Source organism: Leptospira wolffii serovar Khorat str. Khorat-H2, assembly GCF_000306115.2.
Classification (GTDB): Bacteria; Spirochaetota; Leptospiria; order Leptospirales; family Leptospiraceae; genus Leptospira_B; species Leptospira_B wolffii.
The window spans coordinates 403,700-459,921 of sequence record NZ_AKWX02000007.1; the positions used below are offsets into that span (position 1 = coordinate 403,700).

Annotated in this window: 52 protein-coding genes (2 of these 52 running past the window's edge); 27 read left to right on the plus strand and 25 right to left on the minus strand. The window is 46.2% G+C overall.

Annotated elements, in window-relative coordinates:
- A protein-coding gene (locus tag LEP1GSC061_RS06150) for an MBL fold metallo-hydrolase (protein WP_040508104.1) crosses the window boundary here: on the plus strand, positions 1–705 show its 3' portion. It extends 399 nt beyond the left edge of the window; 705 of the gene's 1,104 nt are visible here — the last part of the coding sequence; its start codon lies beyond the left edge, outside the window; it ends in the stop codon at positions 703–705.
- 141 nt (positions 706–846) lie between these two features.
- On the opposite strand, the gene LEP1GSC061_RS06155 is transcribed toward LEP1GSC061_RS06150, so the two are convergent.
- Together LEP1GSC061_RS06155 and LEP1GSC061_RS06160 are read right to left on the minus strand one after the other, a co-directional pair.
- Positions 847–1,881 carry a zinc-binding dehydrogenase gene (locus LEP1GSC061_RS06155; protein ID WP_016544868.1) on the minus strand — a complete coding sequence of 345 codons (1,035 nt, stop codon included), beginning with the start codon at positions 1,879–1,881 and terminating at the stop codon, positions 847–849.
- Positions 1,871–2,965: a VOC family protein gene (locus LEP1GSC061_RS06160; RefSeq protein WP_016545040.1), complete on the minus strand. Its 1,095-nt coding sequence runs from the start codon at positions 2,963–2,965 to the stop codon at positions 1,871–1,873. The genes LEP1GSC061_RS06155 and LEP1GSC061_RS06160 overlap by 11 nt, the downstream gene beginning before the upstream one ends.
- 301 nt (positions 2,966–3,266) lie before the next feature.
- Here LEP1GSC061_RS06160 and LEP1GSC061_RS06170 point away from each other — a divergent pair, with 301 nt between their 5' ends.
- The gene (locus LEP1GSC061_RS06170) at positions 3,267–4,097 is read left to right on the plus strand and encodes a hypothetical protein (RefSeq protein ID WP_156844506.1); all 831 of its coding nucleotides are present in this window, start codon (positions 3,267–3,269) and stop codon (positions 4,095–4,097) included.
- Positions 4,098–4,159: 62 nt separating this feature from the next.
- Here the strand turns inward: LEP1GSC061_RS06170 and LEP1GSC061_RS06175 are convergent, their stop codons facing one another.
- The 4 genes from LEP1GSC061_RS06175 to LEP1GSC061_RS21640 form a co-directional block, all read right to left on the minus strand.
- Positions 4,160–5,455, minus strand: a complete 1,296-nt coding sequence (locus LEP1GSC061_RS06175) for a phospholipase C/P1 nuclease family protein (protein WP_232218372.1) — start codon at positions 5,453–5,455, stop codon at positions 4,160–4,162.
- A gap of 165 nt (positions 5,456–5,620) precedes the next feature.
- Positions 5,621–6,424, minus strand: a complete 804-nt coding sequence (locus LEP1GSC061_RS06180; protein ID WP_016544809.1) for an SDR family oxidoreductase — start codon at positions 6,422–6,424, stop codon at positions 5,621–5,623.
- Between the two features lie 10 nt (positions 6,425–6,434).
- Positions 6,435–7,385, minus strand: coding sequence for a fumarylacetoacetate hydrolase family protein (locus LEP1GSC061_RS06185; protein WP_016544712.1), 951 nt, complete (start codon positions 7,383–7,385; stop codon positions 6,435–6,437).
- A 9-nt stretch (positions 7,386–7,394) separates the two neighbouring features.
- On the minus strand, positions 7,395–7,547 hold the full coding sequence (locus LEP1GSC061_RS21640; protein ID WP_016545097.1) for a hypothetical protein: 153 nt from the start codon (positions 7,545–7,547) through the stop codon (positions 7,395–7,397).
- A 70-nt stretch (positions 7,548–7,617) separates the two neighbouring features.
- On the opposite strand from LEP1GSC061_RS21640, the gene LEP1GSC061_RS06190 reads away from it, so the two are divergent.
- A complete protein-coding gene (locus LEP1GSC061_RS06190; protein WP_016544915.1) occupies positions 7,618–8,133 on the plus strand; it encodes a hypothetical protein in 516 nt (171 codons plus the stop codon).
- A gap of 38 nt (positions 8,134–8,171) precedes the next feature.
- Here LEP1GSC061_RS06190 and LEP1GSC061_RS06195 read toward each other — a convergent pair whose 3' ends face one another.
- The 4 genes from LEP1GSC061_RS06195 to LEP1GSC061_RS06210 form a co-directional block, all read right to left on the minus strand.
- A complete protein-coding gene (locus LEP1GSC061_RS06195; RefSeq protein ID WP_016544799.1) occupies positions 8,172–9,503 on the minus strand; it encodes a phospholipase C/P1 nuclease family protein in 1,332 nt (443 codons plus the stop codon).
- A gap of 67 nt (positions 9,504–9,570) precedes the next feature.
- The gene (locus LEP1GSC061_RS06200; RefSeq protein WP_016544820.1) at positions 9,571–11,166 is read right to left on the minus strand and encodes an efflux transporter outer membrane subunit; all 1,596 of its coding nucleotides are present in this window, start codon (positions 11,164–11,166) and stop codon (positions 9,571–9,573) included.
- A 26-nt stretch (positions 11,167–11,192) separates the two neighbouring features.
- Complete coding sequence (locus LEP1GSC061_RS06205) at positions 11,193–12,407, minus strand: efflux RND transporter periplasmic adaptor subunit (RefSeq protein WP_016544676.1); 1,215 nt, start codon at positions 12,405–12,407, stop codon at positions 11,193–11,195.
- A gap of 6 nt (positions 12,408–12,413) precedes the next feature.
- A complete protein-coding gene (locus LEP1GSC061_RS06210) occupies positions 12,414–15,653 on the minus strand; it encodes an efflux RND transporter permease subunit (protein ID WP_016544613.1) in 3,240 nt (1,079 codons plus the stop codon).
- Between the two features lie 531 nt (positions 15,654–16,184).
- On the opposite strand from LEP1GSC061_RS06210, the gene LEP1GSC061_RS06220 reads away from it, so the two are divergent.
- From LEP1GSC061_RS06220 to LEP1GSC061_RS06235, 4 genes are all read left to right on the plus strand, one after another.
- Positions 16,185–17,753, plus strand: coding sequence for a helix-turn-helix domain-containing protein (locus LEP1GSC061_RS06220; RefSeq protein WP_040508107.1), 1,569 nt, complete (start codon positions 16,185–16,187; stop codon positions 17,751–17,753).
- 219 nt (positions 17,754–17,972) lie between these two features.
- Positions 17,973–18,860: an NmrA family NAD(P)-binding protein gene (locus tag LEP1GSC061_RS06225; RefSeq protein ID WP_016544299.1), complete on the plus strand. Its 888-nt coding sequence runs from the start codon at positions 17,973–17,975 to the stop codon at positions 18,858–18,860.
- A gap of 9 nt (positions 18,861–18,869) precedes the next feature.
- On the plus strand, positions 18,870–19,790 hold the full coding sequence (locus LEP1GSC061_RS06230) for a helix-turn-helix domain-containing protein (RefSeq protein ID WP_040508108.1): 921 nt from the start codon (positions 18,870–18,872) through the stop codon (positions 19,788–19,790).
- A gap of 74 nt (positions 19,791–19,864) precedes the next feature.
- Positions 19,865–21,463, plus strand: a complete 1,599-nt coding sequence (locus LEP1GSC061_RS06235) for a Na+/H+ antiporter (protein ID WP_016545026.1) — start codon at positions 19,865–19,867, stop codon at positions 21,461–21,463.
- Between the two features lie 13 nt (positions 21,464–21,476).
- Here the strand turns inward: LEP1GSC061_RS06235 and LEP1GSC061_RS06240 are convergent, their stop codons facing one another.
- Entirely contained in the window at positions 21,477–22,418 is a 942-nt protein-coding gene (locus tag LEP1GSC061_RS06240) for a hypothetical protein (protein WP_016544418.1), read from the minus strand.
- A gap of 264 nt (positions 22,419–22,682) precedes the next feature.
- Between LEP1GSC061_RS06240 and LEP1GSC061_RS06245 the strand changes: the two genes are divergently transcribed.
- The 3 genes from LEP1GSC061_RS06245 (at position 22,683) to LEP1GSC061_RS06255 (ending at position 24,658) form a co-directional block, all read left to right on the plus strand.
- A complete protein-coding gene (locus LEP1GSC061_RS06245; protein WP_016544237.1) occupies positions 22,683–22,919 on the plus strand; it encodes a hypothetical protein in 237 nt (78 codons plus the stop codon).
- Between the two features lie 61 nt (positions 22,920–22,980).
- The gene (locus LEP1GSC061_RS06250) at positions 22,981–23,364 is read left to right on the plus strand and encodes a DUF302 domain-containing protein (protein ID WP_016544446.1); all 384 of its coding nucleotides are present in this window, start codon (positions 22,981–22,983) and stop codon (positions 23,362–23,364) included.
- A 169-nt stretch (positions 23,365–23,533) separates the two neighbouring features.
- Entirely contained in the window at positions 23,534–24,658 is a 1,125-nt protein-coding gene (locus LEP1GSC061_RS06255; RefSeq protein ID WP_232218373.1) for an NHL repeat-containing protein, read from the plus strand.
- An 11-nt stretch (positions 24,659–24,669) separates the two neighbouring features.
- On the opposite strand, the gene LEP1GSC061_RS06260 is transcribed toward LEP1GSC061_RS06255, so the two are convergent.
- From LEP1GSC061_RS06260 to LEP1GSC061_RS06275, 4 genes are all read right to left on the minus strand, one after another.
- Complete coding sequence (locus tag LEP1GSC061_RS06260; RefSeq protein ID WP_016544236.1) at positions 24,670–25,326, minus strand: hypothetical protein; 657 nt, start codon at positions 25,324–25,326, stop codon at positions 24,670–24,672.
- A 155-nt stretch (positions 25,327–25,481) separates the two neighbouring features.
- Positions 25,482–26,660, minus strand: coding sequence for a thiolase family protein (locus tag LEP1GSC061_RS06265; RefSeq protein ID WP_016545098.1), 1,179 nt, complete (start codon positions 26,658–26,660; stop codon positions 25,482–25,484).
- A gap of 57 nt (positions 26,661–26,717) precedes the next feature.
- The gene (locus tag LEP1GSC061_RS06270; protein ID WP_016544948.1) at positions 26,718–27,188 is read right to left on the minus strand and encodes a MarR family winged helix-turn-helix transcriptional regulator; all 471 of its coding nucleotides are present in this window, start codon (positions 27,186–27,188) and stop codon (positions 26,718–26,720) included.
- 85 nt (positions 27,189–27,273) lie between these two features.
- Complete coding sequence (locus LEP1GSC061_RS06275; RefSeq protein ID WP_016544879.1) at positions 27,274–27,957, minus strand: Crp/Fnr family transcriptional regulator; 684 nt, start codon at positions 27,955–27,957, stop codon at positions 27,274–27,276.
- Between the two features lie 170 nt (positions 27,958–28,127).
- Between LEP1GSC061_RS06275 and LEP1GSC061_RS06280 the strand changes: the two genes are divergently transcribed.
- From LEP1GSC061_RS06280 to LEP1GSC061_RS06295, 4 genes are read left to right on the plus strand one after another with little or no spacing between them, the layout of a single operon-like run.
- Positions 28,128–28,814 carry a c-type cytochrome gene (locus LEP1GSC061_RS06280; protein ID WP_016544907.1) on the plus strand — a complete coding sequence of 229 codons (687 nt, stop codon included), beginning with the start codon at positions 28,128–28,130 and terminating at the stop codon, positions 28,812–28,814.
- A gap of 28 nt (positions 28,815–28,842) precedes the next feature.
- Positions 28,843–30,213: a cbb3-type cytochrome c oxidase subunit I gene (locus tag LEP1GSC061_RS06285; RefSeq protein WP_016544606.1), complete on the plus strand. Its 1,371-nt coding sequence runs from the start codon at positions 28,843–28,845 to the stop codon at positions 30,211–30,213.
- Positions 30,197–31,027 carry a CbbQ/NirQ/NorQ/GpvN family protein gene (locus tag LEP1GSC061_RS06290; protein WP_016544686.1) on the plus strand — a complete coding sequence of 277 codons (831 nt, stop codon included), beginning with the start codon at positions 30,197–30,199 and terminating at the stop codon, positions 31,025–31,027. Before LEP1GSC061_RS06285 ends, LEP1GSC061_RS06290 begins: the two co-directional genes overlap by 17 nt.
- A 3-nt stretch (positions 31,028–31,030) precedes the next feature.
- On the plus strand, positions 31,031–32,812 hold the full coding sequence (locus LEP1GSC061_RS06295) for a nitric oxide reductase activation protein NorD (RefSeq protein WP_016544351.1): 1,782 nt from the start codon (positions 31,031–31,033) through the stop codon (positions 32,810–32,812).
- 136 nt (positions 32,813–32,948) lie between these two features.
- On the opposite strand, the gene LEP1GSC061_RS06300 is transcribed toward LEP1GSC061_RS06295, so the two are convergent.
- Positions 32,949–33,434 carry an SRPBCC family protein gene (locus LEP1GSC061_RS06300; RefSeq protein WP_016544472.1) on the minus strand — a complete coding sequence of 162 codons (486 nt, stop codon included), beginning with the start codon at positions 33,432–33,434 and terminating at the stop codon, positions 32,949–32,951.
- A complete protein-coding gene (locus tag LEP1GSC061_RS06305) occupies positions 33,421–33,768 on the minus strand; it encodes an ArsR/SmtB family transcription factor (protein ID WP_016544892.1) in 348 nt (115 codons plus the stop codon). Before LEP1GSC061_RS06305 ends, LEP1GSC061_RS06300 begins: the two co-directional genes overlap by 14 nt.
- Before the next feature lie 379 nt (positions 33,769–34,147).
- Between LEP1GSC061_RS06305 and LEP1GSC061_RS06310 the strand changes: the two genes are divergently transcribed.
- The 5 genes from LEP1GSC061_RS06310 (at position 34,148) to LEP1GSC061_RS06330 (ending at position 39,039) form a co-directional block, all read left to right on the plus strand.
- Positions 34,148–34,579: a DoxX family protein gene (locus tag LEP1GSC061_RS06310; protein ID WP_016544662.1), complete on the plus strand. Its 432-nt coding sequence runs from the start codon at positions 34,148–34,150 to the stop codon at positions 34,577–34,579.
- A gap of 88 nt (positions 34,580–34,667) precedes the next feature.
- Positions 34,668–35,006: a YciI family protein gene (locus tag LEP1GSC061_RS06315; protein ID WP_016544869.1), complete on the plus strand. Its 339-nt coding sequence runs from the start codon at positions 34,668–34,670 to the stop codon at positions 35,004–35,006.
- A 45-nt stretch (positions 35,007–35,051) separates the two neighbouring features.
- Positions 35,052–36,284, plus strand: a complete 1,233-nt coding sequence (locus tag LEP1GSC061_RS06320) for an RNA polymerase sigma factor (RefSeq protein ID WP_016544714.1) — start codon at positions 35,052–35,054, stop codon at positions 36,282–36,284.
- Positions 36,285–36,541: 257 nt separating this feature from the next.
- Positions 36,542–37,387 carry a phosphotransferase family protein gene (locus LEP1GSC061_RS06325; protein ID WP_016544475.1) on the plus strand — a complete coding sequence of 282 codons (846 nt, stop codon included), beginning with the start codon at positions 36,542–36,544 and terminating at the stop codon, positions 37,385–37,387.
- On the plus strand, positions 37,387–39,039 hold the full coding sequence (locus LEP1GSC061_RS06330; RefSeq protein ID WP_016545035.1) for a glycerol-3-phosphate dehydrogenase/oxidase: 1,653 nt from the start codon (positions 37,387–37,389) through the stop codon (positions 39,037–39,039). Before LEP1GSC061_RS06325 ends, LEP1GSC061_RS06330 begins: the two co-directional genes overlap by 1 nt.
- On the opposite strand, the gene LEP1GSC061_RS06335 is transcribed toward LEP1GSC061_RS06330, so the two are convergent.
- Entirely contained in the window at positions 39,021–39,761 is a 741-nt protein-coding gene (locus LEP1GSC061_RS06335; protein ID WP_084680471.1) for a DUF1554 domain-containing protein, read from the minus strand. The two genes, LEP1GSC061_RS06330 and LEP1GSC061_RS06335, sit on opposite strands and share 19 nt — an antisense overlap.
- A 550-nt stretch (positions 39,762–40,311) precedes the next feature.
- On the opposite strand from LEP1GSC061_RS06335, the gene LEP1GSC061_RS06345 reads away from it, so the two are divergent.
- Complete coding sequence (locus LEP1GSC061_RS06345; protein ID WP_232218374.1) at positions 40,312–42,054, plus strand: FG-GAP and VCBS repeat-containing protein; 1,743 nt, start codon at positions 40,312–40,314, stop codon at positions 42,052–42,054.
- 3 nt (positions 42,055–42,057) lie between these two features.
- Here LEP1GSC061_RS06345 and LEP1GSC061_RS06350 read toward each other — a convergent pair whose 3' ends face one another.
- Both LEP1GSC061_RS06350 and soxR read right to left on the minus strand, forming a co-directional pair.
- Positions 42,058–42,840 carry an enoyl-CoA hydratase/isomerase family protein gene (locus LEP1GSC061_RS06350; RefSeq protein ID WP_016544272.1) on the minus strand — a complete coding sequence of 261 codons (783 nt, stop codon included), beginning with the start codon at positions 42,838–42,840 and terminating at the stop codon, positions 42,058–42,060.
- A gap of 92 nt (positions 42,841–42,932) precedes the next feature.
- Entirely contained in the window at positions 42,933–43,385 is a 453-nt protein-coding gene (soxR, locus tag LEP1GSC061_RS06355) for a redox-sensitive transcriptional activator SoxR (protein WP_016544591.1), read from the minus strand.
- A gap of 178 nt (positions 43,386–43,563) precedes the next feature.
- Between soxR and LEP1GSC061_RS06360 the strand changes: the two genes are divergently transcribed.
- From LEP1GSC061_RS06360 to LEP1GSC061_RS06375, 4 genes are all read left to right on the plus strand, one after another.
- Complete coding sequence (locus tag LEP1GSC061_RS06360) at positions 43,564–44,154, plus strand: NADPH-dependent FMN reductase (RefSeq protein ID WP_016544843.1); 591 nt, start codon at positions 43,564–43,566, stop codon at positions 44,152–44,154.
- 22 nt (positions 44,155–44,176) lie between these two features.
- The gene (locus tag LEP1GSC061_RS06365; RefSeq protein ID WP_016544553.1) at positions 44,177–45,445 is read left to right on the plus strand and encodes an MFS transporter; all 1,269 of its coding nucleotides are present in this window, start codon (positions 44,177–44,179) and stop codon (positions 45,443–45,445) included.
- Positions 45,446–45,551: 106 nt separating this feature from the next.
- Complete coding sequence (locus LEP1GSC061_RS06370) at positions 45,552–45,944, plus strand: OsmC family protein (RefSeq protein WP_040508110.1); 393 nt, start codon at positions 45,552–45,554, stop codon at positions 45,942–45,944.
- Positions 45,945–45,954: 10 nt separating this feature from the next.
- On the plus strand, positions 45,955–46,185 hold the full coding sequence (locus LEP1GSC061_RS06375) for a (4Fe-4S)-binding protein (RefSeq protein WP_016544682.1): 231 nt from the start codon (positions 45,955–45,957) through the stop codon (positions 46,183–46,185).
- A 93-nt stretch (positions 46,186–46,278) separates the two neighbouring features.
- Here LEP1GSC061_RS06375 and LEP1GSC061_RS06380 read toward each other — a convergent pair whose 3' ends face one another.
- The 3 genes from LEP1GSC061_RS06380 to LEP1GSC061_RS06390 form a co-directional block, all read right to left on the minus strand.
- Entirely contained in the window at positions 46,279–48,084 is a 1,806-nt protein-coding gene (locus LEP1GSC061_RS06380) for an RICIN domain-containing protein (RefSeq protein ID WP_016544484.1), read from the minus strand.
- Positions 48,085–48,419: 335 nt separating this feature from the next.
- Positions 48,420–49,028 carry an alpha-ketoglutarate-dependent dioxygenase AlkB family protein gene (locus tag LEP1GSC061_RS06385; protein WP_016544561.1) on the minus strand — a complete coding sequence of 203 codons (609 nt, stop codon included), beginning with the start codon at positions 49,026–49,028 and terminating at the stop codon, positions 48,420–48,422.
- Positions 49,029–49,043: 15 nt separating this feature from the next.
- Positions 49,044–49,922, minus strand: a complete 879-nt coding sequence (locus tag LEP1GSC061_RS06390) for a methylated-DNA--[protein]-cysteine S-methyltransferase (RefSeq protein WP_016544298.1) — start codon at positions 49,920–49,922, stop codon at positions 49,044–49,046.
- A gap of 122 nt (positions 49,923–50,044) precedes the next feature.
- Here LEP1GSC061_RS06390 and LEP1GSC061_RS06395 point away from each other — a divergent pair, with 122 nt between their 5' ends.
- Together LEP1GSC061_RS06395 and LEP1GSC061_RS21030 are read left to right on the plus strand one after the other, a co-directional pair.
- Complete coding sequence (locus tag LEP1GSC061_RS06395) at positions 50,045–50,770, plus strand: lysophospholipid acyltransferase family protein (RefSeq protein ID WP_016544908.1); 726 nt, start codon at positions 50,045–50,047, stop codon at positions 50,768–50,770.
- 113 nt (positions 50,771–50,883) lie between these two features.
- Entirely contained in the window at positions 50,884–51,060 is a 177-nt protein-coding gene (locus tag LEP1GSC061_RS21030; protein ID WP_016544687.1) for a YegP family protein, read from the plus strand.
- Between the two features lie 44 nt (positions 51,061–51,104).
- Here the strand turns inward: LEP1GSC061_RS21030 and LEP1GSC061_RS06400 are convergent, their stop codons facing one another.
- Entirely contained in the window at positions 51,105–53,147 is a 2,043-nt protein-coding gene (locus LEP1GSC061_RS06400) for a PP2C family protein-serine/threonine phosphatase (protein WP_016545033.1), read from the minus strand.
- 248 nt (positions 53,148–53,395) lie between these two features.
- Between LEP1GSC061_RS06400 and LEP1GSC061_RS06410 the strand changes: the two genes are divergently transcribed.
- Complete coding sequence (locus tag LEP1GSC061_RS06410) at positions 53,396–55,720, plus strand: sensor histidine kinase (protein ID WP_016544909.1); 2,325 nt, start codon at positions 53,396–53,398, stop codon at positions 55,718–55,720.
- Here the strand turns inward: LEP1GSC061_RS06410 and LEP1GSC061_RS06415 are convergent.
- Positions 55,717–56,222, minus strand: partial view of a response regulator gene (locus tag LEP1GSC061_RS06415; RefSeq protein ID WP_016544762.1) — the 3' portion only. Its footprint extends 148 nt past the window's final position; only the last 506 of its 654 coding nucleotides appear in the window; its start codon lies beyond the right edge, outside the window — the gene reads right to left on this strand; it ends in the stop codon at positions 55,717–55,719. The genes LEP1GSC061_RS06410 and LEP1GSC061_RS06415 overlap by 4 nt on opposite strands.

A 56,222-nucleotide genomic window follows, 5' to 3' on the forward strand; every position in this document is an offset into this window, starting at 1 on the left:
TTCAGTAACAGATCCTTTCCGGGGACCGATGTTTTTTCCGAATCCGATTTTCCGGAGATCGACTATCTTATTATCACCCACGATCATTACGATCATTTGGATCTGAATACGATTTCCAAGTTCAGGGAAAAGGTTCGGGAAGTGATCGTCCCTCTCGGTCTCGGCGAATATTTTGAAGATCTCGGATACAAGCAGGAATCTATCCTAGAAAAAGACTGGTTCGAGCAAATACAAGCCAGGAACGGAGATCGTATCACCCTTGTTCCTGCAAAACATTCTTCGGGTAGAAGCCTGATTCAAAACCGAACTCTTTGGACTTCCTATATCATCCAATCCAAATCCGTTCGGATCTTTATTAGCGGGGATGGGGGATATGGGGAGCACTTCGCGGATATTGGACGAAAATACGGCCCGTTTACGATCGCATTTTTAGAAAACGGTCAGTACCGCAAAATTTGGAGAAACGTTCATTCTTTCCCCGAGGAAGTCATACAAACAGGCAAGGACTTGAACGCGGAGTATTTGGTTCCGGTCCATTCCTGCAAATTTACGATGGCCTTGCATGATTGGGACGAGCCTTTGAAATTAGTGACTCGTTTCGGAGAAGAGAGGAACGTAAATGTAATAGCTCCTATGATCGGGGAGTCCGTTTCTCTTGTGAAACCTTCTACTAAATACCCGAAATGGTGGGAAAGAGTAAAATAACGGATTCGTATTCCGTTCGCAAATTAGAGATCCTGCTCCGGCTTTAAGGGTCTTAACTTTCCGAAGCCGGGCCTAAATCGTTTCCTCTTTCCATTTAGAAAATCCTATTTTCCGTTCGTCGAACGATCTCCTTGTGGGAGATCATTCGCAGAGGATCTGGATCTTGCCGTCCGTCATGTGCTGGCTATAATAAGCATACGCTTCCGGTGCTTCCTCCAAATGGAATTGTTTTTGGATTTTGGGACGAAAGAGTCCATTCACATTATTGATTATTTCCCTGGACAATATGAATCTTTTAGGAAGGGAAAGCGAGTTCACAAAGTATTCCGCTTCAAAGAACTGGACTTTCCAGCCGTTGAATAATTTTTGCGGTTGGAACATCACAGGCCCAGCATTGAAATAACCATACATGCATAGGGTGGAGCCCTGGGGCATGCAACGGATTAAGGTGATGGGCATATCTCCTCCTATGCAGTCAAAGCCGTAAGTGCAGTGGACTTCCTTGCACAGATCCGTGAGCTTCTTTTCGAAATCCGGATCGGATTGGTTCAAGACGTAGGAGGCTCCTTCTTCCCTACAAACCTGGGCCTGTTCTTCCCTACGAACGATTGCGATGCTCTTCAACCCGTAGGTATGGGCTACCCGCATAGTCATTCTCGCCACGGCGCCTGCCGCGGCAGTGATAAAGAAATACTTGGAGCCGGAAGCTTTGGCCCATCTCGCCATCCCGACACCGGTTACCGGGTTTGCCACCGAGGACGCTGCTTCTTGGAATCCTACATCCTTAGGCAGTACGATTAATTTCAACGCTTCTGCCAGGACATACTCGGCAAAAAGTCCGTTCTTCGTATAAAAGGCCACTTTCTTTCCCATTCGCAGGGCGCCTGGGAAGCCTCCACCGTTAGCTACAACCGTTCCGGCTCCTTCGAATCCCACGCCGCGAGGATAAGGAAAATTTAAAGTAGCACTATATACTCCCCGGATATGAAAGAGATCGTTCGGGTTCATGGATCCTCGGTTGACTTTGATCAGCACTTGGCCTGGTCCCGGTTTAGGAAGATCCATTTCGGTAAATTGGAGAACTTTTCGTATTTCCTTCGGATCAGAAATCGAGGTTTCGGGCAAGGGACCGATTTGGCGGACCGCCTTCATTTTTTTAGGAAGATTATTTCTCATTCGATCTATTTCCTGTTTTTGATTTTTTCGGGGCCAAAAGGAAAAGATTTCCTTCCGGATCCTGGAGTATTGCGGTATCTCCTTCTTTCTCTTTCACCAAAGTCCCTCCTTCTTGGAGTATTTTTCTTGTTAGAGCATTTACATCGGAAACTCGGAATCCCACAGCGACCCTTCCCGTATCGGAGAATTGCAATGGACCTCTCTTGCTGAAACGGTTGTAGGTGAAGATCTCGAAAGTGGGACCTCCTTCGCTGTATCCGGGGAGAGGAAGATGACGACCCTGGACCCGGATTCCTTTGAGTCCCGTTAGATTTTCTATAAAGTCCCCCTGATAATCCCTTTCAAAGCCTGTGGGGGACGCTTCCAATATCCTGCCGTAAAAGGAGAGAGCCTTGCTCCAATCCTTGGAATTGATGTTCACGTGCAGGAATCGGATCCGATCCGTTTCGGGCGGAGCGAATTTGAATCGAGTTCTCACGAAAGAGTTTAGGCTGCGAAAAATGGTGCTTGGGCTGAGAGGCGTAGGAAACGGGATATGAATCTCGAATACGTTTCCATCCGGATCCTTGCCGTAGATTGCCGGCACTTTCTCCAAATCTTCGAAATTGCTATCGATCTTTCCTCCATTCTTTCGAATAGAGTGGATCAGTCCCGGAACATTGTCCGTTTCAAAACAGATATGGGCGTATCCCAGATCATTCGCGGAAGATTCGAGCGCCGGTTTCTCCGCCTTTAGAATGGTGAGATACGGCCCTTCTCCCAGATAGCCCGGAGTTCTGAGAGTGATAGGAGAAGAGTCGGTCTTTCCGAGGATCCATTCCGGGATCGTTTCCGTCTCCTTTGCCAGGAAAGTGTTCTTGTAGAAATCGGAAAGTCGCTTCGGATCGGAACTCCGAAAGAGTACAGTCTCGAAGGAAATATCCGCATCGGGAGTCTTGGTATAGTCCTGGGGACCGGGGCCAAGGAGCCACCAAAGGGTCAGGGAAAAGATAAATACGCAAAGAATAAGTAGAGTCTTCTTCATAGGCAACCGAACTGGATTTTGGAGTCCCGAGATCTCTTGGAACGTTTTAGAGTGTAGCATAAAGGTTTTTCATTCCGCTTGAACGAATCCGGTATAGGGGAAAAAATCCGATTCCTTCAGCCCCAGGCCAGTTCTCCGCAATGTTTTCGGTAGGGGATTGCCCGCCCACACTCGAAGTCCCGGAAATGCAGGGGCAGGAACCGTATTCAGGCAAATTTCTCCTCGTAATTTCGATGGAATTGGGCGCGTTGGTCGCAACCGGAAGGGATCGCATCCCAAATCCCGATAAACTGATTTACGTGATTTATTCCGATAAAGTATAGGTAGTATATGCGAAATGAATTATGAATTCAAAAGGAATATGATGAAAAAATACCTATTCGCCCCGCTCTTTTGTATTATCTTTTCCGCAAATATAAGCGCCCAATCCGTCAATCACAGCTCCTTCTTTTTTGAATTGAGCTACGGAGAAGGATTTTATTATCCCTATGCCAAGCCTCATAAATACGATTCGAGCGCAATGGACAAGGAGGACGGCCGGAATATAGGCAATTCGATCGGAAACTACGTTTGGAATGTAGGAACGAACGAGGAGAAGGCGCTTAGTCTCTACGCCTTCGAGAATTCCCCTAAACCGAAAGTGAGCGGGCAGAATTATAATTTTCTGATGGAATATGTTTTCAAGAACGGTATCGGATTGGGCTTATCCGCGACGAGTGCCGATTTCCAAGGATCGAATTTGACGTTTTCCCGGGATATAACCCAGGTCGGGGTCATTCTATACGATAGCCTGATCGGCAATCAATCCTTGACCCAGGATGATTTAAAGAACATTCAGATCCTATCTCCTTATTATACGTATCACCAAAACGACTTGTTAAAGATGAGGATCTATTCGCTCCAATTCTCCTACCATTTTTTGGAAAATTCGGTCTTCGATCCTTACCTGCGTATCGGAGTTGGCTATGGAAACGAGGCTTTATCCCATGCGAAGATATTCCAGTCCTCCGTTTCCATGGGAACCCGCTTTTTCTTCGGGCAGAATCTGTATGCTTTAGCCGAGATTGCGGGCAATAATTACGACGGATACTCTAAGGTGGGGAATGTGATCCAACAGTACAATGGAAAAGAAGGTCACGCTTGGACCCTCCAGGAGATCCTCGGAAGGGTCGGAATCGGCTTTAAATTGTAAATACCGAAAATCCGTCCTTCGGGATCGGAGGACGGATCGTTCTCGAGGCGGACTCGGAAGTTTTACTTCAATACTGCCTTCACGTAATTTCGAAGATGGGAACCGGTTCCTCGCATTTCTCTAGCGAGAAGCGAATTCAATTCTACCAACGCTTTCTCTATTTCCGGAGAAGACGATTGTTCCGTCGGACGAACCTCCACTAAATTCGAATCTTCGATCAAACTGTCCAGCTGATCGGAAAGATCGTAGCTTTCCTTGGTCAAAACGTTCACGATATAATTTTGATCGAAGGTTCCGTAGCTCGTATCCTGATCCGTTTGCTTTAGGCTTACCAAGAACGGATGGGTTAGGTCCGCGTTTTTATACGCGTCTCGTAGGTTTCGGAAGTGGAACTTCTCGATTGTTTGGTGGCGACTGGAAATTCGATCGATAGCCTGGTTCTTTGCCGTTTCGAATCCTAAGATCGCCTTAATATTGATCCAAAGCATCGCCAGAGTTCCGTAATTGGGAAGAACTCTGGAATGGTACGGTTGGCTCAGATCGGCGATATAATGCGCGCCCCAACCGAGAAAACGGTATCCCCAATAGGGATGTCCCGTCCGGAAAGCGAAACGGGAGAGCTCGCTAAATTGTTGGATCCTGTATTTAGGATAGGTGCGGACGAGAAAGCTCGCCGCCGAAAAGATGATCGGCGATTCATGGTAATAGCCTATATGGAAGGGGACTTGGGTGCTATAATACACTTTCGGGTCTCCGAAGGATTGTTCGCCGAAGCCATATTCCCGGCCGATCGACTCTCCGTTATCGACGAAAAGGTTTAGGTCGAGGCCGAAGTCGGGTTCGTCCGTTGCCGTGGCAAGAACGTCCACGGCGGATACAGAATCTCCTATTCGAATATCATAATATTCATAGTCTTTATTGAGTTCCGGATCCGATTCTCCGTATATGCTGAACGTATTCGGGTGGGATTTTTTTCCGGGAGGGGGAGAGCCGGGTAAATTTTGCAGAAAATAGCCCAGAGGCGTTCTGGGATTCACTCGTATGGCTTTTAGAAAATTAGCGCGGATGGTTTTCGCATCTCCACCTCGAAAGCGGAGAATTTCCGGCTGGGGGGCCGCTTTCGCCAATTCTAGTTTGGCATCGTTTTCAAACTTTTCCAGCAAAGGAATCAGGCCTTCCTTTTCTTTGAGAAGAAAATCTTCCAGAGATTCCACCTTTACTTTCGGAGAGGATGAAAGTTCCGGCAAGGCTTCGAGGGCCGGTTTGCTAAAAAGGAAATGATTCCACCAGGCGTCTACCGGCCCGGCAAAAAGACTCAGGGAGAGGATACAGATCAGAACGGAATTGTATTTAAGCACGAAAAGAGAATCGGAGACTCGGATTAGAAGTCAACCCAAACTAGGAATTCCTCCAAAAGCGGCACTAAGCCTTTGGATTTAGATCCATCGCCGTATCTTGAGGATTTCATCCTTCGGCCCGGTTACCCGGACCCAATTTCGGATCGGAGCGAGTCTATACTTGTCTCAAATCACATTCGCTTTAGAGAGAAATTTCGAGAATAGGGTCGGGAAGTATTTATGAAAAGCGACCGCGAAAGATTCTTTCGGTCCCGCGATCTGGACTTCCAATCTCTCGTTTTGTATCGCTTTTAAGATTCTTCCGGCGCATTCTTCCGCACTGATCGTCGCCTTTGTTTTCAAGTTCGGAAGTCCGAACGATTTGCCTTGTCCATTCAACGCGTTTTCGGAGATTTTGGTCCGAACGAATCCGGGATATACGAGAGTGACATGAATTCCTTGCGATGAGTTCTCGGCCCGAAGCGCTTCGAAGAAGCCCGTCAGCGCAGCCTTGGCAGAGGAATATCCGGTTCGGTAGGGCACACCGAATTTACCCGCTACGCTGGAAACGGATACGATATGACCGGCTCCTCTCTTCCGGAAATGTGGCAGTACGGCTAGGGTCAGAGCAACGGTGCCGAAAAAATTCACGTCCATAATCCTTCGGTAGGTATCCAAATCGGTCTCGTGAGCCAAGGATCTTTGGCTGACTCCTCCGTTATTGATCAGGATATCGACTCGTCCGAATTTTCCGAATACTAGATCCGGAAACCGATTTAAACTTTCGGAATCCGATAGGTCCAAAGGCAGACAAAGAGAATCGGAGTCGGTCAATCTGCTTTCCCTTTTCACTCTTTCCAATTCTTCTTCTCTTCTTGCGGATAATACGATTTTTGCTCCCGTTCCGGAAAGTTCCTTTACGAGGGCTTCTCCTATTCCCGAAGAAGCACCGGTAATCCATATTACTTTATCTTTATAAAATGAATTCATGATAGTTTCCTCAGGATTCTTGGACTACGTTTAGGATTTGGTCGCCTAAGTCGATCCTTCGGTCGGCGGTTCGGATAGAAGACCGAATCTTATCCTTCGGTTGGAGATATTCCGTCCGCTTGGATTGCCCCTTTACGAAGAGTTCCCATTTCTTTTTTTCCGATAAAAGTCCGCCGATCTTTTGGATCAGTTTCCCGGGGGCCCGCAAGGCGCAACCGGAAGGAGTTCCGGTCAGTAAAACGTCTCCCGGATTCATGTCTGAGAATCGTGAGAGTTCCACGATGGTTTCCGCGGGCTTATATACCAGATTGGAAGCTGTATCGTGCTGTCTGATTTCGTCGTTTACGAGCAATGTGAGTTCCAGATTTTCCAAGAGCTTGAAATCTCCCGGTTCTAGAACGGCAAGTACCGGACCCGAGGGCAAAAACGTTCTATACGATTTTCCTTTGAACCATTGCGATTGGGGAAGTTGCACGTCTCTCGCGGAAATATCGTTGGCCATAAAGAAAGCAGCCACGTACTCGGATGCATTTTCGAGAGTTATATTCGAACCGGAATCGATCCGTTTGCCGAATACTAGACCCAATTCGATTTCGTAATCCAGTAGTTTTACGTGCTTGGGGCGGATCACTTCTCCGATCGGAGAGGTAAGAGAGGCGTCCGATTTCGTAAAAAACATATTATACGTCTTGTCGTCGGGATCCAATCCGGACTCGATCAGATGTTGTCTATAGTTCGCACCCTGGCAGAAGACTTGGCAAGGTGCCGTGATCGGAGAAAATACGGTGATCTCTTCGAAGGTAAGCTTCCTTCCTTTCTCCGGATTCGATTTCGACGAGAGGGATCCCAAGAAATCCTTTGTGCTTGTGTCTCCGAGTCCTAAAGGAGTCACGAAACCGTCCTTATAAAAACCCCAATCGATTTTACCCTTTGTTTGAAATCGGATATAATTCTTAGCCATTTGTTTTCCTTAGTATTTAATCCATTTTCTAGGCGGCAGGGAGGCCATCTTCTTCAATCGTACCAAGGTCTTGATCCGGATTTCTCTCCTTGCAAGAAGCCCCTTGATCAATTCCTTTAAGGTATGCGGATGCAAACCGGTATCCAAAAAATTTTCTGGCATGTCCTGTCCCCATTGGTAGAGACTTTTACGGCTGATTTCATGAAAGCCGACCGGAACCGTATCGTCGAACTTGTCTCCGTCCGTCCAAACGGATTCCTTGAAGATTTATACTGCGGATATGGATCGTTCGATTTGGTTTAAAGGCTACCATACAAAGTATGTGGGCGTTAGTTTTTTTCTAGTTACTGTGGTGTTTGAAAATTATTCGGATCATCCGATTTCCGTAGACTGGAAAGGCGTATATCTTGCCGACGAAAATGAGCAGTTGCTCCAAGGGCCATCTTTAAGTTTCGACGCCACTTCCGGATGGAGTCGTTACCGAGACTCCGCTAATTGGGTTTGGCAAACGCAGAAGGCTTATTCTGAGACGCTTGCTCCGCTTATCTTGGAGCCCGGAGATAGACTCGCGATGAAATACGGATTTCCTTTGAAGAACGAGTATTTACCTGGCAATATTATCGTATTGGATCGACCGGCGGGTGTGGATGAGAACGTCTATGAGAATCTAAAGGACCCGAAAGATTACGGTAAATATTTGATCGGAAAAATCAAACTGGTCCGGGTCGGAACCAAGAAACTGCGATAAATCTCCGAAAAAAACCTTACGAAAAGGACCTCGCCTTTTTAAGGTGAGGCGCCTGCCGACTTCGTCTTTCTTACATTCAATTCGACTCTTGCATAGTTTCTTATATGAGAGCCTACGCTTTTCATATGATTCGCCAGGGTAGAGTCGAGTTCGTTTAACGATTCTTGATGGATGGACGGCAATAACTTGTCTTGGGAAAATCCTACCAAAAGATTGGATTCGTCGATTAGAGTGTCGATTTTATCCGATAGATCGTAACTTTCTTTAGTTAATTTTTCCGTAATGTAAGAGTCGTCGAAGACTCCGTAACTTTCATCCAGGTCCTTGGATTTCACGTTTGTGATAAAAGGATGAGTCAGATTCTTATCTTGATATGCGTTTCGAAGCACCGTAAAATGGTATTTTTCTATGGTGGTATGCCGATTGGAGATGCGATCTATCGCTTCGTTCTTTGCGTTTTCGAATCCGAGTATCGCTTTGATATTAATCCAGAGCATTCCGACGGTTCCGTAATTCGGAAGAACACGGGAGTGGTAGGGTTGGGTCAAGTCGGCGATATAATGCATTCCCCAGCCTAAGAAACGATACCCCCAGTAGTCGAGTCCGGTTCTAAAAGCATAGTCGGCCAATTTGGTAAATTGAAATACCCTATACTTAGGATAGGTTCTCGTCAGAAAATCCGCAGCTAAGAATATGATAGGAGACTCATGGTAATAACCTATGTGAAAAGGAACCTGGGTGCTATAGTAGATCTTAGAATCTCCGAAAGATTGTATTCCAAAACCGTAATATTTTCCGAATTCTTCCCCGTTGTCCTCGAATAGATTCAGATCCAGTCCAAAATCGGGTTCGTCTCCTGCAGTTGCAAGCACTTCCAAAGGACTTACGGAATCTCCGATTCGGATATCGTAAAACTCGTAATCTTGTTTTAGATCCTTTTCTCCGTAGATGCTAACGGTCATCGGATTCGATTTTTTTCCCGGGAGAGCTTGGCCCGGAAGATTCTGTAGGAAATATCCGAGCGGAGTATCCGTATTCAGTCTTAAGGCCCTTAAGAAATGATTTCGGATCGTCTTTCTGTCTCCTCCTTTGAAAGCCAATATCTCCGGACGAGGAGCATATTTGGTGTAACTTAAGTTGGCTTCGTTTTCCATTTGTTCCATGAGGGGAATGAGACCTTCCTTTTCCTTCAGTAGGAAGTCCTCCAGGGATTCGACCTTTACTTTAGGGGAGGAAGCAAGTTCCGGTAGGCTTTCTAAAGCCGGCCGGTTGAAAAGGAAATGATTCCACCACCCGTACGAGGGAGTACTGAAAAGGCTGATCGCGGAAATGAAAATTAGGGTTCGATAATATTTCAACACACCGAACATTTTTATAATCCTCGGAGAAAGTCAAGACAAACGATTCAAGGAACTTAAGAGCTCTTTAGACCGCGGGTCATTTTTTCAGGCTTGGTGCGATCAAATTCTTGTCCTCTTTATTATTGTTTTCCGTCTTTACGTCGATTCCTCCCGCAGGATCGGGCTTTTTAGAACCTTTTGCATCGAAGATGGAGAATGGTTGGATCTGATCGTCCGCGGGTAATTGATCGTATTTCCAGCCTCCTCCCAAGGCTCGAATCAACCGAACCGAGGCTTGGTTCAATTCCGTCTTGATCAGAATGGAATCTATCCTGGCGGTCAGGGTATTGACCTGAGCATAGATCAATTCCAAACTATTACCTAGTCCTCCTTGGTAAAGCTGCATGGTCATATTCTGGACTTGGAGGGCTGCATCCACTGCTGCATTTTGTCGTTCCGATTCCTCCGATATCAAAGTGGTTTCTGTAAGACCGTTTTCTACTTCTCTAAATGCGTTCAATACTGTGGAGCGATATAGGTCTTCCGTTTCTCGGTAGGAAGACCATGCCTTTTGCAATTGTGCACGGCGGTATCCGCCTTGAAAAATCGGCAGGGATACGGTAGAGCCGTAGGACCAGAAACTATTGGATAATTGGGTAAGATTCACTCCGCCTTCGAATCCTCCGCCTGCCTGAAAGGATATGTTCGGAAAGAATGCCGCCCGAGCGATTCCGATATTTCGGTTTGCCATAGCCATTTTTCGTTCCATGGAAGCGATATCGGGCCTGCGCTCTAAAAGGGTAGAAGGTAGAGTTGCGGGAATCTTGAAAGATACTACATGCACGTCATCCACTATAGGTATGCTGAAAGTGGAGGGAGCCCTGTTGACAAGAATCGCGATCGCATTCTCCGTTACTCTCATCTTGGCTCGTATCTCCAAGCGTTTCGCCTCCGTGCTGGAAAGAAGGTATTTGGCCCTTTGCACATCCAGCTCCGGAGCTAATCCGGCCCGGTATCTCTCGTTCACTAGAGCCAAAGATTGTTCGTAGTATTCGATGGACTGACGATAGGTGCTATCTTGCGCATTCAATCCTCGGAATAGAAAATAGTCCGTGGCGATCTCGGATTGTAGACTTAGGCGGGCTAAAGCGAAATCGGCGGCGACGGACTGCGCGTTATATATCTGGGCTCTGGTCGCGTTACGAATGGAAGACCAAAAATCCGGCTCCCAGGATGCGATGCTACCCAAGGACGCAGTGCCTTCATAAGTGGCCTCTCCCGCTCCTCGGAAAAGTCGGTTTTCGGACTGTTTATTATTCGATCCGCCTGCTCCGATTCCTAAATGGGGGATCAATTGGGATCGAACCTTAAGCATCTCGTCGCGAGCTTGCACGAAACGTTCCGCTGCGGCTTGCAGATCCGGATTCGCCTCTACGGCCAATTCTTCCAAACTGTTCAATACCGGATCCTGGAATAGCTTCCACCAATCGGACGGTATTTCCTCTCCTTCGGAAGGACGGGCCTTGACGAAGGGGCCGGATCCGCTCCATGTATCGGGAACGATGAACTCGGGATTCTTATAAATCGGAGCAAGATCGATTGCCGGTCCGCTGATACAGGAAGAGAGTAGAATCGCGAACGTGGTGCCACCGACGTATCTTCGTAGATTGAGGATGATGTTTCTTGGTTCCATTCTTTTTATCTTATATAATCGAAGAATTATTTGGAAGCGACCGGGCTTTGCTTCCGGGACTGTGTCTTCGTAACATTTATGTCCGCATAACCGGTTCGCGGCTCTACGATTTTCACTTCGTCGCCTTCCAATAAGGAAGCGGAAGGATTGTTCACGATTCGGTCGCTTACCGTAACGCCTTCGCCCACTTCTATAACGGAATCTATGATCTTATTCACCGTTATAGGTTTGAAATGGATCCGATTGTTTTCCGTCACGGTCGCTACTTGCGTTCCGTTTTCGTTAAATACTAGAGAGCTGGAAGGTATCGTTAATAAATCCTTTTTTACGGGAGCCGTAAGAGTTACCTGTGCGAAGGATCCGGGCCAAAGCGCTCTGTCCTTATTGTCGATCGTGAATTCGGCGATCACCGTCCTCATATTCAAATCGAAACCTTTGGAAATCGTAAGAAAGTTCGCGACGAATTTCCGATTCGGAAATTGCTGCACCGTGAGTTCCGCATTCAGGCCCGGTTTGAGGAGATACGCGAAGGTACCGGGAACGGATACGAATAATCGCATCTTATGGATGTCGGCTACCGTAAAAAGGTTGGAAGGGGTTTTAGTGTCGTCCACATTTCCTTCCTGGCTCACGAAGTCTCCTACGTTGATATTCCTTTGTATGACCACTCCGTTGAACGGGGCTACGATCGTTTTAAAATTGACTCTTGCCTTGTATTTATCCACATTCTTCTCTGCGGATTTCATTTTAGCTTCTTCCGAATTCTTATCCGCTACGGCGACCGAGATGGATTGTTCGGAGACCGCGTGGGAATTCCGTAACGCCAGATAGCGATCGGCGGTGACCGCAGCGAGTTTATATTTCGCTTTTTGGGAATCCAGATCCGCTTGCGCTTGTGCGAACTCCGCGTCCAGCGCGGGGACTTTGATTCTTGCCAGAACATCTCCTTCTTTCACTTCGGCTCCGTAGTCTTTGTACCACATTTTGACGTAACCCGAAACCTGTGCGTATAGTACCGCTTCGTACCAGGCACGAATATTGCCCGGAAGCGTGATCGTTTCCAGAGGATTCGGCGGTTCCGGATTCACGACGGAGACGTTCGGAATGGAGGCTTCCAATGCGTCGTTACGGAATTTTTCGGCGCTATGTATCTGCTGGTAAAATATATAACAGAGAAACAAGGCTCCGATCGAAATGGAGGAGAAGGTGATCACTTTCTTTTTAGGTAGAGCTGTAATCATGGGAAACTATCCTTTTTTGGTTTTGAACCGATCGTTGTAGATGATCGCATATACGCATGGCACGAAGAATAGGGTGGCAAAGGTGGCGACCGCGAGCCCTCCGATCACCGCACGTCCTAAGGGAGCGTTCTGCGAGTTGCTGATGGACATAGGTACCATTCCTATAATCATCGCGGAAGCTGTCATTAAGACCGGCCGGATCCTAGCGTAGCCCGCTTCGATTGCGGCTCTGACCGCATCTCCGTGTATTTCTCTCCTTTCTCTCGCATAAGAGACCACAAGTATGGAGTTTGCGGTTGCAGTTCCCATACACATAATCGCTCCCGTTAAGGCAGGTACGGAAATATACGTGCGTGTCAAAAAGAGGGACCAGGCGATTCCCGCCAAGGCTCCGGGTAACGCGGTGATGATGATGAAAGGGTCCGTCCAGGATTGGAAATTCACAACGATCAGAAGATAGACGAGCAGAATCGCGACGAACAATCCTCCTAGAAGTTCCAAGTAGGCGCTTCTCATGGTTTCCGCCTGTCCTTGGATCTCGATCGCGGCGCCCCTAGGAAGCATATCCTTCATTGAGTCTATGATCTTTTGAGCGTCGCTTAATACTCCTCCCAGATCCCTTCCTTCGGAGGAAACATATACGTCGATGAGCGGCAAAAGGTTCTGGTGCGTTACGAGTCCTGGAGTTCCTGTCGGAGTGACGGAGGCGACATTACCTAAAAGTTGTATTCCATTTTCAGAATCGTCCTGCAGGTCTCCCTTATTGATCGGTACCGTAAGTAAATCTTCCGTCCTTCTCATCTGAGGTTGGGGCACGTAGATATTGATCTGATAGGAGAGGCCGGTCTTACGATCCATCCAGTATTCTTGGTCGATCTGCTGGCTTCCCGAAGTGGCTAAGAGCATATTCTCCGCTACGGATTTCAAGGGAAGATCCAGGTTGATTCCTAGGCTTCTATTTCCGTTCACTAGTAGAGTGGGAGTATTCATCGTTTGCTGGATAACTACGTCAGCCGCACCCGGGATGGTCCGCAGTTTACCTTGTAATGCTTGAGCGAACTCGAAATTCTTCTCCAGATCCATACCGTTGATTTGGATATCTATGGGAGAAGGTGAGCCGAAATTCAGGATTTTTGCGGTTAGATCCGCCGGCTGGAAGGTGAATACCGTTCCGGGATATAACCGACCCAAACCTTTTCTGAGGGTTTCCCTATAATCCCAAACTGGAGATTCTTCGTCCTTTAGGGAGATCGTTAAATCGCAGTCCTGGGAACCGATCGTAGGTGTGGGAATGAACGCAAGGTTATGGGGACTGACGGGTAAGCCGCAATTGCTGAGTACGCTCTCAACTTTGTTCGGAAGCAATTTTTTGATATCTTCAGAGACGAGAGTGGCGATTCTACCCGCGACCTCTATCCTGGTTCCCAGAGGGGCCCGCATATGCATCTGCAAAGTGCCGGCTTTGATCTCAGGAAAGAAGTCCCTACCGTTTAATAAGAATAGAACCAAGGATCCCGTTACGATTCCTAGAAATACGAGCACGAATCTTTTTCGATTCGCTACGACTCTTTGTAATAGAATATAGTATCTTTCTCTAAATTCGTTGAAATTCTTTTCGAATCCTTTTTGGAAGCGGTTTAGAAAATCGATCCATTGGGAAAGAAATGCAAAACGAGGATTTATATTCTTCATAGGAGCGGAGAGGTTTTGTTTTTCCGCTGCCTTAGAAGAATGTGCCGAATGTTTTCCTTTTTCCGGAATAGGATGGGCCACGAGTAAATATTTCGCCATCGTAGGAACCAAGGTCCTGGAAAGTATGAAGGAAGCGATCATCGCTAACGCCACCGCTTCCGCCATAGGTTTGAATAACCAGCCGGATACTCCGCTCAGTTCGAAAAGAGGTAACCAAACGATCACGATGGCGAGAGTCGCTACGAAAGTAGGGATGACGATTTCGTTGGCCGCGTCTATGATCGCTTGCTCCAAGGGTTTCCCCATCTCTATATGAGTATCTATGTTTTCGATCATCACCGTTGCATCATCCACTAGGATACCTACGGCTAATGCCAGGCCGCCCAAGGTCATTACGTTGATGGATTCTCCGATTAAATGGAGACCGATTAGGGAACTCAAAAGGGAGAGCGGGATAGAAGTGGCGATAATCGTAGTCGCTCTCCAGGAACCTAAAAACAATAGCACTACGAATCCGGTCAGACAGGCCGCGAGCAACATTTCATGGACTACGTTCTCTATCGAATCCTTGACGAATACGGATGCGTCGTTTAATAATTTTATCTCGACGTCGTCGGGGCAGATTTGTTTGATTCGAGGCATGGTTTTTCGGATTCCGTCCACCACATCGAGTGTGGAAGCGTCTCCGCTTTTCATCACTACGATGAGAACGGATTGCTTTCCCTCGACGAGGACTGAGTTCAATTGGGGCGGTCCTCCCAAGGCTACGTTTGCGACGTCCCTCATATAGAAAGTGCTATTTCCGACCCGTTTGATCGGGATTTCGTTGAAATCCTCGACTCTTAAAGGAATCGCGTTAGTCATCACCATCCAATCCGTTTTGTCGATCTTTTGGTCTCCTGCGGGCAATACGGCGCTTTGCTCGTTGAATGCTTTGAACACGTCCATCGGAGAAAGGTTCTTGGACAATAGCTTTTGTTTATCCAAGGAGACGAGTAGTTGCATAGGAGTTCCGCCGTAGGGTTGGGGAATAATCGCGCCAGGGATGGTTACGAGTAGGGAACGTATTCTCATGTAAGCGAGATTATAGAGTTCCGCAGGAGTCATCTTTTCGGAAGTGACCTGTACCATTGCAACCGGAACTGAAGAAGCCTCCAGTCGCATGATCATCGGAGGCGAAATGTCCGGCGGCAACGAGGTCACCACCGTTTGGGAAATCGCCGCCACCTCCGCTTCGGCGCCCGCAAGATCCGTGTGAGGTTGCAGTTCTATATTGATGATACTGCTTCCGTAATAGGAACGGCTGTTGATGCTTTTGATACCTTCTACGGTGCTTGTCAAGGCGCGCTCGAAGAAGTAGGTGATTCTTCCGGCGACATCCGAGGGCAACATTCCTTGGTAACTCCAAACCACGGATATCACCGGTATTTTGATATTGGGGAATACGTCCGTCGGAGCCTTGAAAATGGATTGTATACCGAAGAATAGTATGAGTATCGCAAGTACTACGAATGTGTAAGGTCTTTTGAGAGCTATGAGTACGATTTGATTCATTTGATAAGGCTCCGAAGTGTTGGATTGGAATCTTTATATGAGATGGGATTTTCACATTCGATCTCCGCCGGTTTAGAATTTTTCGATTCGGAAAAAGTTCTATCTTCCTTTTTTGTTGGTATATTTTCAAAAAACATAATGTATTATTCCTTCAGAAACCTTCAGAGAGAATGAAACAATATCTCTACGGTGTTCCGATAGATGACTTTGCGACGTACTACGGAAAAACCTTCTCGGATTCCTTTAGAGTATGATCAGGAAAATTCCGAATAGACATCCGCCGTATTCGAGAGGAGAGTGTATGCCTGATCGGAGACGCCATAGAAAGGAAATGGCGGTTTCGAATCCTCTTCCGATAGGTCTCGCTCAGAACCTGACAGAAACGCGGGGAAACAGGACAATCGAAATAGGAGGTAGGCGGTGTTTTTTCTTTCATGTAATTTTCCATATATATTAGTAGCCTGGAAATACCGGAAAATCGTCCCGGTTTATAATCCTGGACCAAAAACAAGGCTGGCTAAACTGAGGGGTATGAGGGAAATTCTTGTTCTAATCCTTGCTCTTCTGGCCTTTTCTCCTGCCAATGCGCAGAACAACAAGCGGACTGAGGTGGGTCATTTACGCATACTCGGTTCGGAGAGCGCACATTGGAGGCAAATCGATGATTACTCCGTTTTGCTGGATTGGGGATTTTATCCGGAACCTATCGATCTGAAACTTCGGATAGGCAATTTACCGGAAGAATCCAAGACCGAATTCCTGATATTTCCCTGGAGTCACTTGGATTCCGTGGAGGTCTGTGACCTTGAGGACAAATGCCTACAAGCCGGTTTTGCTCATCCGGTAAACGAATGGCTGATACCGGGCATATTTCCCGTCTTTCCCCTCCGAAAATTTCTGGAAGAAAGTCCGGAGATCCGAGTAAAGATCCAATCCAGAAACTACATATTCGCCGAAGTCCGCTTGGTGAGTGCCGAAGAATTGTATTCCATCACGACACTGTATTCCGGAATCGTATTCGCTCTTTTGGCATTGGTTATCATCCAGATCGCGTATCTCATCCATGCTTACCTGCGCCTCCGGTCCAGATGGATCTTTTTCCAAATCCTTTTCTCGATAGGGATGGGGTTGGCGTTTCTATTTGTAACCGGGATAGGTTCCAGATATCTGTTTCCTAGTTTCGGATTCCCTCTCTCCCTAGGTAAAAAGATCATGATAGGCTATCTGATTCTCACGGGTACTTTATGGGTTTCGTATTTCCTGAAGCTGAAACAGAATTTCAAACCTGTCTGGTATTTTTATAATGCGATCAATTTTATCACCGCCATAATGATTGGCCTGAGTTTCACGAAATTTCCTAGGCAATTCGTTTCCCTTTCGTTCACGATCTTTTATTTGGCCGTGACCGGCACGGCCATCGTTTTGAGCCTCGTAGCGATGAAGAGAAGGACGATCCGGACCCGTTGGTTCGTATTGAGTATGGTCTCTTTGCTCGTAATAGAAATTCTGAATATCATCTCCTACAGGACCTTTTTCTCCTTCGATGGAAGGAGTTTCCTTTTCTTTATCTCATTTTTCGTACCTATAAATATTTTTCTGACCAGTAGATCTGTACAGACTCGCATCCGGGAATTGGAATATGAAATCGATCTAAGAAGGAAGGAATTGCAGAATTTTCAAAGAGACCGGATGGAAGGCCTTAACGATCCGGCGAACGAAAAGAAGAAATCGACCATCATCGGAGTGGATGTGGAAGAAGTTCTCACTCGCCTGAATCGTCTATTGGACGAGGACAGAGTCTATTTGGAGGAAGAATTAAGGATCGGAGATCTTGCGGCCCTTCTCGGCTTATCGGTTCACCAGGTTTCGGAGCTTCTGAACCAAGTGTTGAATATTTCCTTCCCGGATCTGCTAAAAAAATATAGGATAGAAGAAGCCAAGCGAATGATCGCGAACGATCCGTCTCTGAATATTCTGAATATGGCATTCTCCGTAGGTTTTCAGTCCAAATCTTCCTTTTACGATTCTTTTAAGAAGTATACCGGGATGACTCCTCAAGAATTTAAGAAATCTCTAATGGATGGAACCGTCGACAAATAGCCGCTTAAGGCGGACTATTCGAATGAAAAAGAAAGAACGTCTTCGTAGGCTTGAATGCAAGTCGATCCATTCTGCTATCGTATACGGACTTAAGAAAAGGCTAAGTGTTTCGGAGATTCGACTACAGGAATAATTTTCCTAAATCGAACTTTTCCTATTCCCAAAGAATCGAAATGAGACATCGGTTCTGAAACGAATTTAGGAAAAAGAGGTATTCTCATGAAAATTATCGTTACAGGTTCTCTCGGGCATATAAGCAAGCCTTTGACCAGGGAATTATTAGCAAAAGGACATAGAGTTTCCGTGATCAGTAGTCAAGAGGCCAGAAAAGAAGAAATAGAAGCATTAGGCGCAATTCCTTGCATCGGTTCTCTGGAGGATCTCGGATTTCTGGAAAAGACTTTCTTGGAAGCGGATGCGGCGTATTGTATGATACCTCCCAATTTTTCGGAAAGAGACCAGGTGGCTTATTATCGCAGACTGACTTTGAATTATGCGGAGGCTGTTCGTAAGTCCCAAATCAAAAACGTGGTGGAGTTGAGTAGTTACGGAGCCCATCTGGAAAAGGGGACTGGATTCATTGTGGGTTCCCATCATGTGGAAAGAATTTGGGACGGATTATCCGGAATTTCAGTAGCTCATATCCGAGCCGGCTACTTCTATTATAATTTACTCAACTTTATCCCGATGATCCGGTCTATCGGATCCATCGGAGCGAATTACGGAGGCCCGGATAAACTGGCCTTAGTCTCTCCGGAGGATATCGCATTGGCGATCACCGAAGAATTGGATTCCGGAGTTTCGAAGAATAGGATAAGATATGTGGTTAGCGACGATCGTTCCTGCGACGAGGTTGCATCCGTCCTAGGAAATTCCATCGGTCTACCGGATCTAAGATGGACGACTTTGACAAGCGAGCAAATGCGAAGCGGACTAGAGGCGGGCGGAGTACCTTCCTATATCGCATCTTATTTGGTGGAGTTGGGTGAAGCCACCCATAGCGGCGCTCTTCGCGAAGAATACGAGAAAACGAAAACAAAATCCGGAAGAATTAAATTGGAGGATTTCGCCCAAGAATTCCTGGAAGCCTTTCGAAAGGCGGGGTAGGGTTTGGAAATGTCGAACGCAGTGCCGCTAAGAATCAGAACGATCGGCGAATTTCACCAATTGAGGGAATTACCTAAGCCCGCGCATCCATTGATTAGCGTGATCGATTACGGAAGCATCCGGCGTTCGCCTGCGGATAAATCCCAAAGCTTGGTTTTGGATTTTTATTCGATAGCGCTGAAGGGAAATATCAACGGTAAAATCAAATACGGACAACAGGAATACGATTTCGATGAAGGCATGATGTTCTTTATCTCTCCCGGCCAGGTTTTCCGAGCGGAAGTCGAAGTGAAGGAAGGCTTGGAACCGTCCGGATGGATCCTGCTTATCCATCCGGATTTTCTCTGGAATACGAGCCTGGCAAAATCCATAAAGAAATACGAATATTTCGGTTATTCCGTGCATGAGGCCTTATTCCTCTCCGAAAAAGAAGAGGCGGTGATAGACGGTTTGATCGGGAACTTGGAGCAGGAGTATCTGGCAAATATTGATCAATTTAGTCAGGATATCATTATCTCCCAGCTCGAATTACTGCTCAAATACGCGGATCGGTTCTATCATAGACAATTCATTACTAGAAAAATATCGAACCATCGGATGCTGGATCGTCTGGAGGATCTTCTTTTAGTGTATTTCCAAAACGAGAATCTGAAGGAAAAGGGGATCCCTTCCGTCCAAGAAATTTCGGATAGATTGGAAGTCTCACCGAATTATCTGAGCGGCTTACTCAAGGTCTTAACCGGGCAAAGTACCCAGCAGCATATTCACGATAAATTGATCGAGAAAGCTAAGGAGAAATTATCCACGACGGATTTACCCGTGACCGCAATCGCTTACGAATTGGGATTCGAGCATTCCCAATCCTTCAGTAAACTATTCAAGAGCAAGACGAAACTTTCTCCCCAAGAATTCAGGCGTTCCTTTCATTGAGTTGCGAACATAAATAGGAGCCCGGGAAAAAACGGATTTCTTTAAAAGAGTTCCTTCTCCATGATTGGCATCGGATGGAAAGCATACTTATAGAATACGTTTATCTTGTTCTTATCATTCTCGGGTTGATCGTAATCGCCAACCGACTCGGTCTGGCCTATCCGATCGTTTTAGTGATCGGGGGACTAGGGATCAGTCTGATTCCTTATTTCCGCAATATCACCGTGACTCCCGAACTTATCTTTCTAATCTTTTTACCTCCCTTGCTTTACGAGGCTGCCTGGCAAGTCTCTTGGAAGGAGTTTTGGAAATGGAGAAGGATCATCGCTAGTTTTGCTTTTCTGATCGTGATCGCTACTTCCAGCGTGATCGCATTCGTTTCGGTCGCCTTGATTCCCGGCTTTACTCTGGCTTTGGGATTTCTACTGGGAGGGATTATTTCCCCGCCGGATTCCATTTCTTCGACTACGATTATGCGTCAGGTAAAGGCCCCCAAATCCATCATGAGCATCGCGGAAGGCGAAAGTCTGCTAAACGACGCATCTTCTTTGATCGTATTTCGCTTCGCATTGGCCGCGGTAATTACCGGACAATTCCATATGCAAGACGCGGCCTTCGATTTCTTTATGGTGGTTTTTGCGGGATCCCTCATCGGGCTTATCGTAGGATTGTTGTTCTACGCGGCCCATCGTTGGTTACCCTTGACGCCGAGTGTGGAGATCGTTTTAACATTCATCACTCCTTACTGTATGTATTATGCGGCGGAACATTATCATTTTTCGGGAGTCCTTTCCGTAGTCTGTGGAGGGCTGTTTCTTTCCAGTAGACGCCAAAGTTTTTTAAGTTACGTGAGCCGCATCCAAGGTGTTAACGTTTGGAATAGCATCGTTTTCATTCTCAACGGACTCATCTTTCTGTTGATCGGCTTACAATTGCCTTCCATCATCCATCAACTGGGAGATACAAGTCTTACGACCGCCGTTCTCTATGGATTGACTATCTCTTTCGTATTGATTCTTACGCGCATCTTATTTACTCTGGGCGCCTCCGGATTTACCCGGGTGATGAGTCATTTTATCCAGGTAGCCCAGCAAAATCCCGGTTGGAAATTGCCGGTCATACTCGGTTGGTCCGGAATCAGAGGAGTCGTATCCCTAGCGGCGGCGCTTTCGATCCCGGTATACATGTCGGAGAATGAAGCATTCCCTTATAGAAATCTTATCCTATTCATTACATTCATCGTAATCTTAACTACGATGATATTGAACGGACTTACCTTGCCTTGGTTGATTCGGAAGTTGAACGTTTCCGATTTCGAAATTGTTCCTTCCGATCATGAACAGGAATCGAGGATCCAAGGAAGATTATTACACGGATCCATTGCGTTCCTGCAGGAAGGAAAAAAGGGAGAGATCGCTCGGAATCGTCATCTGAAGAATCTTACGGATCGGTTAAAAAACGAATTATTATATTTCGATAAGGAAATAAAGGGCGGGGGAGAATCGCACCGCCTGGAAAGGGGAGAATACCAAAGGGTATATTTAGAATTACTGCAATACCAGAGAGGCGTACTGAAAGATATCAATCGCAGTTCCGAATTCGACGAGGAATTGATCCGAAAATTCCATACCTTAATCGATATGGAAGAATTTCGTATGCGAGAACAGGATTGATTTCCGATTCCTCTTATGGTGAGCAATTTCTCTTTATGGAGAAGCCGTCATTGAAGACTTCGCCGTACATTCCTTTCACACAAGAAGGAACTAGTTTATACTCTATCTTCTTTTTCTTTCCCTTTTTTTCCTCCGAAACGAGGGAAATATTCAGAGTATCCCCTTTTCTGACGATTTTTCCCGAACTCTTTAATTTTCCTAGTGGAGAGATGATTTTGATTCCGTCCTCGGAGACCACATAGGCGTCAAAATCTCCGTCGAGGATAAGCACTTGATCGCCGATTACCGCTACCGGAGATTCTTCGGTTTTATTTGCGTCCGATTCGTTTTGCCAGGTCCCCATATATTCCGCTTGGCTTCCGTGAAAAACCCTATTTCGGAATTCTATATGAGATTTTTCCTCCGCTAAAAGCTTTTCATCCAAGATAGAGATCGGCGCTACATTCTTAAAATCCGATTCCTGCATTGCGGGCAACCAATTCGGTAAACCTTCGAAGCGTTCGGCTCCGTATACTTCCTTATATAAGGAATCGTTCGCATAAAATTTTTGTTTGAATATTACGTAATGAGCGTTCTCCGCTCTACCGATAAATTCTATAACTCTAATGAACTTATCGTATTTAATCTTTACTTCCCTGATTCTATCGCTTGAGTCATAGCAGTATTCTTCTTTTTGATAATATGCATTTTTCAGATACATGGTGAACGTATCGCAATCTTTTCCGGAATGAATGGACAAGCGCACCGGATCCAAATACGCGTGATTCAGATTGAGAATTTTTCCGTCATACACCTTTCTGGTAACGTATTCGTCCAGGGGAAGAACGGGTTCTCGCATTAGGAATCGGGAGACGTACTTCGTTTCCTTTTCCAATTCTTCGGAGGTTTTCGAGTGGATTAGATTTGGATCGATAAAAAGTAAAAGTAGAATAAAGGAAAGAAAAGGTTTTTTCATTATTTTTCGGAGATTCATCAGTTTGTTTGAGAATAAGACCTAGCCCCGGATTCTATCAACTATTAAAAGACTTTTTTCTAAAAATCCATTTTAACTTGGAACCGTTCCTGTCCGATCAGCAATGAATACAGGAAGGAGTCTCTCGATCGAAACTACAGTCACATCCGCAATTTTGCCGTACTTGCAAAAGCTTTTCTTTTATATCCGAAAGTCTCCTCAATTCCTCATCGATCCGATCTGAAGTCTTATCCACCGAGCCGATCCATGCTTTGTATTCCGAACTTTTCCAGGATTCTTTTTGCGGGGCTCGGACTTTCCGCTTTCGGATGGATTTTATCCGCATCGGAATGGACCGGAATCCTAGAGCTTTTGCTTTCGGTGGGGCTCTTCGGGATCTATCGGTTCCGGATGCGTCCGAATTCCAAGAAGAATATTCGCGACTTATGCTTAAGGCTGAGGCCCGGAGGAAATAAATACCATATAGGGTATTGGGTATATTGAAATTTTGGATGCATTTTCGTAGTCTAATGGAATGATTGGACAAGAATAGAAGGGGAATCTTATGAAATACATTGTGGATACCGAAAAAAGCGTGGAGGAAGCTTCCGCAGATCTACAGAAAAACGTACTCGAGGCAAAATATGGAGTCTTACACGTTCATGATCTTAAGGAAACGATGAAAAAGAAAGGAGTGGAGTTTCCGGAAGAGTGCAGAATTTTCGAAGTTTGTAATCCCATAAAGGCTAAGGCCGTATTGAGCGAAGATATGGAGATGAATTTCGCACTTCCATGTAGGATATCCGTTTATACCCAAAACGGAAAAACTAGAATCGGAATGCTCAGGCCCGAGTCTCTCTTGGCCTCTCTCTCTTCTTCCGAAGTATTGGCAAAAGAGGCGAGGGATGTGGAAGCGGATTTGATCCGAGTGATCCAGGCCTCCAAATAATCCCGAGCGACGGACCATCACTCGTTCGAGGGATTTAGGTTTACGGTGGTTTGGAAATAAATTGATATACAATGGGAATTGATCCCGTTAATCTGAAAATCGGATGTCGGGATCTCTCTTTTTATCTAAAAATATTAAATATTTATTATATTTAAGCGTACTTGTTTTTGTGGCAAATTGTGGTGCGATCTCCAAGGAGAATCCTTGCGATTCTTCCAGCGACGCTTTCTTAAAAAACCAACTGTTAAAGTTTCTTCTAAACGATACTAGCTCGTCCTGTGCCGTTTCCGTTTCCGAGTGCGGAGCATTGAAGATGGGCGAGTCGGCTAAGGTCGTTTTAGGCCAACCCGATTTCGTCAGTAATACTTCGGGTTCTGCCATCAATCAGGTTGCGGCCGGAGGCCTTTCGATGGATCCTCAAGGAGGTCTATGGGCCTCCGATACGAACAACCAGCGAGTATTCCATTTTACGTCTCCGTTTTCAACGTTTCAGGACGCTGATATTATTCTTACCGGCTTCAATACGCCTCGGGGAGTTGCGACTGATCCGAATGGAGGTCTCTGGGTTGCCTCTACGATGGAGGATTTGGTTTATCATTTTCCTTCCGGAGTGATTTCCGGAGGGGTTGCCGACATTACGTTAGGAACTTTTAATTCCAATAATCAAACGCAAAGTACATTCAATAATCCATGGGATCTGGCTGCGGATTCGAGCGGTAGCGTATGGGTTGCGGATTATTTCAACAGTAGAGTTTTACGTTTTTCTCCTCCCTTTACCTCGGGTATGAATGCGGATCTTGTGTTAGGGAAAAGTTCCTTTACTAGCGGAGCGTCGGGCGCTTCCGCGAATCAGATGGCGTCTCCCAACGATGTCGAGGTGGATTCTTCGGGAAAGGTTTGGGTTGCGGATACGGGAAATCACAGGGTACTTCGATTCTCGCCTCCCTTTTCTAACGGAATGGGGGCCGATTTAGTATTGGGACAACCGGATTTTGTGAGTTCCTCGTATGCGTTAGATGCGGATTCCTTATCGAGTCCGAACGGGGTGAGCATCGCTTCTAACGGCGCGATTTGGGTGGCGGACAGCGGTAATATGAGAGCCGTTCGTTTCTCTCCTCCGTTTACGAACGGAAAGGCCGCAGATAATGTTTTGGGAGAACCGGATTTAGTAAGCACGAATTCGAGCTTTATCGTTTCCGATAAGACTATCGGAAGCACCTCGTCCGTGGCTGTGTCGCCTTGCGGGCTATGGGTTTCTGATACGACGAATAATCGAGTCTTGTTTTTCCCTTAATCGAAATCGAATCACCGAGCTTTATCGATATCCCGTTGGATCGCTTGGGTTTGTTCCGGTTTTAAGGCCTTGAAGCCGTGGCCTAAGGCGACGGTCATGTATTTATCCAAGATCTTTAGTTTTTCCGGATTGAAATTTACCACCGATACGTGCGCTTTTAGAACGGATTTATCGGGTCTTTGCACAACTGCCCAATAATTATCGGATCTTACGGACAACGCTCCGACTTGCACGTTTATATTATAATATAATACTTTGTTTTCGGACGTATCCAGGAATTTGCGATCTTGGAGAGTGAACTTCTTGCCGATATTGTCCGCAAGGGCGTTCAGGTATGGTTCTTGCTGGAAAGTGTCGGCTCCGGGACTTTCCAATACGGACGCGTTCATCCCGAAGGTTCCCGAAGTGATAAAGAAGGACTCGTTCGGATTTTCCTTTACGGTCCAATCTTCCGCATAGGGAAGCATCAGAAAGAATCCGAGTTTGTTTCCGGAAAGAGAAACGAAGCCCTTTTCCTTTTGGCCCATGATTAGGATGTCTCCGTCGGTGGCACTCTTGCCGAAATATCCGTCCACCTTTGGTATTCTCTTCAGTCCGTCCGTACTGCAAAAGGGAAGAGAGGACATGGCAAGTAAGCCCAGTCCGAAAAGAAATAAAACCTTTTTCATTTGGATCTCCTATTCCGAAATTTCAGAGCGACCGAAAGGGAACTAATATAGAGAAGAATATACTCGATCGCATTTTCAATCTAAAAATCTTCCCTAATTTAGATCCCAAAGAAACGAATAAAGGATCGAAATAATTTTCGCCTCGCTCCGAGTCCTTATTTGTATTCCGGATTTTCCAGGACGATCGCGATTCCTTGGCCTCCTCCTATGCAAAGGGAAGCGACACCATAACGTAGATTTCGCCGCCTCAATTCGTAAGAGAGAGTGAGTGCGACTCTTGTCCCGCTCGCACCCAAGGGATGTCCGATCGCGATTGCTCCGCCGTTCACATTCGTCTTGTCCGGATTCAGCTTTAATTCCTTGATTACGGCTAATGTCTGAGATGCGTATGCTTCGTTGATTTCAAAAAGATCTACGTCCTGGAGAGTTAATCCGGCGTTCTTCAGGGCTTTCGGAATCGCGAAGACCGGACCTAATCCCATCATTTTGGGATCGCAACCTACATTCGCATACCCTAATATACTTGCGAGAGGTCGGATTCCGCGCTTCTTCGCCCAGTCGGAGGAAGAGAGTAGAACGGATGCGGCTCCGTCATTGATACCGGATGCGTTTCCTGCGGTTACGGTTCCTTCTTTCAGGAATGCAGCGGGCAATTTAGCAAGCTGGGGAAGACATTCTTCTCCACGTATTTGTTCGTCCTTGGAGAGAAGAAAGGATTTCTTTCCCCCCGTTTGGACCGGAATGATTTCCTCCGACAAGAGTCCTGAGTTTGTCGCATTCTCCGCTCTGATCTGAGAGATCCCCGCCCAATCGTCCTGTTCGGATCGGGAAATTCCGAAATGCCGGGAGATATTTTCCGCTGTCATTCCCATGGTAAGGTCCACTAAACAATCCGTGAGGCTCTGCGAGAGTCTATCTTCTGCGATCGCGTCCCCGTATTTATTTCCCCATCTTGCTCCTTTCAGAACGAAGGGGGCGTTGCTCATGGACTCCGTCCCGCCGGCGAGAATGAGTTCGTTTTCTCCAGAAGAAATCTTGCGAGCTCCCGTAAGAATACTTTCCAACCCGGAACCGCAGAGACGGTTCAAAGTTAATGCGCTGGACTCGATGGATAATCCCGAGCGTAGCGCAATATGCCTTGCGAGATACGCGGAATCCTTATCGTCTTGGATTACGTTTCCGTAAATCGCTTCCTCTATTTCTTGGGGATCGATTCCTGTCTTGCGTAGGACTTCCCGAGCGGTGATGACCCCCAAATCCGAAGAGCTATATTCTTTCAATCCTCCGCCGAACTTTCCGAAAGGGGTCCTTGTGCCTTCTAAAATACTTACCATGCTATAATCCTTATGTTGTATATACACTATTATGATTCAAAAAAGCTCTTTAGTCTGTTAGACATCGCCGCCATGCTCTAAAACTGGAATTTTTCGGACTTCAGAGAGTACTCTCAAAGTCTCCAGAAATTTGGGCTTGCCTAAGGATTTCGTCAGAGAATTTTGAGCTTCCTCCCAAAGAAGAACCGCTTCTTCCAACTTCGCTTCTCCCTTTTTGGTTAAGAATAGGTTTCTCACGTTTCCGGATTCCTTTTTTTCAATTCGAATGAGACCGTCTCGTTTCAGAATTTCCAAACTTCTCTGCAGGGTGGTTCTATCTATGTCCGTGAGTCTCGACAGATCCGTGATGCTACATTCTTCTTCGTGGGCTATACTTACAAGAATGGTAAATTGGGTGATTCGTAGACCCGAAGGCTTCAAGACGGAGTCGTAATAGGAAGTTACAAGACGGGTCGTCCTTCTTAAACTTACGTTTAAGCAGGATAACCCGATTTTTTTGAGTTCGGAGGAGGTAAGCCCGCTTTTCATGACCGTAATTTATATCGTGCGTATGCACTATATAAAGGTCAATCGGAAAACAGGATCGGATTCCTTTTTAATGCGGTCATAAGAATCAGTAAGAGCGACTTCCTTCGTATTCTACCGGGTTTTTGATTTCATGCAGAATCTTATAGCAAGAATTCTTTTCTTCGATCGATCCTTCTTCCAAAAGGGAACGAAAAGCGCGGCTAACGGATTCGGGCGTGGTTCCTAGGAGGGAAGCCAATTGGTTTTTCGTGATCGGGAGATTGATATGTTTTTCTACCGCTCCGCATTCCTGTAGAAAACTGAAGATCCTGTCCTTTACGGAAAGATATAGATTATCCATCATTTTTTTGCGAAAATAAACCAAATGTTGGATATTGGCCGAGGAAAATAGGAACATGGCCTTGGTGTTTCCGTTTAAAAAGTTCAGGAATTCCTTTTTAGGATAAAACAGCAATTCTCCTTCTTTCAAGGATTCACAGAATGCCGGATAAGAACTGGATTCCGTAGGTTGGAATACGGGATAAGAAGCGATTAGCTCTCCCGGATAAAATACCTTAAGGATCGCTTCTTTTCCCTCTGGAGATAAAGAGTATACTTTAAAGATTCCTGTAACTACCTCGAAAAATCCTTCATAAGGATCCGTTTCCAAGAAAACGATTTCGTTCTTTGCGATTTTTTTGGGAATTCCTAAAGAAAGAAGTTCGTTAGAGAATTCTTTTCGGATTTCCGCCCAATAGTCCCTTTTTTTTTCCGTCATCATCAAGTTCATAACAATTGTTTTTATATCCGGCGAATGCCATTGTAGAAGATTTCCGGAATTTTTACACAATTCTTGATACAGATCAAGGAATTTTTACTGGAGAAATGGCAGACTTTCCCCCGATTCTTTCATCGGAATTTCGCACGTTCTTAGCAAATTTTAATAATTAGGGAGAAGCAATGCTTACTAAGTTTCAGGCAAAATTGTTTTTCTTATTAGGTACGTTTCTATTCTCCGCTGTATTTCTGGCTCTTACTTACGATTCTCTGAAATACGTATACTCTGCTCCTTCCGCCTCTACTTTAAGCGAGGAAGTGATTCGAGGAAAAGAGATCTGGGAAAAGAACAATTGTATGGGCTGCCACACGATTTTGGGAGAAGGGGCGTATTACGCACCCGAGTTGACCAAGGTATACGAAAGGAGAGGAGCCGAATGGATCCGGGTTTTCTTGAGAGATCCTCAAGCGATGTATCCCGGAGAACGAAAAATGGTGAAATACAATTTTTCGGAAGCCGAGATCTCGGATGTGATCGCTTTCTTAAAATGGAACGGAGAGCTGGATCTGAAAGGTTTCCCTCCTAAGGCCGAATTTCAATCTTCTACGCAATTGGTGAGTGCGGCTAACGCTGCGATCGCCCAGCCGGAAAAATTCAAACAGATCTGCGTAGCCTGCCATTCGGTAGGGGGAGCGGGGGGCAATGTGGGGCCTGCTCTGGATTCAGTCGGTAAAAAATACGACGTCGCGTATTTGGAGAATTGGCTCAGAGATCCCCAAAAAATCAAGCCCGGGACGGCGATGCCGAAGCTTCCTCTTAGCGATAAGGAAATCACCGATTTGTCTTCTTATCTCTCACAACTAAAATGACATTCCAAAGGAATAAAATGGTCTAAATATGAAATATAAATCTCAAAAGATCGCCTATTGGTTTTTTGCATCCTGTATGCTGCTTTTATCCCTGCAGATAGTTTACGGTTTTTTGATGGGATTCGCCAGGATGGGATTCGACGGCTTGCACGATTGGATTCCTTTTAACGCCGCTAGAGCGACTCACACGAACTTACTCGTGGTATGGCTTTTGACAGGATTTATGGGAGCCGCTCATTATATCATCCCGGACGAATCCGATCGGGAAATCTATTCCGAAAAACTGGCTTATCTGCAGTTAATCTCCCTTCTTGTAGTAGGGGTTATCTCCATTTTAGGCTTCCATCTCAATTTCTGGGAAGGAAGAAAGTTTTTGGAGATTCCGAGACCTCTGGACTATCTGGTCGTCGTAAACGTATTATTATTCCTCTTTAATATAGGAATGACCGTTTGGAAAGGAAGACGTTATACCACCACGTCTCTCGTTCTATACTTCGGGCTATTCTCCGCGGCATTATTATATTTGCCGGGAATGATCCAATTCAATAGCCAAACCGTGGATTCCTATTTCCGCTGGTGGGTAGTTCACCTTTGGGTGGAAGGAGTTTGGGAACTGATCATGGGAGGTATTCTTTCCTTCTTATTGATCAAATTGACGGGAGTGGACCGGGAAGTTATTGAAAAATGGCTGTATGTGATCGTGGGATTGACCTTCTTATCCGGAATCCTGGGAACGGGACACCATTACTACTATATCGGGGTTCCCGAATATTGGAAATGGGTCGGAGGATTCTTCTCCATGTTGGAGCCTTTGGCATTCCTTGCGATGGCGATGTTCGCGATCAGTATGTATAGAAAGAGCGGACGAAATCACCCGAATACGATCTCCTTATTCTGGACGATCGGAAGCGCAGTGATGTCCTTTGTGGGTGCGGGATTCTTGGGATTTGCGCATACTCTTCCTCAAGTGAACTTGTATACCCACGGAACCTTGATCACGGCGATGCACGGGCACCTGGCATTTTGGGGAGCCTATGCGATGATCGTTCTTGCGATTATCACTTATTCCATGCCTCTGATCACGGGTAGAAAGCTTTGGAATAATCCTCTGGGACTCTTTGCCTTTTGGGCTTCCAATATAGGAATGCTCGGAATGACCGGAGCCTTTGCGGTAGCCGGAATCGCTCAGGTGTATTTGGAGAGAAAATTCGGATTGGACTTCTTGGTAGTCCAAAAAGAAATCCAAGTGCATTTTCTGGGACTAGTGCTCGCCGCTTCGGTATTCACTGCCGGAATTATCGCTTTCATCTGGAATTTTATCCGCTTCGGAACGCCTAACGATGAGGCTATCGGTGCGGAGCAGGCTTCCGGAGATATTTCTCTTGCTGGCCGGTCCTAATTCTTCCGAGAAAGGCGAAGGACTTCTCTCCGAAAAGGAGAGAGGTCTTCCTTATTATAAAGAGACCGGCAACGAAATACAAATATTCGAACACGCCTATAAAAACAAACTTCCGATCCTTCTGAAAGGTCCCACGGGTTGCGGTAAGACTCGCTTTGTGGAATTCATGGCGGCGAGACTCGGGCTTCCCTTGGTTTCCGTATCCTGTCACGAGGAAACTTCCGCAGTCGATCTTTTAGGAAGATTTCTCATCCAAGGAGCGGAAACGGTTTGGCAAGACGGTCCATTGACTCGTTGTGTTCGTGCCGGAGGAATTCTATATATAGACGAGATTGCGGAAGCGAGGCCGGATACGATCGTTTCCATTCATCCTTTGACGGACCATAGAAGAGAGATGTATCTGGACCGCAGGAACGAAAATCTAAAGGCCCCCGATTCTTTCATGCTAGTCGCCTCTTATAATCCGGGATACCAAAAGGGTTGGAAAGAATTAAAGCCTTCCACCAGACAAAGATTCATATCCTTACAATTCGATTATCCGGATCCAAAGAGAGAAGAGGAAATTCTGGAAAAGGAAACGGGAGTTTCTTCCTCCGTATCTTCGAAACTCGTGAAACTTGCAGGGAAGATCCGTAATCTTACCGAGCTCGGACTTTTGGAATCCTGCTCCACTCGTCTCTTGGTGGACGCCGCGAAATTGATTTCCACTGGGCTGCCGCCTAGGATGTCCTGCGAGGTCGCAATCGTGCAGCCTTTATCCGACGATCCGGATACGATACGTTCCCTGAAGGATTTGGTCTCCTTGTTGATTTGACCCATGGGTTGGGACGAATTCCTATTCAAACGGATTTATAGGATCTCCCGGGATCTTTTTTCCGATCCTAAAGATTCCGATTCGGAATCCAAAGCGGTTCGGCTATCCGAGATCCGATCCAGACTTTCCGTTTTGGCCAAATCATTGACCGGCGAAAATATAGAAATCTTCCCCGCGGAAAGAGAGGGAGGCTTCCAGGGATCGATCTATTTTTTGCCCGCATCCTATTCCAAGGGGAGGGATTCCGATTCTAATTTAGAATATTATATTTTCAGAATTCTGTATCTGAGCGAGCAAAGAAGGCTCGGGTTGAATTGGAGGGAAGGGGAAAATCGGAGTAGGGCGGAGTCCTTACGAAAATCTTACGAGTACCATCCCGAAGTTATGCGATCCTTGGAAGATCGTTATCCCGAATCTAAATGGCTTCTGGAATCCGTGGAAAAGACGGAGAAGGAATTTCGTGAAAAAGAAAGTAAGACGGTCACTTCGGAGGAGGAATTCTCCTTTTTGCACGGCATTTGGATGTCCGCTCCCCATTCTACTCCGAAAAACGAATCCCAAACTCCGGAAAGAATCCAAACAGAAAAACCGGAAGACGCCAAAATAGAAACGGAATTGGAAGCGAAGCCCAGAGAGAGAGTAGAAAGCATAGAGGCGGATAAAAAGGCCCAGGAAGATTACACTCTAATGCACCAATTCGAAAAGGTGGAAACCGCCGAGGAGTTCGAGGGAAATTGGAGGGATTTCGACGGATCGGACCAATTGTCCGAACAGGAAGAAGCGCTTAACGAACTGGATCTCAGAAAGACAGTACGTTCGAACGAACCGACTCATTCCGTTTACAGGACGGATTTATTCTCCGGCGCGTTTTCCTTGGAAGTGGGGGATTTCAAGGGAGAGGAAAAAGCGATTTCCTACGACGAATGGGATTACAAAAAAAGAAAGTATCGAAAGGAATACTGCAAGGTGTTCCCTAAGAGAATACCGGACGCCGAAATCGGGTATTCCGAGGAAATCTTTCGGGAAAATTTTTCCACGTTGAACTCTCTTCGCTCCCGGATGAATCGATTCTTTCATAGAAAGATGCAGATAAAAAGGCAGGCCTACGGAGAGGACCTGGATTTGGACGCGAGTTTGCAGTATTATTCGGATTTGTATTCCGGCCAGACTCCATCCGAGAATCTGTACGTTTCCCAGAGAAAAAGACTAAGGGAGGTCTCCGTTCTGATCTTAGCGGATATGAGCCTCTCCACGGATTCTTATGTGGACAACCATAGGGTCTTGGATGTGGAAAAAAAATCCCTGCTGCTTTTCGGACAGATTTGCTCCGAATTCGGAGATAGATTCCGGATCGATTCCTTCTATTCAAATACTAGAAACCATTGCGATTATTTGAATATAAAAAACTTCGAAGAGTCCTGGGAAAAATCCAGGGAAAGGATCGGACTCATGGAAGCGAAGGGTTACACAAGGATCGGCCCCGCAATCCGGCACGCATTCTCGGAGATCCGAAAAGAGAGTAGCTCTAGGCGATGGATCCTACTTTTGACGGACGGAAAACCCAACGATTACGATCGATACGAGGGAAGATACGGAATAGAGGACGTAAAGCGAGCGATAAAGGAGTGTGAAAAAGAGGATGTGGGAGTATATGCCCTGGCTGTGGATAGACAGGCCAAGGATTATCTACCCGCGATGCTCGGAAAGGATTCTTTCCGGATTCTACCCAACCCGAACCAATTACCGGACGCTCTTACGGATTTTTTCATCAGAATGATCGGTTAAATAAAAAATTATATTTTAAATTAAGAAAATTTTATGGTTTAGGAAAATTCTCCGTCGAGCCCTTGATTCGCATTCTTCACTCCTTGCGCAGGAGCCGAAAAACGAATTTCGGTCCAGGCAAAGAATAACAAGAAGACTAAAAAGTTTTCGCTAAGGCCACTAGCTGGTCCAAGGCGGCGTTCCAGCCGTCCATAAAACCCATATCCTCGTGTTTTTTTCTGTCTTCTTCGTGTTTGTGTCGGGCGAGAACATGATATTTGGTTCCGTTGCCGTGCTTCTCCAGTGTGAGAATTGCGGTGAAAAAACCCCCGTTCTGAGCCGGTTTGAAACCCGGTTCGAAAATGTCCGTGAATACCAATCTTTCGTTTTCCACTACTTCCAGATAAGATCCCATGTTCGGGAATTCCTGGCCTTCCGGAGATTTCATTGTGGTGCGAAAGATTCCGCCTGCACGAAGGTCTAACTCGCAATCGATTGTGGTCCAAGGAGCGGGAGTAAACCATTTCAGGATATGTGCTGGAGTGGTCCAGGCCTTCCAAACCAATTCTCTCGGAACGTCCACAATTCTCTCCAAGACTAAATCCGTCTTAGGATCCACATTATAATATTTAGGTGTCGTCATTTTCCTTCTCCTTTAAATCCAAGAGATAAGAGTCTAGTTGTCCCAGTCTTCTTTCCCAGACCGTTCTTTGTTTCACGAACCATTCTTCTCCGAGATCCAGAGTAGAATGGGTAAGGGAATAGGTCCGGACCCGTCCCGATTTAACGGAACTCACGAGAGAAGATTCTTCCAATACGCCCAAATGTTGCATGAAAGAAGGTAGAGCCATGGAAAATGGCTCGGCCAATTCTCCCACTGTCGCGGGACCTAGGCTCAGACGTTCCAGGATGGAACGCCGGGTTGGGTCGCCGAGAGCGTGGAAAAGATTATCTAAACTCACTCCTTGGTTAGGCATTTACCTAACTATATCATGGATTAAAACTTAGGTAAATACCTAAGTTTGGAAAAATTGCGATTTTGAGGAAAAAAAGGGCGCCTCCTTCGACCCTTCGGCAGGCTCAGGGCTCGAGGACCGGGCTATCCGCTTGGATCTGCGAAGCACCATAAACGGTGCATCGCAGTATCTCGCTCCTATCCCTGGCGCATCTCGGGGAGAAAATCTGTAGAAGGTACTACAAAATCCTTTCCTAGACACGCTATAGGTCCCAATCTTCGGGAAAATTCGCAAAATAGAAGGAACTCCTCACAAAAAAATCCGGGTCCATTGTCCAATTTCGCTCCTCTCGATCCTTATTGGATCGGAACCGAGGATCTCGATTCCAAGGAGAACAAAAATGAAGAAGGTACTACAAACCACCGCCGGAGAAATCACCGGATCGGAATTGGAAAAGAAAGAGAAATGGATCCGGACCGCTCGATGGATTTATTGGACCCTGACACTGCTCATTACGAGTACCATGATTCTTGCCGGAATTCTTTTGCTTACGGGAGCGAGCGCCAATTTGGAAGGAATCGCCCGTTTAGGATACCCGATCTATCTGGCTAAGATTTTAGGGGTGGCGAAGGTTTTAGGAGGGATTGCGATTTTACAGAATCGATTCGCTACTTTGAAGGAATGGGCGTATGCGGGATACACATTCAATCTGATCGGAGCCTCGGCTTCCCATGCATTTGTGGGAGAAGGGATTGGTTCGATTCTAACACCGCTTGTCATTCTTCTGTTGCTTTTAGTTTCTTGCCGCCAATGGAAGACCGGATGGATGTAGGAAAAAAACAGGAAAGAAGAAGTGAAATCGAGTTATATTATTATAATATTTAAAAATTGAATATTCTATTTAGAAAGGAGAAAGAAGAATGAAGGAATTCATGTTATTATTCAGACAACCCAGTTACGATTATAGCAAGGCGGATCCCAAAGACATGGAGGCTCTTGCCAAGAAATGGAAGGATTGGGTGGGAGGAATCGCCGCCCAGGGAAAATTAGCGAGTAACGGTCCTAGACTCGGCCAAGAAGGAAAGGTACTCAAGGCGGGAGGAGTTATCACGGACGGCCCCTTCGTGGAAATCAGGGAAAGACTCGGGAGCTTCATTATCGTGAACGCGGAAAGCCTGGAAGAAGCGACCACTCTCGCTCACGGTTGTCCTGCGGTGGATGCGGACGGTAGCGTGGAAATCCGACCGATATACGGGTAAAAATCTCCGGCCCGCTTTCCACCCGGGCGGGCCTATTCTCTTTTTATGGAAGATCAGGATTCTCTAAAGCATTTATTCCAATCGGAATTTTCCAAAATGGTCGCGGTGATCGCTAAACTCTTCGGATTGCAGCACTTGGAGATCGCGGAGGATATCGTAAGCGACACGTTCTTGCAGGCTGCGGAGACCTGGGGCCAAAAAGGAATACCGGAAAATCCCACCGCTTGGTTGTATGTAGTCGCTAAGAGAAAGACCCTCCATTATTTTAAGAGAAACAAAATCTTCAGCCGAAAGATCGCTCCGGAGCTCGTATCGGAACGGGAGCAGAAGGAAGAACTACCGGATTTGGATTTTTCCAAGAAGAATATCAAGGATAGCCAATTGCAGATGCTTTTCGCAGTCTGCAATCCTCTGATAGCGAGCGAGGCGCAGATAGGACTCGCTCTCCGAATACTCTGCGGTTTCGGAATCGAAGAAATTTCGGAGGCCTTTCTCACGAATAAGGAAACCATCAATAAGAGACTATTCCGTGCTAAGGAAAAATTAAGATCGGAAAACATAAGGATGGAACTTCCGGAAGAAGAGGAGATAGAAAAGCGCTTGGTCAACGTTCTGCATATCGTATACCTTCTCTTTACGGAAGGATACTACTCCAAAACCCAAGATAAGATTCTTAGACAAGAATTATGCTTCGAAGCCGTACGATTGGGTGTGAGTCTTACGGAATACGAAAGAACGAACCTTCCCAAAACGAACGCTCTTCTTGCACTTATGTGTTTTCACGCGTCCCGATTTCCTGCCAGGCAAACGGAAGGTGAGTCCTTTATTCTATACGAGAATCAAAACGAGGAGCTATGGGACCGGGAATTGATCGACCAAGGAAAGAAATTCTTGGCATTATCCGCCTCGGGAACGGAAATCAGTTCCTACCATATAGAGGCTAGGATCGCCTTCTGGCATTGCCAAAAGGAAGACAGTCCGGAAAAATGGGGGGAGATTTTGGATCTTTACGATCGTCTACTTGTGCTGAATTATTCTCCGAGCGTGGCATTGAATCGGGTCTTCGCATTGTATAAACTCAAAGGTTGGGAGTTCGCGCTGCCCGAAGCGGAGAAATTGAAATTGGAATCCAATCATTTCTATTTTCTACTCCTAGGCGAACTTTATACTCATAGCGACAAAGAAAGAGCCAGGGAGAATTTCTTAAAGGCGCATTCGTTAGCAAAAACCAATACCGAGAAAAAGGGAATCGAAGAGAGGATTCGGACTCTGGTTTGAGTCGGATCAAGATCTATCTTATTCTTATTATATTCCGCTCCTGGAATATTCTTCTCTTCGCCTAAGGTTTGATAATTGTCAAATCCGTCGCTTAGGCCTCGGTCTAGAACCTTGGATATATAGACAATGGCTGAAAGTCTGGAGCCGGGACCGAACCGATGTGAAATTCCATAATTCTCAAAAACATTTCCTAAAAATAGTTTCCGAATCTTATAGAGACATTATTATCCGAAATGGAATAGTGTAAAAGGATTAGAATGGGTCAGGAAAATATAGACTTTGCGATTTCGGCTCGCACCCTCGCAATAGGGCGTTCTGCGGAAATTCTGGATTTCGAAAATAATCGAATCATGAAACTTTACTTCGGTCATGTTCCCGATCGGGAGATCGAAACGGAATACGAAAATTCCAAAGTAGCGTTTTCTTCCGGAGCTACTTCCATGAAATGCTACGAAAAAATCCGGTATGGAGAAAGGGTAGGGATCGTCTTTGATAAGATAGAAGGCATTTCCTTAACCAAGCTTCCGGATAAAAAGCCCGCCGCTTTCTTTAGTCTTTCCAGGATACTTGCCGATCTGCATTTGGGTTTGCATAATAAAAAGGCGGAGAAGCTAAAAGACGTGAAGACGATCGCCGCCGAGATGTTGGATCTGGAACCTCTTTCTTATTTAAACAGAGAGGAAAAAGATAAGGCGCGGAAAATAATCCTGGATTTACCCGACGGCAATTCCTTACTCCATATGGATTTTCATCCTGAGAATATTATAGTCGCCGAGGATTCCTTCGTGGTGATCGATTGGATGACCGCTCTGAAGGGACATCCGGCTGCGGACGTAGCTTCCACTCAGTTCCTGTTCCAGGATGCGGAATTGTGGCCGGGGACTCCTTGGCTCAAAATCGTATTCTATAATTTGGTTCGAAAATTTCTTCTAAAAGGATATTTGAAGCATTATTATTCGGTTTCTTCGATCACCCCGGAAGAGGTAAAATCCTGGAGACTTCCGATACTTCTTCTTAGATTAGGACTTTGGAATATAGATAGCGAAAGGCAGTCGCTGCAAAAAGAAATTCGAGAGCTGATCTCCCTTTCGGATCGCTATTGATGCGACCGATCGTAATGCATAGGTTCGTGGAAGAAGCGGACCGTCAGAATCGATTCGATGTTGTGATCGTAGGCGGGGGAATTACCGGAGCCGCAGCCGCGTACGAAGCGGCGAGTAGGGGGTATTCCGTAGCATTGCTAGAAAAAGGCGATTTCGGAGGAGCCACTTCGTCCGCAACTGGCAAACTGATCCACGGGGGTTTGCGATATTTAAAGCGATTCGATCTTTCTTTGGTAAGAGAGGCGCTCAAGGAGAGAAGGATTCTTTCCAATATAGCTCCGAATCTAGTATATCCGTTTCCGATGGTCCTTTCGAATCCGGGACTTCTGGAAAGAATAGGACTCTTCGTTTACGATCTTCTCTCTTTCGATAGAAATCGGACCTGGGATAAATCCAAAAGGATTCCTTCTCATAAACTCTTAAGTAAGGATGAGATTCGAAATAAGAATCTGGGCAATATGGAAAAGGCGATCTATTTCTACGATTGCATCATGCTGAGCCCGGAGAGATTGACTCTTCATTTTCTAAAATCCGCCGTTCGTTTCGGAGCCAAATTGTCCAATTATACCAAGGTGGATGAATTTCTCTGGAAAGGCAATCGAGTGGTCGGTGTCGCCGCTACGGATACTCTGAACGGAAATCGGATGGAATTGAGGTCGGACGTGGTCGTCAACGCTTCCGGGCCCTGGATCCAGGACCTTTTGAATCGAGATAAGAGGACGGAGACTCCTTTGCCCAAAGAAAGATCGGAAGGGATCTATCTCATCACAAAAAAGTATTTCGACGTAATGACTCTCCAAGTGGGAAAAAAAGGACATTTCAGTTTTGCTCCTTGGAGAAATCATAATATGATCGGTCCTACGGAAAAAGCGTATTACGGTTCCGTGGAAGATTGGAAATTATCCCGCGAAAGCATTCTGGAATTTTTGGATGCGATCAATTCTTCCGGACTGCTTCCTCAAAAACTAGGAATCGATGACGTTCAATTCGCTTACGGTGGACTCAGGCCTCTCGCCGAAACTTCGGGAAAGGGAGGCACTTATTCTGCCTCCAGAAAATCCGAATTGCAGGATCACGGTAAGGCGGGAATCCAAGGGCTTATTACCGCAGGTGGGGGAAAATACACCACGAGTCGGGACTTTGCGGAGAAGATATTCTCTCTTATACGTAAGAAGATTCAAAAAAAGCCCGGTCCTAAAATCTCCTCGCGAAAGCATCTAGAAGGATGCGAAATTTCTGATATAGAATCCTATCTTTCCGAATCCAAGAGAAAAAACTCCGATTTCTCCGAAAATACGGTCGATTATCTAGTAAGGCATTACGGGACCGAATCGGAAACGATTTTGGATGCCGCCAGATCTTCCGGAGATCTCGCAAGAGTTCTGGACGAGGACGGAGAAATTCTCGCACAAGTATTCTACGCATTGCGCTACGAGATGGCGAAAAACTTGGAAGATATTTTCTTACGAAGGACCGGACTAGGAACTCTGGGTTGTCCAGAGGATTCCGTTCTGGAATCTGCGGCCGTTCTCGCCGCCTCCGAATTGGGATGGTCCGAAGAAAAAAAACGGCAAGAACTGGATTCTATCCGAAGGAGATTGAAACTTTATTCGGTGTCGTCGAACGTGCCTTCTCAAAAACGAACGCAATAAATTCCTCGGGCAGTGTCGCAGGTCAAAGTCGCACTTGAGTCCACGTAATTCGGACTTCCGGTTTCTCCTATTTCACCTAGTTTAGTATTCGTTCCTACGGTCCAGTTATTGCATGTGGCGTTCGTTTTAGGAATCCAAGTGGAACCGCTTGCGTTGATTCCTGTATATACTTGGCTTCCTGAAGCTGGAAATAGATTCGCTTCCGGAAGGGATAGTATCCCGCTCGAATTCGAAGCGGAGATAATGAGTCCGGTAGAAGGATTGATATAATTCGTATTCGGGTGGATGACCCAGTCGTGATTCAAATCCCGTGTTCCCGATTCGTCCATAATAAGAGCCTTATATTCGCTCGAATCTCCTGCACCGCTGGGAAGGTAAAGGCCGGCTGCCGTAGAACAAAATGAATCCGCCCCGGAGATTCCTCCGAAAGCTCCGCTATGACTGAGAGAAACTTCTCCCCCTGTTTCGAAAATATAGCAAGGACCGTTGGTTCTGCAATCGACACTCGGGCTCGTGGGAAAACCGCCCCCAGAGGAAGATCCGCCGCCCATTTCCTGTAAGAGTAGTGTCTCCAAACCAGCCGGTTTGGAAAGATCCAGGCTGATTGCCTTGGCGGAATTGCAGGAAAAAAATAGAGCAATCGGTAAGAACATTTGTATCAGGATTCTCGGGTAGATTTCCGGCGTACTATCGAATATCGTACCTAGTGATCTTTCTTGCATGCTTTTTCTTCTTTGTGGAGAATTTGGAATCGAACCGATCGAAAAACACGAGGCCCGGGCGGTTTCATAAATAAACTACAATCGCTTCTTCTCACTTTGCATGAAAAAAATTCGAAGACCGAAAGATATCGTCTAACGGGAACATGTGATACAATTTGGGGAATGAACAGAGGGCCCCGACTTCGGTCTGAAAGTTGGGACGGAAAAATGGAAAAGGCGCATAACGCTATAGGCTTTTTTAAACCGAAAATTTTTCTTTCCGTTTTTCCAGCCGAGGAGAATTTCCGATCTCCTTCCTTCCGGATTAGCCGAATTTAGGCCGGCTCCGTCCCGAAAATACATCCCTTGAATGCGGGATACCGCATCCTAAAAATCTTAGAATCCCGTTCTGTAAATGTGAAACGAGTTGTAAAACGGAGTCTCTTTGAATGTAGATAATTCTTAGATGCGATTATTGTTAATTGCGAAAATTTTCGACTGGAAACGCCGAATTTCATTCGGCCTATTCTTACCGGTTTTATGTTTTCTGGAGGCATGTTCTTTCCAGTCGATGAGTCTGGCTTTCGAGGCGTTGCTGGAGGCTCGGATGGCCTGTTTACTCGCGGGAAACAGTTGCGTGGACGCGGTCGTTACTCCTCCTCCCGGAGATACAACACCACCAACGGTTGCCATACTCAATCTTCCCATTACGGGAAAGCCTTCCGTCCAGACCGGTTTCCTTTACGGAACGGCAACGGACGATACCGCATTGAGCTCTGTGGAAATTAGCATCGACGGTGGGACCTATTCCGCCGCCACAGGTACGGCTAGTTGGAGTTTTGCCTTACCTAGCGGTTCCTCCACTTGGAAGCTCGGGACCTCGCATACTGTCGATATTCGTAGTCTGGACTCTAGCGGGAACTATTCTACAGTCATCAGTTTGAATCTGAGAAAGGGAAAGAATCGGGATCTGAATGGAGACGGCTATGCGGATGTGGTGATTCTGGCTTCCGGAGCATCTTCCGGGGCGGGAGCGGCGTTCGTATTCTGGGGCGGTCCTTCGGGAATTTCGGCCACGGATACGACCGGAGCAAACCAGGTTATTCTCGGGGAGCAAGCCATGGGATATGCGGCTGCCATGGGAGATGTGAATGGGGACGGATACGGAGACCTGGCTATCGGGGCTTCCGATTATAATGCACAGCAAGGAAGAACTTACATATTTCACGGAAGTTCTACGGGTTTTACAGTAAGTTCCGCCGCATCCGCCAATCTAATTCTGATCTACCCGGGTTCGAACGAATTCGGATATACGGTCGCGATAGGCGATGTGAATGGAGACGGATACGACGACCTGGCCACAAGCGCTTATCATGTGGGCGGATACGCAGGCCTGGCATTTGTTTATTATAGTGCCGGTAGTACCGGAATTTCCTCTACGGCAGGTACCAGTGTAGCCGGCCCGTCCGGAAGTAATTTTAGCGCCGGGATCGGACTAGGCGATATTAACGGAGACGGATATGACGATCTTATCGCCGGAGCAAACGGATATTCGGGAAATTTCGGAGGAGTTTGGGTTTTTCATAGTAGTGGAACAACTGGAGTTACGGCAACTTCTTACACCGCCGCAAACACTTCGATTATAGGAGAAATGGGGCCGAGCGATTTCGGGATTCGGATCCAGACGGGAGATGTGAACGGAGATGGACGTTATGACTTGATTGTCGCGTCTCCTCAATATACGGGCTTTTTCGGAGCAGTGTACGTTTTCAATAGCCCGGGAGCGACTGGGATCACCGTGAATGCCGCCGCTTCGGCAACTACGATCATACATGCGAGCGTATTCAGCGGCTTTGGAGCTGCCATAGCCGTGGGAGATGTGGATGGGGACGGATACGACGATATGGTTTCCGGTGCCCCCACTTATAATTCCGGCCAAGGTCGAGTTTCCTTGTACAAGAGTACTGGAACCGTAATATCTTCGACGCCTACGAACACTGTCCTAGGTGAGGCAATCAATCAATACTTTGGAACGGCTGTTTCCGCTTCCGATATTAATGGAGACGGATTTGTAGATCTGATTGTGGGAGCTCATACTTATCCGGATAATGTAACTATGAACGGAAAGGCTTATATATTCCAGAGCGCTGGGGCCTCCGGATTTCCGGCTACAGCAAACACGGCAATAGTCGGAGTTGCCGGCAGTCATCTCGGTGTATTCTTAACAAAGTTAGAGGAGCCGAGGTATACGCATCCGAAATTTTTCGAATCGAGCCGATTCTTTTTGCTCGAACCGTATCGATTCGATATATAAGAATTATATTAATTTCGGTCTTCGTTTTTCTTTTAAGGCGGTCATAGCTTCCAGTAGATTCGCTACCACTCTAGGATCCTCGAAGCTATCCTTGGTGAATTGCAATTGAGAATCGAACTTTTCTAATATATCCTTATGGATCGCTAATTTCGTTCTTGAATAGGCACTAGGTGCGATAGCGGCCAATTCCTCTAACTTTTTTAAAACGATCTTACGCAAGTCTTCTCGATTTTCCGCCACTTCGTCTATGAGCGCGATCTCTTTCGCTTCGGAGGCCTTGTACATGGTTCCGAGTAGGCAGATTTCAGTTAGATTTCTGGGATTCACCACGATTTTTAACTTATCTATAAAACTGATCGGAAGAGGGAGTCCTACGAGGATCTCGGTGAATGCGATTCTTCCCTTGCCTTCCAGCATGAATTTGAAATCGCAGGCGAGGGTGATAACGGCTCCGCCTCCCATGGCGTATCCAGTGACTTCGGCCACAAGAGGCTTGGAGAAGCGCAGAAGTCTTCCGAATAGGATTACGATTTGCCCCATCTCTTCGGTGAGTCTTTCTCTAGGGGTACTTAATATGTTTTCCGCATCGATTCCGTTGGAAAAGAATTTAGGATTGTCGGAACTTAAAAGAACGACACGGACGCTATCGTCCTTTTCCAGCTCGTCTAGGATTTTCTCCAATTCGATCATGTTTTCCCTGGTTAAGGAATTTTGATCGTTGGTTTGTATCTTGATGCACTCCGCTTTTCCGTTCTTTAACGGAACGGCTTCCCGTAAATAGTTCATAGGCGCTCAAATTAAAAACGCAGGGCTTACGCATCCACTCTAATTTTAAGGTTTCGAAGACAAACTAAATGAGGAGAGTAGGGCTCGCTTGTTTAACTTTTTCTTTTAGCCATCCAACGCAGAGGTCCGCTTCCATATCTTCCCAGTTTGTCCTGGGGATTGGCCAATTTGCATGTGGTAAGAGAAAGACATCCGCAACCGATGCATACGGAGAGACCGTTATGCAATCTTTGTAACTCCTCTATTCTTTCTTCGATTCTGGATTTCCAAGTCTTGGAGAGTTTGGACCAGTCCTGTCCGTTAGGAGTATGGTCCTCGGGAAGTTTCGCGATTTCGGCGGAGATTTCGTCCAGAGTGAGGCCTACTTTTTGGGCGAATACAATGAATGCGATCCGTCTGAGTACATGTCTTCTGTATTGTCTATGACCGGAGCCGGCCCTCTGAGACGAAATCAAACCTCTTTCTTCGTAGAATCTTAAGGCGGAGGATGCGACTCCGCTACGTTTCGCAACCTGGCTGATACTTAGAAATTCGTCCTTGTCCATAGGATTTATGCCTTATACTTAAATCTAAAGCTTACTTTAGCTTAAATTATAAGATATTTCTGAGAAACGATTTACGCAATTTTTTTCGCAAACATGCGAAAAAAACTGATACTGGGGCTTTACTTAAAGTTCACTTCAACTTGTAGAATATTGTCAATACGATAGGAGAGGGAGAGGCATGAGATTGGAGTCCGAGCCTATAAATCCGAAGTTGAGATTAGGAGTGATACTGGGTAGTACGCGGGAAGGAAGATTCGGTGAAACCGTTTCCCGTTGGTTTGTAGAACAAGCGGATCGCGACGATAGATTCGAAGTGGATCATATCGATCTAAGGGATTTTTCCCTTCCCTGGGATATGTCTCGAAGCGTAAATTCCGATCTTTTTGCTTTGAGTAGGAAGGTGGATCAAGCGGACGCTTTCGTCGTAGTCACCCCGGAATACAACCACGGATACCCCGCGTATTTAAAGTTGGCAATCGACTGTCTTAGGGAAGAATGGAACGGAAAACCGGTCGGATTCGTTTCGTATGGAGGGAGTTCTGGCGGACTTCGGTCGGTGGAGCAGCTTAGGCTCGTATTCGCGGAATTGAGGATGACTACGATAAGGGATTCCGTCAGTTTCCATTGGGCAAAGGCCAGATTTCATAACGGAAGACCTACCGAGGAATACCGATATAATTCGGCGGCCGAAAGATTATTGAGCGAACTCGCCTGGTGGGGCCTGGCGTTAAAAACTGCAAGAAACGGCCTCGTGGTCGGGGCACTTTAATCCCGAATATTAAGGAAATAAAATGAGTTCTTTGTTTAGCAGATACCAAATATTTATAATAGGGCTTTTGGCCTTCATCCAGTTCACAGTCATTCTGGATTTTATGATACTTTCTCCTCTGGGAGTGTTCGTAATGCCCGCATTGAAAATACTGCCTCACCAATTCAGTGCGGTAGTATCCGTCTATGCGGTGAGTGCGGGAATCTCAGGAATACTTTCGGCCGGTTTTGCGGATAAATTCGACAGGAAGAAGTTTCTATTATTCTTCTATACCGGTTTCGTGATCGGAACCGTTCTTTGCGCCTTGGCGACTTCCTATGAGTTTCTACTTTTTGCAAGAGTGATCACCGGGATCTTCGGTGGGGTTATTTCAGGTACCAGTTTTGCGATCGTCGCGGATCTTTTTCCGATGGAGACTCGAGGTAGAGTCATCGGGTTTATCATGACCGCCTTTGCAGTGAGTCAAGTCGCCGGTCTTCCGTTGGGAGTATTCATCGCCAAGCATATCGGTTGGCAATATTCCTTTTGGCTAATCGCTGCTGTAAGTTTAGCGGTGGGACTCGTGATTGTGATCAAACTAAAGCCGTTGACGACTCATTTGGTCGGAAGACACGAGACCCGTCCCTTTCCCCACTTGGCTAAAACTCTTTCCAATCCCGTATATCTTGTAGGATTCGCTGCGACGATGTTGCTTGCAACGGGCGGGTTCATGCTCATGCCTTTTGGGAGTGCGTTTACCGTTCATAATTTGGGAATTTCTCCCGACGATCTTCCTTGGGTTTATTTGATTACGGGATTAGTGAGTTTGGGAGCGGGACCTTTGGCGGGACGCATAGCGGACGCTTTCGGAAAATATACAGTATTCTTCGCAGCTTCCGTTATTGCCGTCGTTGTCCTTTTGTTCTATACGCAGATGGGAATCAGCTCTTTTTGGTTGGTCGTAGCCATCAATAGCGCTTTATTCGTAGCGATTACGGGAAGAATGATCTCCGCGAATGCATTGACTTCGGCGGTTCCGGCCTTGAAAGATAGGGGAGCTTATATGGCGATCAGTAGCGCTTTGCAGCAAGAGTCGGGAGCCTTAGCTTCTTTTTGCGCGGGTCAGATCGTTTCTCAAGAGGGTGGAGGATATTTGAAAGGATACGATATCCTGGGTTATGTGGTTGCTGCGGCGATATTTGTAACCGTTTTTCTGATGTATTTCGTAAATCGGATGGTGTCTGCGAAAACAGGCCCGGCGGAAAGCGGTTTAGGTTCGGCAAACTCTTTGGAAAGAGCTTCCGAGGTCTGATCTTTTCCGAAATTGTCTTTATTCCGCTCTTGTAAAAGGGCGGGATTCCTTCCGATTCTCAATTTAAAGAATTGCTTCTTCGCAGGGGAAGAGAATCCTTTTGGCCATGAGCGATGTAGAAGTCAACGTACTGAGTACAAACGAGAATTTCAAGACCCTCCTAAAAACTTCCAAGCACGAGTTGATCGCGGACGAACCCCCCGAAAACGGAGGAGCCGATTTAGGACCTTCTCCCCATGAATATCTACTCCTGGCTCTCGGGGCCTGTACGGATATCACGATACGCATCTATGCGGAACGCAAAAAAATGGATCTTAAAAATGTTTCCGTCAAACTGAATCTCACAAAGGGAACCGACCATACGGATATAGAGCGGGTTGTGATTTTGGAAGGGAATCTAACGGAACAGGAAAGAACCAGACTCCTCCAGGTGGCCAATGCCTGTCCTGTTCATAAGGTATTGAGTAACCCGATCCATATAGATACGAAATTGGGCTAAAGTAGATCTCATGTCCGAGGTTGTAAAAAAATACACGAACGGGGAGATCACGGTTATTTGGAAGCCGGACGTATGTATACACTCTGCGATTTGTTTCCGCGGTTTACCTGCCGTTTTTCATCCGAAGAAAATTCCATGGGTCCGATTGGGAGAAACTCCGAGCGAAAGAATCATGGATCAGATCGATCGCTGTCCTTCCGGCGCTTTGAGTTATATTAAGAATTCGGAAATAAAGGATTGAATATTTAGGCGAGAAAGGTTTAAATCCGTCGGCCTCGGATCCGAGACCGACCGAATCGAAAACGGCGCCTTTTAGGAGGCGCCGTTCTTTAGATTATGGGGTAAATTTGAACTTCTCGTTATCCGTCCAAGCGCAAGGCCATTGGATGAGGAGCCCGCCGTCTCCGGCTGCCGCACCTGCGATATCCAGACACTGGCTACTATGCTTGGCTTGCAGTGCGAAGTATCCGTCTCCATAGGATAGAAGTTGGAATCTTTGGTTGGATCCGCTTCCGCAGGAATACTGGACCACATTGGTCCCGCCTGCATTAGACGCACCCTTCACATCCATACACTTACCGCTATGTTTGGCGCTGATTTTGAAATAACCGTCTCCGGTAGATTCCAAGGACCATTTTTGGTTGTCCGCATTTAGATTCGCCCATTGCCAGATATTCACGCTGTCAGAAGTGCTTGCGCCTCCGACATCCAGAACCCTGCCGCTATGCTTGGCCCAAATCGTGGAGAAATCGGAACCAGTAGGATCGTTTACGAAAGGAATATTTCCACCCACGGAAGATTTGCCGCATCCGTCGGATCCGCAACCCGCACGGGAGCGCCAGTCTCCTCTTTCCATCGGGTGACCGATACCGTCAAAGCATGCGTCTCCTTGGCAATTCATCCAATCCGGAGCATCGCTACCTCTTTTCAAACGAACTAAGTTGTTCCAAGAATCCATGTGGTAATCGTTGCCGCCCGGATTTCTATAATCTTCGAAGTAAAGGCATCCGCCGGATCCGCCGTCGTCATGGAAAGTTCCGTGAGCATTCTTACCTACGTAACCGACAGGGTGGGTTCCATCTACTACTTGGAAATTACCGATTTCTTTGGAATACCAACCGGAATGCTGGGAGAAAGCGACTCTCTTCATTTGGCCGTTCACGACTAAGACAGAAATTCCTTCCCAGTCTGCTGCATGGCTTCCGAAGCTTAGGAAACAGGTACTTTGCCATGCATAAAAGAACCAATACCGAATCAGAACCGCATTCGTACCAACCTGAGCCGTGTCATAATAGATAGGCACTTGGTTATTGCTAATGGAAGAATAGTCTTTATTGCAAAGGGATTGAGGAGAAGCTCCCGCGGCTCTCTGCGTGAAATAACTTCCCGCATCGCTTGGGAAACATTTGCCGGAATCGCCGGAACCTGTCGTGGTCTCCTGATCGAATCTCAAACGAGGGGCGAATTGCTGAGCCAACGCGTCGTGATCGATATTGGGTCCGCCGTTATCCGCTTGGCAAAGGTAGAGAGCCATACTATCGCAATATCTGCCGTTACAACTAGCGCCCGCAATATACATGGATTCAGGAGCTACGAATTTACCGCCGTCCTCTTCCGAGATCGGTCCGGTCCAGTAGCATCCTGTCCTTACGTTATTATTATTCAATTGCGAACATTTCAAGGAAACGTTATCGCAATAGCTTCCGGAGCATTTGATTCCAGTCACGAATCCGTTGTTGTCGCAAATACGATAATTGGTTCCTTCTTCGGAAAACCAATCCGTCCACCAGCTATTGGTCTGCGTGTATCCGGATTCGCTTGCGAGAAGGTTCACATCGTCGCAATAACGGCCGCTACATTTTAAACCGCGAGTGAGGAAGGCAGTTCCGGTTTCGATCGGATTCGCTCCATCCGTGGTCCAATTCAACCAATGGGGCGGGAAGATTTCGGTGTGGAAATAGCTGCTCGCGCTTACCAGTCCTCCTCCGTTTTCCGCTTTTTGGGGGGTAAGTCCGTTAACAAGAGCGGATAATAATTCCGACCCGGACCCGGAACTCTTCTCGCTGCATGCGAACGACATGCCGCAGAGAAGGCTAACACAAGCCAGCACCGAAAGGTGCCGAACGATTTTTCTCTTCATCTTACATCCTCTTTCATTTGGGGAGGTTTCTTTAATTTAACGGGAAGAATAGCATACGGGACTTAATCCTTACTTATATTCAGAATAGCTTTGGGAGAATTTCTTAGGAAAAGGTTCGGAAAGGAGAGAAAAAGCGATCGCTCACCGTAGAATCGAGAGTTTCCGTTTGATTTAATTTTTATATAACATTTGTTTTATTTAGTGGGTTGTGCAAGGATTCGGGAATTCCAGTCGAAATACATTCTTCTTTTATAATATATTTTTATATAGTTCGTCGTTTTGTGCCGGCTTCTTGGAACGCGATCTCGTCCCGAGACAGCTCTATTCTAAGGATTTCACTCTTGGGGGATCATTGTGCGGAAAGTCAAATTGATCCGAGGTATGAGTATTTTCTTGGCCTTGGGTAAGGAATGCAGCCATTTGTCCTGAGTTTCTTCTCTCATCAGTAGCAGGCTGCCGCTTTCTAGAAGAATGGAAACTTGTTCCTTCGTCTTTTTATGCCTGAATAGAAATCTTCTCTCGGCTCCTAGGCTCAAAGAGGCTATGGCGGAATTCTTTCCCAGGGCCTTCTCGTCGTCGCTATGCCAGGCCATTCCTTCCTCTCCGGAATGATACAGATTGAGGAGACAAGAATTGAATTTGCTATTCGATAAGGATTCTACGATTCTCTTTAGTTCCGACAAATCCCTGGTCCAGGAAAGTGCCGTTTTAATCGTATTCGAATAGGCATACTTGTAATCCGAATCTCCGAACCAAGCGACCTTCCTTTTGGTAACGATATGCTTGCCGAAGATAATCGCCTCGTCGTTTTTCCAAGGGATTTCCCGTAGTAATCGAAAAAAATACGAGTCGGCAGTATTCTTATCCAACACGGATCCGTAATATTCCGATACGCCTTCATAAGGTAGAAGATTCAAGGGAAGAATAGGGGAGAATAAATCCATTCGATTCTTCCCGGATCAGATTGCGTTTTCGGAGAAAGACTCGTTCGCAAGATTCTTGTCCAATCTGGCCGCTTCCCATCCGATCATCGCAGCCTTACGGGAATCTCCCCAGTGGTATTCCCCGAATTCTCCGTTGGATCGAATCACCCTATGGCAGGGAATGAGGAAGGCGACCGGATTGTCTCCGACCGCGCTCCCTACGGCTCTGGAGGCATTGGGGTTGCCGATGCTTTTTGCGAGATCTCCGTAAGTTGTAAGACTCCCCGGAGGAATTCTTAAAAGAGATTCCCAAACCTTAATTTGAAAATCCGTGCCTTTCAAATGCAGTTTGACCCGCTTCCATTCCTTCCAATCCCTATTTAAAAAATCCAAAAGATCGTCTTGGATCGTATCCGTTTTCTCCTGGAAATTCGCGTTAGGGAAAATGGATTTAAGCTCCGAGAAAGTCTTCTTTTGATCGTCGCAGAATGCGAGATAGCAGATTCCTTTGTGGGTGGAAGCGATGATGATTCTACCGAAAGAACTTTCGGAGAAACGGTAATTTATGGAGAGACTTTCCCCACCGTTTTTATATTCGCCGGGAGTCATTCCTTCTATATTTACGAAAAGATCATGTAGTCTTCCCGTTCCGGAGAGTCCGGATTCGAAGGCCGCATCGAGTAACGTGGACCTGCCTTGTCTCAGCAGTTTTTTCGCGTATTCTAAAGTGGTATATTGAAGGAATTTTTTAGGACTTACTCCGGCCCAATCGCTGAACATTCTCTGGAAATGATAGGGACTGAGATGCAGTTTCTCCGCGATCTTTTCGAGATCCGGCTGTTTCTGAAAATTCTTACGAATGTAATCGATCGCTTCCGCGATTCGATTGAAATCGGTGAGGTCTTGCTCTTTCATCCTTCTGATTCTAAGGCCATATTCCTATCGGGAAAACCCGATACTTGCTTTTTTTTCGAATCGGGGAGGATTCCCGGGACGAATTTTGCAACCGGAAGAGACTTTAGGTATCGTATTCTATAATGCATTCCAAAAATCATCCAAGTAAAAACAAGAATCGCGAAAAGAAGACCCACCCGGGAAGTTCAAAATGGGCGAGAAAGGCTTTGCGTTGGTTCGGGAGAATCTACGGGAGCCTTTTTTATAAGACCGAGGCTCACGGTCTGGAAAATGTTCCTACGGAAGGAACCGTGCTCGTTCTTTGCAAGCACCAGAGGAACGACGATATTCCTTTGGGTCTGGCAAAGGCGCTCTACCATAGAAGAATGGACATTTGGGCGATCATGAAGGATTCTTTGGCTTCTCCTATGTTCTTTAACTTCTTCCTGAAATGCGGGGGGATTCCTCTGAACCGTACGGAACCTAGAAAAAGTAAGGACGATCTTCTGTTCGCTCAAAAGGTTCTTTTTCAAGGAAACATGTTGGTTATTTTTCCGGAGCAGACTACCGTTCCTTACAAAATGGGAAAAGGAAGACCTGGAGGTTTTCGTTTCATCGTGGGTAAGTTGGAATCGCCTCTGCCCATTTTATGTCTGGGATTGGATTACAAGCCTAGAGGTTTCTTGCGCAGAACCAGCTTAGTCGTTAGAGCGGGAGAATTGAAGTATCTGCAACCGGATCAGGATCCGGAAGAATTCATGCACGAATGTATGCATGAAATCGCGAGATTAACGAATATGGAATATCCTTTCGAATACAAGAAAAAGGCTTCCGATTCCGAATCCGATATTTTGGAAGCGGTCACCTGAGAATCGCTCGATTGTAGTCCGGGAAATCGATCCCGGACTAGGCTTATTCTTTCCATTTGGATTGACATTCTATAAATAATTTCCCATCGTTTCCGAATATTTAGGAGAATAGAATGTCGGCGAAATTCGAAGTTTATAAAGACAATTCAGGCAAATTCAGATTTAGGCTCAAAGCAGGAAACGGAGAGATCATCGCTCAAGGCGAGGCTTACGAATCCAAGCAGGCTTGTTTGAACGGTATCGAATCCATAAAAAAGAACGCGCCTAACGCGAATATCGTAGAGGTCTGATCCTTATCTCCGGCGCGGATCCGTCCGGATTCGCCCGGTAAAGTTTATAGAACTTCCACCGCTAACAAAGTGACGTCGTCCTGGAGCCCTTTCGGTCCCACAAATATCTTTAATTCCGATATCAGTCCTTCTGCAACTTCTCTCAGTTCCACTTCCCGACTCAATAGGGATAATACCCGACTCTCTCCGAATTCCCTTCTTTCTTGGTCGAATTCTTCGAATATGCCGTCCGAAAAAAAGAAGATGCGATTTCCGGATTCCAGGGGAATAGGCAAATTCTTATAAACCGCGTTCTTTTTCAGACCGATGATGGGCCCCCTGGAGTATATATAATCCGCCTCGTCCTCTTTACGTTTCATTATTTGGGCCGGGTGACCTGCGGAAGAATAATACAGCATATTGGCGTTCAGATCTATATCTGCAAGCACAGCGGAAAATATGATATTGATGCTCTGGTATTTCTGGATGCATTCCGCATTCAGAAGTTCTAATATACGAGACGGCTCCGCCTTGATCGTTTTCAATCTTTCGAATTCCGCCTTGATCGTCATGGTTAAGAGCGCCGCCTGGACTCCGTGTCCCGTCGCATCCACGAGGAATAATCGGAAATATCCGGGCTCCACTTCGAAGATATCGTAATAATCCCCGCCGATCTCCGACATGGGAAGATATAGGGGATGAATGGATAGGCTCTTACCGTTCAGATTCAACTTAGGTAGGGTTTTCTGTTGTAATTTCTTGGCCAGGGAGAGGTCCGCTCGGAGTAGCTTCAAGGATTCGTTCAGATTCTCCGTTCTCTCCACCACGATTCTTTCCAAATTTACGTTCAGCTCCTTCAATTCTTCCCCTAGATTTTCGGCCATCACGAATCCTTTGGAGAAGCGGGAGGCGAGTAGAACGCATTGGGAGAGAACCAGGGCGAGAACTCCGTAAGGAACCAAGTAGACCGAATCGATGATCTTGTTTAAATAAAGTACGTCGTTTGTAACCGTGGAAAGATTCACGAGTAGGCTGAATAGACAGATTCTCGCTCCGTCTACTTTTCGAAAAGCCATCGCGCTTAATTTGACAAACAGATAGACCAGTAGTCCTATCATCAGAAATTCCAAAGAATTGATAAAAAAGGACCGGGTGAAGAATTCGGTAGGAGCGATCGCGGGGACGATCACGAGTGGGATGCTTAGATAAAAAATCGTCCTAAATACGATGTCCCTTTCGAACTCGTTTCGAAAGACCGACTTAACGTATAAAACGGTCCCTGGCAAAAGTAAGAACAAGAATAGGATCTCTCCTCTAACTACGAAATCGTAGTCTTGATAGAAAGGAATCAGGTTCCAGAAGATCCTTTCTCCGTAGAACGTGACTCGAAACGCGATGCAAAGGCAGAGCAAGGCGAAAAAGATCGCGGAAGAGTCCCTTCTTCTCATTAAATAAAACGTAAAGTGATAGATCGCCATCGCGAAAAGCGTTCCGAATGTGATGGAATCCAGAACGGAGGAGACCTGGGAAATTTTCTGGATCTCTTCCATCGGGCCTAATTGAATTTGATTCCATAAACCGGAGCCGTTCGAGTATTTGAAATTGGATACTTGGATGAGTATTTCCGTCTCCGGCTTGTCCGAAAGGAAGCTGAAAATTCCCGGTCTATAACCGGGTTTGTAATGTTCCGGATTTTCTCCCGGACTTCCTCCTTGGACGATTTCCTTTCCGTTTATATAAAGTCGAAACGAAGAACTCACGGACGCAAATTTCAGACAAAGATAGGGTTCTCTATCGGAAGGCAAAAGGATACGCAGCCTATAACTCGCATAACCGAAGCCTGAGTTTTTCTCTTTTCCGTAACCGGATTTTTCCCATTTTCCGGGAACTTGTATAAAGCTCGCTCTCGCATCGCCTCGGTCGCTTTCTTTCGGATCTAAGAACTTTTTCCAATAAAATTCCCACTCGCCGTCCAGATCGACGGGACCCGAACTTCGGAAATTCCAAGAAGAAAGATCCAAAACTCCTTGGACCACTTTGGGAGAATTATGGCTATTTAGACAACCGAGTAGGAAGGGAAGGATTAGCAAGCCTAGATAACGATGCAAGAATGTTTCCTTTCTTTCCGAGTGCAGTTCTTTCGAACGCTTTTCGATTCGAAGCCGGGCCTTGGATTTGCATGAAGTTATTTAAAAACCTGAATCCGAATAGTCAAAAATACTTCCGACTGCTTTTTTTCGAATTCTTCCTACAAAGGGATCCGATGAACAAGCGTTTGTCCCGAATGCAGCGGGGTTCATAAATAGGTCCCTATTTTTCGTTTACGGAATCTCGGATTCTATCCAATTTTGCTGTTATGCAAACGCGCCCGGGAACCTATTACGTTCTGCTATTCGCGTGCATTCTAGTCTTCGCTTGCGGATGCTCCTCTCCAAAGTCCATTTCCGCAAAAAAGGGAAGCTTGGATCTTTCCGCTTTGGATTTCGATTCTCATCAGACGATTCGTTTGGACGGAGAATGGGAATATTACCCGAATCGGTTCCTTGTTCCGGATGCAGAAAAGAAGGAAAAAGACCTCGGTGATACCCGTTACATTTCCGTGCCTTCCGTTTGGGATCTGGAAACGGACGGAAAAACGGGTCACGGATTTGCTTCGTATAGATTGCAAATCCGGGGCAAAAAAAAAGAAAGGCTGGCCTTATATCTTCCGGATATCGGAACCTCTTACGTCCTTTACGTAAACGGGAGTCGTATCGCGGGAGCAGGCAAAGTGGGTGAAACCGCAGAATCCTCTTCCGCTTCGTATAATCCTCAGATAGCGATTTTGCCGAACGATACGGATCTGGATATAATATTACATGTTTCTAATTTTTCAAACCGATGGGGAGGCCTTTGGAATTTCATCGTTTTGGGCGATGTATCCGATATTATCCAGTATTCCAGCCGTAAGTTCGGAGTGGATCTGATACTTTTTGCCGTGTCGAGTTGTATGTTCGTATACCACCTTTTCCTATTCTTCTTTCGGAGACAAGAAAAGGCCCCTCTCTATTTTTCCGTGTATTGCTTCTGGATCCTGTTGCGAGTAATGAGCACCGGAGAAAGGATTCTTTATAGTATGTTCTCCTTTCTCCCTTGGGATTTTTTGAATCGAATCGAGTATTTGAGTATTTATCTGGCAGGCGTTGCGTTATACTCCTTTTTGCATCGACTTTGTCCTACCGAGTTTTGGAGAAGGTTCGGTTTCTATCTGAACCTTCCTCTTTTCGTTTCTTCCGCTGCGGTAGTAATTCTTCCAAACGAATATTATACTTTGACTCTAATGCCTCTTTCCTATTATGTATTCGCCACTACCGCTCCGATTTGGGCGATTCTTCTCGGCTACGGTGTCTGGAAGAGGAATGAAGGGGCTTTATTCTTATTCATAGCCTATATCATAGATATGGTGCTAACTTATAACGACATATTCTTGGTTCTGGGATTTCTGGATACGACCTATCTCATACCTTATGCGTTGGTGTTTCTCGTAGTATCTTATTCTCTCCTGATCTCCAAATTATTTTCCGCCTCCTTCGAGCGTTCCCGTATTCTCTCCCTTAGGATGAAATCCTTGGTTTCTTCCACTCGGGAAATCATGCTTTCCACCTCTCATTCGGAGGCAGCGGGTTCCACCTTGGGAATTCTGCATCAAAATTTCGGAATAGATAATAACGCTTACATATACATCGCCGAGGGAGAAGGAGCGGTTTGGACGCGTTATACGATTTCTAAGTTCGGAAATCCGATCGAATCGGAAAATATATCCGGAGAGGATTTGGAAAGAAGTTACGGAGTCCCGTGGGAAAGGATTTCGGAACCGTTTTGGAAAGAAGGGAGGATGATTCTTCCCATTTTGAGCGATTCCCATCGACTTTTACTCAGTTTGCCTTCGTCTAGCCGTCTTGAGGAAGAATCGCAGATGGATTGGCTGCAGGGGATCGCTTACGCTCTCTTTCTCTCCATCCAGAACGTATCCAGACAGGATAGGGAAAAGCTCGCGATTTTGGGGGAACTTTCCGCGGAAATCGTCCATGATATCGGACATCATATTATGTTAATACAGCAGAATCTTAAAACGATGGAAAACGGAACTTCTGAGGAGATGGTTGCCGCACTCCAGCGGACCAAAAAAGAAACGGACGCTCTGACGAATTTGTCCTACGATATTTTGGATTTTTCCAAGAATAGAATCATATTGGATCTTCGCTCCGTGGATATCCGGAAATTCTTTCAGGAAATTGAAAGGGATTTGTATCTCTACTTCCGATCCATGCGGGGAGATTTCGAATTGCGATGCAAGGTCTCCGCTTCCGGAGAGTTCAGGTTGGATCCCTTGAGGATCCGTAGGCTCATCTTCAATTTGGCTAAAAATTCCATCGAGGCGATCGAAGGGGAAGTCGATTTTTCTGTACTCATAGAAAAGGAATCCGAAGTATTGTACATGATTTTCCAAGACAATGGCCCGGGACTTAGCGAGGAGGCGAAGTCTATGCTGTTTCATTCTTCTTTGGATAGTAAGAAACCCCACGGGGCGGGGCTCGGATTATCCATAGTGCGTAAAATCGCGGTAGCTCACGGAGGAGAAGTAATAGTGGATTCCGAACCCGGAAAGGGGAGTCGGTTTACCGTGCTTCTGCCGAGTTAAAGAAAATTCAAGGATTTGAGTTGGACGAGCAGTCTCGTAAGTTCGACCGTGTTTTCTATTTGCAATTTTTTTAATATAGAAGCCCTGTGAGTCTCCACAGTTCTTACGCTTAATTCCAAATTTTCCGCGATTTCCCGGTTGAGCTTACCTTTTGCCAGATGGGCTAAAATATCCTTTTCGCGTTTTGTCAATTTTTGAACCGCCTCCCTGGCTTCCTCGATCTGGATGGGATTATAACTGAAGTTCGCTATCTCTCCCGGAAAAACTCTTCCTCCCGCAAAAACCTTTTTAATGGAGGAAAGAATGGAATCGGTAGAATCGCTTTTTAAGAGATATCCGTCGGCGCCCGCGGCTACGGCGTCTTGCAGATAAGACCAGTCCTTATGCATCGTAAGGAAGACGATCTTCAACTCGGGAAATTTGCTTTTTAAGGATTGGAATTCCTGAATTCCGTTTTCTCCCTGTAGGGAAACATCGCAGATAAGAAGGTCAACGGGCGAGA

What these genes read in the sequence shown, in the direction of transcription:
- LEP1GSC061_RS06155 (WP_016544868.1), bottom strand. Translation starts at nt 1,881, where the DNA reads ATGAGAAATAATCTTCCTAAAAAAATGAAGGCGGTCCGCCAAATCGGT.
- LEP1GSC061_RS06160 (WP_016545040.1), bottom strand. Translation starts at nt 2,965, where the DNA reads ATGCTACACTCTAAAACGTTCCAAGAGATCTCGGGACTCCAAAATCCA.
- LEP1GSC061_RS06170 (WP_156844506.1), top strand. Translation starts at nt 3,267, where the DNA reads ATGATGAAAAAATACCTATTCGCCCCGCTCTTTTGTATTATCTTTTCC.
- LEP1GSC061_RS06180 (WP_016544809.1), bottom strand. Translation starts at nt 6,424, where the DNA reads ATGAATTCATTTTATAAAGATAAAGTAATATGGATTACCGGTGCTTCT.
- LEP1GSC061_RS06185 (WP_016544712.1), bottom strand. Translation starts at nt 7,385, where the DNA reads ATGGCTAAGAATTATATCCGATTTCAAACAAAGGGTAAAATCGATTGG.
- LEP1GSC061_RS21640 (WP_016545097.1), bottom strand. Translation starts at nt 7,547, where the DNA reads ATGCCAGAAAATTTTTTGGATACCGGTTTGCATCCGCATACCTTAAAG.
- LEP1GSC061_RS06195 (WP_016544799.1), bottom strand. Translation starts at nt 9,503, where the DNA reads ATGTTCGGTGTGTTGAAATATTATCGAACCCTAATTTTCATTTCCGCG.
- LEP1GSC061_RS06200 (WP_016544820.1), bottom strand. Translation starts at nt 11,166, where the DNA reads ATGGAACCAAGAAACATCATCCTCAATCTACGAAGATACGTCGGTGGC.
- LEP1GSC061_RS06205 (WP_016544676.1), bottom strand. Translation starts at nt 12,407, where the DNA reads ATGATTACAGCTCTACCTAAAAAGAAAGTGATCACCTTCTCCTCCATT.
- LEP1GSC061_RS06210 (WP_016544613.1), bottom strand. Translation starts at nt 15,653, where the DNA reads ATGAATCAAATCGTACTCATAGCTCTCAAAAGACCTTACACATTCGTA.
- LEP1GSC061_RS06220 (WP_040508107.1), top strand. Translation starts at nt 16,185, where the DNA reads ATGAGGGAAATTCTTGTTCTAATCCTTGCTCTTCTGGCCTTTTCTCCT.
- LEP1GSC061_RS06225 (WP_016544299.1), top strand. Translation starts at nt 17,973, where the DNA reads ATGAAAATTATCGTTACAGGTTCTCTCGGGCATATAAGCAAGCCTTTG.
- LEP1GSC061_RS06230 (WP_040508108.1), top strand. Translation starts at nt 18,870, where the DNA reads ATGTCGAACGCAGTGCCGCTAAGAATCAGAACGATCGGCGAATTTCAC.
- LEP1GSC061_RS06235 (WP_016545026.1), top strand. Translation starts at nt 19,865, where the DNA reads ATGGAAAGCATACTTATAGAATACGTTTATCTTGTTCTTATCATTCTC.
- LEP1GSC061_RS06240 (WP_016544418.1), bottom strand. Translation starts at nt 22,418, where the DNA reads ATGAAAAAACCTTTTCTTTCCTTTATTCTACTTTTACTTTTTATCGAT.
- LEP1GSC061_RS06245 (WP_016544237.1), top strand. Translation starts at nt 22,683, where the DNA reads ATGCTTTGTATTCCGAACTTTTCCAGGATTCTTTTTGCGGGGCTCGGA.
- LEP1GSC061_RS06250 (WP_016544446.1), top strand. Translation starts at nt 22,981, where the DNA reads ATGAAATACATTGTGGATACCGAAAAAAGCGTGGAGGAAGCTTCCGCA.
- LEP1GSC061_RS06260 (WP_016544236.1), bottom strand. Translation starts at nt 25,326, where the DNA reads ATGAAAAAGGTTTTATTTCTTTTCGGACTGGGCTTACTTGCCATGTCC.
- LEP1GSC061_RS06265 (WP_016545098.1), bottom strand. Translation starts at nt 26,660, where the DNA reads ATGGTAAGTATTTTAGAAGGCACAAGGACCCCTTTCGGAAAGTTCGGC.
- LEP1GSC061_RS06270 (WP_016544948.1), bottom strand. Translation starts at nt 27,188, where the DNA reads ATGAAAAGCGGGCTTACCTCCTCCGAACTCAAAAAAATCGGGTTATCC.
- LEP1GSC061_RS06275 (WP_016544879.1), bottom strand. Translation starts at nt 27,957, where the DNA reads ATGAACTTGATGATGACGGAAAAAAAAAGGGACTATTGGGCGGAAATC.
- LEP1GSC061_RS06280 (WP_016544907.1), top strand. Translation starts at nt 28,128, where the DNA reads ATGCTTACTAAGTTTCAGGCAAAATTGTTTTTCTTATTAGGTACGTTT.
- LEP1GSC061_RS06285 (WP_016544606.1), top strand. Translation starts at nt 28,843, where the DNA reads ATGAAATATAAATCTCAAAAGATCGCCTATTGGTTTTTTGCATCCTGT.
- LEP1GSC061_RS06295 (WP_016544351.1), top strand. Translation starts at nt 31,031, where the DNA reads ATGGGTTGGGACGAATTCCTATTCAAACGGATTTATAGGATCTCCCGG.
- LEP1GSC061_RS06300 (WP_016544472.1), bottom strand. Translation starts at nt 33,434, where the DNA reads ATGACGACACCTAAATATTATAATGTGGATCCTAAGACGGATTTAGTC.
- LEP1GSC061_RS06305 (WP_016544892.1), bottom strand. Translation starts at nt 33,768, where the DNA reads ATGCCTAACCAAGGAGTGAGTTTAGATAATCTTTTCCACGCTCTCGGC.
- LEP1GSC061_RS06310 (WP_016544662.1), top strand. Translation starts at nt 34,148, where the DNA reads ATGAAGAAGGTACTACAAACCACCGCCGGAGAAATCACCGGATCGGAA.
- LEP1GSC061_RS06315 (WP_016544869.1), top strand. Translation starts at nt 34,668, where the DNA reads ATGAAGGAATTCATGTTATTATTCAGACAACCCAGTTACGATTATAGC.
- LEP1GSC061_RS06320 (WP_016544714.1), top strand. Translation starts at nt 35,052, where the DNA reads ATGGAAGATCAGGATTCTCTAAAGCATTTATTCCAATCGGAATTTTCC.
- LEP1GSC061_RS06325 (WP_016544475.1), top strand. Translation starts at nt 36,542, where the DNA reads ATGGGTCAGGAAAATATAGACTTTGCGATTTCGGCTCGCACCCTCGCA.
- LEP1GSC061_RS06330 (WP_016545035.1), top strand. Translation starts at nt 37,387, where the DNA reads ATGCGACCGATCGTAATGCATAGGTTCGTGGAAGAAGCGGACCGTCAG.
- LEP1GSC061_RS06335 (WP_084680471.1), bottom strand. Translation starts at nt 39,761, where the DNA reads ATGCAAGAAAGATCACTAGGTACGATATTCGATAGTACGCCGGAAATC.
- LEP1GSC061_RS06345 (WP_232218374.1), top strand. Translation starts at nt 40,312, where the DNA reads ATGAGTCTGGCTTTCGAGGCGTTGCTGGAGGCTCGGATGGCCTGTTTA.
- LEP1GSC061_RS06350 (WP_016544272.1), bottom strand. Translation starts at nt 42,840, where the DNA reads ATGAACTATTTACGGGAAGCCGTTCCGTTAAAGAACGGAAAAGCGGAG.
- soxR (WP_016544591.1), bottom strand. Translation starts at nt 43,385, where the DNA reads ATGGACAAGGACGAATTTCTAAGTATCAGCCAGGTTGCGAAACGTAGC.
- LEP1GSC061_RS06360 (WP_016544843.1), top strand. Translation starts at nt 43,564, where the DNA reads ATGAGATTGGAGTCCGAGCCTATAAATCCGAAGTTGAGATTAGGAGTG.
- LEP1GSC061_RS06365 (WP_016544553.1), top strand. Translation starts at nt 44,177, where the DNA reads ATGAGTTCTTTGTTTAGCAGATACCAAATATTTATAATAGGGCTTTTG.
- LEP1GSC061_RS06370 (WP_040508110.1), top strand. Translation starts at nt 45,552, where the DNA reads ATGAGCGATGTAGAAGTCAACGTACTGAGTACAAACGAGAATTTCAAG.
- LEP1GSC061_RS06375 (WP_016544682.1), top strand. Translation starts at nt 45,955, where the DNA reads ATGTCCGAGGTTGTAAAAAAATACACGAACGGGGAGATCACGGTTATT.
- LEP1GSC061_RS06380 (WP_016544484.1), bottom strand. Translation starts at nt 48,084, where the DNA reads ATGAAGAGAAAAATCGTTCGGCACCTTTCGGTGCTGGCTTGTGTTAGC.
- LEP1GSC061_RS06385 (WP_016544561.1), bottom strand. Translation starts at nt 49,028, where the DNA reads ATGGATTTATTCTCCCCTATTCTTCCCTTGAATCTTCTACCTTATGAA.
- LEP1GSC061_RS06390 (WP_016544298.1), bottom strand. Translation starts at nt 49,922, where the DNA reads ATGAAAGAGCAAGACCTCACCGATTTCAATCGAATCGCGGAAGCGATC.
- LEP1GSC061_RS06395 (WP_016544908.1), top strand. Translation starts at nt 50,045, where the DNA reads ATGCATTCCAAAAATCATCCAAGTAAAAACAAGAATCGCGAAAAGAAG.
- LEP1GSC061_RS21030 (WP_016544687.1), top strand. Translation starts at nt 50,884, where the DNA reads ATGTCGGCGAAATTCGAAGTTTATAAAGACAATTCAGGCAAATTCAGA.
- LEP1GSC061_RS06410 (WP_016544909.1), top strand. Translation starts at nt 53,396, where the DNA reads ATGCAAACGCGCCCGGGAACCTATTACGTTCTGCTATTCGCGTGCATT.